Origin of the sequence: Acinetobacter sp. A47 (genome assembly GCF_000805455.1) — a bacterium.
Taxonomy (GTDB): Bacteria; Pseudomonadota; Gammaproteobacteria; order Pseudomonadales; family Moraxellaceae; genus Acinetobacter.
Map to the genome: position 1 here is coordinate 1 of NZ_JSUS01000001.1, position 57671 is coordinate 57671.

Below are 57671 nucleotides of genomic sequence, written 5' to 3' on the forward strand. Positions count from 1 at the left end.
TGCAGTTGAATCAACTGGCACAGTGACCATCACGGGTACCCTGACCGGTATTCCTGCAGATGCAGCAACGGCTGTGGTAACACTCCTCATCAATGGCGTGACTTATACTGCAACAGTTGATGCAGCAGCAGGAACATGGACTGCGGATGTGGCAGGTAGCGACTTGCTGGCAGATAATGACAAGACCATTGCAGCGACAGCGACCTTTACGGATGCTGTAGGTAACAGCAGTAACATCCTTGATACGCAAGTCTATACCGTGGATATTACGCCACCGGATAGTGCTACAACGACCATTACGATTGATCCGATTACCGGGGACAACATCATTGATTCGGCTGAAGCTACCGTCAACCAAACCATCAGTGGTACGGTTAGCGGTGAGTTTACAGTAGGTGATGCTGTTATCGTCAATGTAAACGGCGTAGAGATCACAACGACTGTTCAAGCTGGCGGAGTATGGAGTATTTCAGTTGCAGGTGCAGAGCTGGTTGCTGATGTTGACAAGACCATCAATGTAACTGTGAAGGCCACTGATGCAGCAGGTAACGTCGGTAATGTGACCGGTGATGTGACTTATACCGTAAATACCGGTACCTTGATTGCTTACGATAACATTGGACATGCCGTACTTAGCCCGCAACCTTCGTTGGTTCAAGATGATGTGAGCTTGGGTAGTACGTCATACCTGTTGTTAACTTCATTGGCGGGAATTGATCTTCAACTTGGCGGTAACTCGCTCGGCTTTGAAGTACAAGCTGGCCATGAAGGCACTGTAACCTTCCAGTACAGCGGTTTAATTGATGCAGCATTGTTGTCAGATTACAAACTGGTAGTTCAAAAATTCAATACGACCACCAACCAGTGGGAATCTCTCCACGGCGATAGCGATGCATCACTGATTAGCTTGCATCTGTTGGGTCTGGGTGTCGGTAATGTTCCGGGCGCAGTGCTTGAAGGCCTGGAAGCAGGACAATACCGTGGCTTCCTGACTTATGATGGCTTATTGGGTCTGGGTGTACTTGGTACCTTGTCTGCAACCATGGATGATTACGACCTGTCTATCCCGGGTGGCTATGAAGTCGGCAATGCGCAAGGTAACGTGATTCTTGATCCTGATCCAACAGGACAAGTCGATCAAATCACCTCGACAACCATTGTGTCTTCTGTAAACGGTCATCCGATTGATGCAGATGGTGAAACCTTCACCGGTTTATATGGAACGATTACGTTCCATCAAGACGGCAGTTACACCTATGTACCATTTGCTGATGGTTCAGGTGTAGGCCATACCGATCAGTTTACTTATACCCTGACTGATCCGGTCACAGGTGCGACAACACAAGCCAATCTGAATATTGTGTTTGATTCGATCCGTGCTGCAGACAATCTGGTTGAAGTGGAAATCAATCCGCAATATCAATTGGTGGGCACAGAAACAGATTCAGCATTCTATGGCGTATTGCTCAATGTCGGAAATCTGGTCGACCTGCAACTTCTGACGGTGGATACGGTAGATTTCAATGTCGCAGCCGGACAAGAAGGTGTTGCAACATTCAGCTTCAACAGCCTGATTGGTGCATCGGCACTGGGTAACTACAATGTTGTCTTGCAAAAATACAATGAGGTTACCGGTCAATGGGAAGCTGTAAATGGTACGGGTGACCGTTCATTATTGAATCTCACCTTATTAGGCACAACGCCAACCGCCCAGATCGCTGGCTTGACTGAAGGTGAATATAGAGCATTCTTGTCCTTCAATGGCGCAGTTGGCGGTGCGATTGGCGTTACTTTGAATGGTGAAGTCAACCTGTATAATCCTGCGGTAATTACCGGATATGATGTTGTTGCAGCGCATGGTAACTTGATCTCTGATCCAAATACCAATGGCGCAATCGATATTGCCACTCCAAACAGTGTCATTAGCGAAGTTAATGGTATTGCAGTAAATGCATCTCCAACAACGATTAACGGCATTCACGGTACGTTGCAGATCTATGCAAATGGTGACTACACCTATACACCAAATCCTGACAGTGCTGGTTTAGGACAGGTAGATCAATTTACCTATACCTTGCGTGATCCGGCTTCAGGCACGACTTCACAAGCTACCTTCTATGTACATCTAGATAGTAAAGTTGTGGATATGAACTGGCCTGCAGATCCGTCACAACCTGCAACTGTCAGCATTGTTGCAGCAGATGATGCTGTAAATGCAGGAATTGCAGCGCAACCTCATCTTATTGAAGATGACCGCGCACTGGGCAGTGCAACTTACCTGGCATTGCTATCGTTGGCGGGTATTAACTTGCAGGCTCCGTTACCATTCGTGAACAGCACAGTGAGCTTCAATGTCGCTGCGGGTGAGCAAGGAACGGCAACCTTCAAATACAGCAGCCTGATCAATGAAGGTGCATTGGGTGATTACCAGCTGGTTGTTCAAAAATTCAATGCAACAACAGGACGCTGGGAATCAATTACCGGTAGCAGTGAAGCCTCTTTACTTAACCTCAGCGTGTTGGGTATTGGCCTGAATGCTACACCGGGTGTGGTACTGGAAGGTCTGCAAGAAGGTCAATACCGTGCCTTCATGACCTATAACGGCCTCTATGGCAAGAGTATCCTCGGTACATTGACAGGTACCATGGATGTCTTTGATCCGGCACAGGTGGATTACACTGGTGTTGCGACCGAAGGCAACGTGATTACCGGTCTGGGTACAGGCACCAATGCCGATTCTGTTACAGGCTATACCGTAGTTGGTTCGGTTACCTTTAACGGGGTAACCACACCTGTTGACCTCACCAATGGTGCAACCATTGTCGGTCAGTACGGAACCCTGAAAATATTCGCAAATGGCGATTATATCTATACACCGAATAATACCAATGCGAATATCGGTCTGGTAGACCACTTCACTTACACCTTGTCAGACCCTATGGGCGGCAACCTTGCAAGTGCTAGTCTGGACTTCACTATCGGTAACAGCACACCTGTGATCGCAGTCGATGACCTTGCGGTTGCCGAGATCAATCCTGAATATCTGCAAATTGGCAACGATGTTGCGGTAGGCAGCCATGGATATCTGGCACTGGTATCGTTAACCGATAACTTTGACTTCCAGCTTGGCTCGGCGGGTGTGACCTTCACCTTGACAGATCAGACCCTGAACGATGTGACCTTCAATTACAGTGCATTGATCAGTGCAAGCCTGCTTGCCGACTATGTACTCGTGGTACAGAAATTCGATCCGGTAACCAACAAGTGGGTTGCTGTACATGGCACCGGTGATGCTGAATTACTGAGCCTTGCAGCCTTTGGCGGTAACACCGTGACATTGGACGGTTTAGGTGCAGGCCAGTACAGAGCCTTCATGACCTATGCTGGCAGTGGTGTCGGTGTCAGCCTGCTTGGTACGCTTTCTGTCCAGAAAGATGTCTATGATGCAACCAACATTACCGGATACAGCGTACAGGCGGCTGAAGGTAACGTGATCCATGACATCGGCCTAAATGGCCATGCCGATACTGCTTCTGGTTTTAGCAGTATTACCAGCGTTGAATTCAATGGTGTCGCACATGCCGTGAATGCCACTGGCGTAACCACGATTGTTGGTGATCATGGTACCTTGTCGATTTATGCCAACGGTAATTACAGCTATCAACCAAATGCCAATGCCAGTGGTGTAGGCCAGGTTGATCAGTTTACCTATACCTTGACAGATGGCGTCAATTCATCACAAGCGACCTTGTACTTCCATATTGATAGCGATGCTGTCGATATGACCTGGAACCCGACAGATCCGTCGCAACCGGCAGATATCGTGACTACACCGCTAGATGCGATTGATGATGTGGTTTCGGCAGGCATTGATGTGGTACCACAAGGACAACTGGGTGTTGCGGTAGGTTCTGCGACCTATCTGGTACTGGTTGGCTTGACTGAAAATCTCAACGTTTCACTGTTGGGCACACCAAGTGTGAAATTCAGTATCGCTGCCGGACATGATGCAGATGTAACGTTCTCTTATGCACCGACAGTTTCATTGTCTTTATTCAATGACTACAAGGTTGTACTGCAAGAAAAAGCGGCCGATGGTACATGGCACAATATCGATGGTGGCTCAAGCACAGGCTTGCTCAACATCGGTTTATTAGGTAGTGGTGGTATTGGTGTAACCGTACCTGACCTGGGTCAGGGTGAATACCGTGCCTTCATGGTTTACACCGGTGCGGGCATCGGTATCTTGGGTACCATGAGTGTGGTGAAAGATGACTTCGATTACACAGCAACTGCAACCAACAATGCAATTGTTGCAGATGGCAATGTGTTAACCGGCGATTCAATTACCTTGACCACACAGGTTTCAACTGTCACTTCGGAAGTGGCTGGTGCGCCTGTAGAAACAGTGGGAACCAACACAACGATTGTTGGAGCGTATGGTACGCTGGTCATTTCTGCAAATGGTCATTATACCTATACACCAAATACCAATGATCTGAGTGCGGTAGGCAAGGTAGATAGCTTTACCTATACCATCCGTGACGTTCTGACGGGTGCAACCGATACTGCACAATTGCATATCCAGGTGGGTTCACCAGATGCGAAAGTGGTTTGGGATACAGCCAACCCGGCAAATGACGGAGTGGTTGAGTTTGCTGCCAATGCGGATACGGCAGTGGCAACAAAAGACTTCTCAAATGCCAGAGATGCTGCTGTTGATGTCGATAGTCCGAATATCACCATCAGCCTGCTTGGTTCGACTTCGGTGACCTCAAACAGCTTTACGGTAGCAGCAGGTACAGTAGCCAATATTGATCTGGCAGCGGTCTATACTGCGCAGCCACTGGCGAGCCTGTTGCCAACAGTCAGCTATGTGATTCAACGCAGTACAGACGGCGGTGTAACATGGACCAATACCATCTACACCGGATCGCAAACTGCCTTGGGTAGTCTGGCAACGATTCAGGCGGGCAGTGTGGCCTTCCAGGACAATGTCGATTATCTGGCCGCAGGTCTGTATCGTGTTCAATACACCTTGCAAGGGGCATCTCTGGGTGCGACAACACTGGATACCAGTGTGACCACTACAGCGATTCATCTGGATCAATACCGTTCTGAATGGGTCAATGGTAATGTATTGCTCGGTGACAACATTGGTGGCGTTGCAGATACAGGCCTTCCAACACATGAAGGATACAAACTTCAGGTCTGGGACAGCGTATCAGCATCGTATGTGGATGCCGTTGGGCAAAGCATTAGCACCGGTAACGGTATCCTGATCATGCAGGCCAATGGTGCGTATGAATACCGTCCGAATGATGTCAATGTCACTACACACCTGTCATCAGCAGACAGTATTGATTACAAGATCATTTCTGCAACAGGTGTCGAGTCAACCTCAACATTGAACATCAACTTGACGCATTCAGATTACAACCTGCTTTACACCAGTACAGCTGCAAACGATACCTTCACAACAGGTACCGGTTCCGATACGCTGATCTACCAGATCCTCAATGGTAGTGCGGCATCGGCTGGCAATGGTGCCAATACGGGAGGTAACGGTGTAGATCACTGGACTGACTTTGTGGTTGGAAACACCAATGCCAGTGCGGCAAACTACAATGATCAGGCAGACAAGATTGATATCCAGCATCTGTTGGATGGCGATCAAAATGCACTTAATATCAGTGAATACGTCCGTGTTACAACCAGTGGTGGTAATACAACGATTGAGATCGACCGTAATGGCGATCCTGGTATCATTGGTAGCAGTACATATACACCGTTGATCGTACTTGAAGGGGTTACAACTGATCTGAATACCCTGTTAAATAACCATCAGATCATCTACTAATCCTGATTCCGTCATAGAAAAAGAGAACCTCCGGGTTCTCTTTTTTCATTTTGAGAAGATCATGAAAAACTGTGCTATCTTGTTTAAAACGCTTAAAAATTCTAACAACTGCATATATGACCATTACGACGATTTCAGCACTTGAACAACTCAAACATCAACTCAGCGCTTACTTTGAAAAGGTTCAGCAACATCTGGGTTTCACCCATACGGTTATTTTCATGTCTTATGGCGCAAGAACACAACGTTGCCAGGTCTGGAATAGTACCTTGACCAGCTTTCAGCAGGCCAAAAGCCAGTTATTTGCTTTTCTGGAGCAGCAATGGCATGAGCAGGGCCAACTCGACGAATTTTTAAAATTTGATATTGCGTATCATATCCGGCAGGAAAACTGGCAGGAAATCGTGCAACAGATCACCAGCCAGTTTCATAATAATCATTATCGTAAAGGCCTCAGTTTCGATGAACACTTCCATATCTGTTTTCTGGAACAGGAGCTTTATGGCAAGGCGATCATCCGTGGCTTGAGTTATGACACGCCCAATTTTGTTGATCAGGATAACCTGAATCACGGTATCCGCACTAAATATCCGGGCCAGCCTGTCAAGATACACTTAAATGAACTCCGGCAGGTATGGAGTTTTGATAGCCATGCGGTATTTTATGAAAATGGACAATTATTGCCTTTGCAAAGCCGCTTTACCGGACATGGAGTCCGCTATTTAACCGGATCAAAAAAACAACATGTTCGGCAGCTGATTGAGGCCAATAGCCAGTTTCTGCAACAGCAGATCCAGCCTGACGGACGTTTTGTCTATGGTTTTTTCCCCGCTTATGACCGTGAAATCCGCAGTTATAACACGGTTCGGCATTGCACCTCGACCTATGCCCTGATCGAAACGCTTGCAGTGCATTATCAGGCAGCGCGCGTTGAAAAAATCCGTCAGGCGATTGAATATGCCTTAAAACATTTTTATATCGAAAGGCAAACTGGTCTGGCTTATATGTTGGATGGCACAGATCCCGGCCAACTGCATGAAATCAAGCTGGGGGCCAATGCCGCTGCGATTTTAATGCTGAGTAAATATCAGGAAATCACGGCGGATGACCAGTATTTGGGCTATGCGCAGGCTCTGGCCAATGGCATTTTGTCGATGGTCAATGAAGCCGGGGAAACCGTGCATGTCCTGCATTATCCTGACTACAGCCTAAAACAGCAATTCCGCATTATTTATTATGACGGTGAAGCAGCCTTGGCTTTGTTACGTCTGTATCAGTTACAGCCCGATGAAAAGCTGCTTGCAACGGTCAAGCGCATGTTTGAACGCTTTATCGAACAGAAATATGACCGTTACCATGATCACTGGCTGAGTTACTGTTGCAATGAACTCACCAAGATTTGTCCTGAAGAAAGATATTTCCAATTTGGGATCAACAATTATCGCAGGCATCTGGTGTTTATCCGCAACCGTAAAACGGCCTATGCCACCTTGCTGGAAATGATGATGGCGGCTTACCAAATGTTATGCCGGATGCGTGATCTGGGCATGGATGAACTGTTTGCCAAGGCACAGTTTGAAGATTTAAAAAAGCTGATCGAGTTTCGCAGCGAGTTCCAGCGGAGTGGATTTTTCTATCCGGAAGTTGCCATGTATATGGCACATCCTGAAAAATGCCTGAATGCCTTTTACGTGCGGCATGACCGTTTTCGTGTGCGTATTGATGATCAGGAACATAATCTTTCCGGTTATGTGGCCTACCTCCAGCACTTCGATCAAAATGCTTGAGGATAAAACCCATGCGCCCATCCCAAGAGATCAAGATCATCAGCCAGATTGGCCATGAAGACTATCGGCACCCGCTTTGGCAGACTGAAATCGCGGGCGATTATGGTCACTGGATTTTAATCTATCTGACTTTGGAACAGATTGGCACCGGCCGGTTACAACCTGAAGACAGGGTGACAATAGCGCAGCCAGCGCTAGCTATACAGCAGTCCCAGCTTGAACATTTCTTGCCACAGGAAACGTCTGTTCTGGAGATATTGCAGTATTTAAGCTTTACGCCAAGCGCGGCAGTCCAGCAGCTTCTGGGCCATGTGCTGTTTGGTGACTGGCAGCAGGCGCAAATCGAAATGGCGCAGACAGCAGGGCAGTTTGGCTTGCATCTTGCCAAGGCGAAAGGCCATGCGCTGAATACCCTGCAAAGCCTGTCCGGCCTGGCACAAGCGATCTTTAGCCAGCCTCTGGCGCGATTACAGCAGGTCTTCGTCAAGACATTCAAGCTTGCAGGGCAGGAAATTGCACCCTTCAGTGCGGTATTGGGCTGTCATCAGCTTGATGCTGTTCTGGTGCTTTCAGATCAGCAGCAACATTATTATTTTTCGTATCGTCATGCCAATCAAAGTCTAGGTATCTTTTATCTTCTGGATCAACTGCACCGGATTGATCATCTGCTGCCGTATTACCATTATTTTGAGCCGGGACTATTGCCAGCCAAGCAAATTCAGGCAAAAAATGAGTGGGTCACGATCATCGGCGATACCTATTTCGGCGAGTTCTATAGCCGTAAAAGAAAACTCAGGGGAATGCAGGATGCGCTGCAACGTTATGGCTATGCGCACTCTTTTGAGCGGATCAAACATTTTTTCCACAAAGATGCAATCAATATTGCCAACTTTGAAGCCGTATTCAATCTTGATGACGATTCTGCGTTAACCGGCAAAAAAGCCTTTATTCTGGGCGCAAAACCTCAACCCACGCTGGCTGAATTTAAACGTATCCATCTGAATACCCTGTGTTTGGCCAATAACCATTTAATGGATTACGGCGCCCAAAGCCTTAAACATACCTTAGCGCTGCTAGACCGGAACGGGATCAATTTTATCGGGGCAGGCACCGATCAACAGCAGGCCCATCAATACCTGCACATTCATGGCCAACAACAGAATGTGGCGATTTTTAATGGCTATTGGCACCGGCAAACGGCTTATCAACAGCATGATTTTTATGCACTGGGCAACAGTGCTGGAGTGGCAGCCATAAATGCCGTTTTATTTGAGCAGGTCATGCAGTACCGGCAGCAATATCCGCAGCATAAGATCATTGTGATCTGTCATTGGGGCGTAGATTTTAAAAGCACCCATCCTGAACAGGAAAAACTGGCCGGAGTATTAACCCGACTGGGGGCAGATCTGGTCATTGGTCATGGGGCGCATACCATTCAGCCGATACAACGTATCCACCATAAACCGGTGATATTCGGGATTGGTAATGGCGTGTTTAATAGCAATGGCGAGTTTGAACAACATCAGGCCCTGCCATACGGGCTGGTGGTCCGAATCAATATCAAGGCGCAAAGTGTACAGCTTTATCCTGTCTTCACCGATAATTTACACAGCTTCTGGCAACCCTATCCTGTCAATAAAGAACAGTTTGAACAGGTATGTCGCTATTTGGCCCGGTCATTGGCACCAGATGATTACCTGACGGGGCAGGATGCCTTAGGTCACTATATACAGCTCAGCTTTTAGGGATAACGGTTATAATTGTTCAGCATGATACTCAGTTGCTCTCTGGTAAAACCCAGATTACGTCGGCCACCGCTACCCAGTTTACAATCATAGCTGCTCATGATATTGGTCGGAGTTGCCTTGGTGGCATTGGGTGTACATACATGGCCCAGCCCAAACGCATGTCCCATTTCATGCACACTGGCCGCTTGAATCTGGTAGTTGAGACGTTCCCAGTCAATTAAAATAAAGGGTTGTCCACGATTTCTGAACCCCCAGCTGGTAATGTCGGCATATTTGAGTTTATCGCCGTAAGCATCATAAATAAAAAACAGGACTTCCTTGCTTTTGCGACGTGGAAAACAGTTTTGAACAGCTGCAGGAATGTTATCGGCCATCAAGCTTTTCGGTTGATTTAAATGATTCGCCAGATCACATTTTCGCTTGCTAAAATCTTGATAAGAATAATAGCGGTGCATTTTAAATCTAAAGATTTTCCGGTTATTCTCATCAACAAAATAATGATTCAGGATAGCCAGTTCCTTATTCATCTGTTTTTTATGATCAAATCTTTGAGCCTCTGGCCGGTTAGTGGTAAAAACAAAGCTGACATTGACCACAGGCAGGTCATCGGGAATGTCTGATGGATATGTATATGGTGTGATTTTTACGGGGGGCTTTTGAGTGCTACACGATGCACCAAAGACCAGACATAATACTGCCAGTGCTGTGAACTTTAACCGCATTTTTGTTCTCTCAAGTCATTAGATTTTAATTATTGTTACGTGCGTTTTTGCATGATTTTGATCATCTTAGCAGATTTTTAGAGGTTGTATTGTGTCAGATACCAATGAACTACATCGGCAAATTCTGGAAGTGATTGCCCTGATTCCCTATGGCAAAGTAGCCAGTTATGGTCAAATTGCCAAGCTGGCAGGCTTGCCTAAACATGCACGTTTAGTCGGTTATGTACTCAGGCATTTAGATAAAGACAGTGAAATTCCCTAGTATCGGGTGATTAATTCTCAGGGGAAAATCAGTGTAACTCGCCTCAATGAGCGCGGCGAAAATGTCCAGCAGATATTATTAGAACAAGAGGGGATCTATTTATTAAATGGCAAGGTCAGTTTAAAAATCTTTGGCTGGCAGCCCTAAATAATCTCTGCATAGACTCTAATTAATCTCTTGAAATTATTTTACATGTTATTTACAATTCGATTACATAAAGTTACATTGTTGTTTTTGGTATTTAAATGAAAAAAATTTCTCTACTTTTCGGGGCTGTTGTTCTCAGTTTATCAGGTTGTGCCAGCATTATCTCAGGTAAAACCCAAACCATGACATTTCAAAGCACACCTGAGTTAAGTGATATTACAATTTTAAATCGTGACGGAAAAAAAATTCATGTGGGTAAAGCGCCAGTTACGGTCAGTTTAAATCGTGGTGCTGGTTTCTTTGTTCCTGAAAGATATACGGTTATTTTTGAAAAAGAAGGCTATGAAAAGAAAGAAATTAAAGTTACTCCGAGCATGAATGGCTGGTATATCGGGAATATTTTATTTGGGGGGGTAATTGGCTTGTTAATTGTCGATCCTGCGACTGGGGCAATGTATAGTTTAAATACAAAAGAAACCAATGTGGTTTTAAACGATTTAAACAAAGATAATCTTCAGGCAAATGCTCAAACATTAACAATTGTTTCCACGAATGTGCTTTCTAAAGAGGTTTTAGAAAAAGCTCAACCTATTGAATTAAAAACTCAATAATTAAAAAATAAAAAACATGGTAAAGGTTTACCATGTTTTTTTTATTTATCCATGAGTGTCTATTTTTTAGCGCACAATCAAGACTGGAATATGGCTTTCGGCTAAAACTTTCTGTGCCACACTTCCCAGTACAAACTGTTTAAAACCTGTGCGTCCATGTGAACCCATAATAATCAGCTCAGCTCCCAGATTTTGGGCGGCCCCGATAATTTCCTGATGCACTGCAAAACCTTCAAGAACCTGTGTGGCTACCGTCAACCCGAGTTCCTCAAACTTTTGTTCAGCCTTGTTCAGGTTATCCTGGACATAACCCCGGACACGTTCAATCAGGTCATTGCTTTGTCCCATACGGATATAGGCATCTGCCAGATAGGGATCTAATGTCATTACTTCAACAACGGTCAGTTCACTATTCAGCGCCTTCGCCAGTTGAGCTGCTTCACGAATAACATGTGCCGCAATTTCGGAGTCATCAATTGCCACTAAGATTTTTTGATAAGCCATGTTGTTACTCCTTATATTTATGATTTTGCATTGAATTGAGTTAATAAAATTTGCTTAATATATGAGCTATAACTCTATTCTAAACCTGTCATCATGAGAATAAAACCTAGTATTTTTATAGAGATAGGGGTGGCTTATAAGCACATGGTTATATTCAGGTTTTATTCCAGATACATGAAGTTTCTACAAATATGGAAGGCGCAGGAATGTATCACTGATCGGGTAGTCAGGATCAGGAGGTTGTCAGAAAATCGATTAAGCTCTGCACATCATCGGTTTGTAACTGTTCACGCATGTTTAAAATCTGCTTTTCATCCAGATCATAAAGCTTTAGAGACAGCAGTTTTTCAATGTCCTGTTCAGCAAAGCGGTATTTGATGATCTTGGCTGGAACACCACCGACAATCGCATAAGGCGGCACATCCTGAGTGACCACAGCGCCTGTTGCCACCACAGCTCCTTCACCCAGTTTCACCCCTTGCATGATCATGGCACGACTGCCAATCCAGCAGCCATCTGCAATCACTGTGTCGCCCGCAGGCAGAAAGCTGCGTGTATCAAAAGGAAAGGTCGAGAGCCAGTCGGGGCGGTGTAGTTGATTGCCACCCATCATAATCACACACTCGGCGCCGAAGCAGACAAAATTACCAATATGAAGTTGATCAATCGGTTTTTCGGGAGTGGACGGCTTATCATGTAGATAACGCACTACACAACGTTCAAAACCCTGATCCCAATAGGCAGAATAATAAGAATAGTTGCCCTTGATATGGATATTAGGATTTTTGACGGTTTTAGCAATAAACTCGAACTCGCACCAGTGCTTTACAGGAGAGTTGATGAATGGATCCATATCTTGATGAACATAACAGAAAGACAGCCTCGCCATTATACCTGCTAAAGTCGGGGGAGGCGTCAGTTGGAGAAAAATTTCCATATCCAGCCAAACAAACGCTGAATCTGGTTCGGAAATAAAAAACCGAACAATCCACAGAGAAAGGCTGTTTTGATGATGATTGCAACCGGATGCGCGGGGATCTCCAGATGAGGGGCCCATGCCATGCTGATTAAAAGGCCCAGAAAAATCCCGGCAATTGCATAGATACAGGCACTGATCAGTCGGTCTTGCATAACAGTCTCTCATTTTTATTGTACTGAGAAACAAGATGCCTGAAATAAAAGAACTCTTCAATAAATGAAGAGTTCTCTAATGAATACATCTGTCGCAGGATTAGAGATATTCCACGCTGACGATTTCATATTCAACTTCACCTTGCGGTGTCTGGATTTTCACGTCATCGCCTTCATTTTTACCTAAAAGGCCACGTGCAATCGGTGAATTGACCGAGATTTTATTGATTTTAAAATCCGCTTCGTCATCACCTACAATCTTATAGGTCTTGCGTTCTTCTGTATCCAGATTTTCAATCGTTACCGTTACACCAAACACAACACGGCCATTCTGCTCAAGCTCTTTGACATCAATTACCTGACAAGCACCAAGTTTGCCTTCGATGTCCTGAATACGGCCTTCGCAGAAACCTTGCTGTTCGCGTGCTGCATGATATTCAGCGTTTTCTTTGAGGTCACCATGCTCACGTGCCTCAGCAATTGCCTGCGTGATGCGTGGGCGCTCAACTGTTTTTAGCTGTTGTAACTCTTTTTCTAAGGCAAGCTTGCCTTCCGGAGTCATAGGATAACGTTGCATTTTGGTCCCCTCTAAATTGGTTGGGAAAATACAGGATTAAAAAAAGAAAAAGCCCGCCACCGATAAGGTGACGGGACTTTATCGGTAGAAAATTAACCTACAGTTTGTAAATCTTGCAAGCGGTATACATCCATTGGCAATTTCACGGCAAATGCCTGACAAACAGCTTCTGCGCCGTTGATGGTCGTGGTGTAATACACCTTGCCTTGCAGGGCAGCACGACGGATCATGGCAGAATCGTATTGAGCCTGTTTGCCTTCAGTTGTGTTGACAATAAGATGAATTTCACCATTTTTCAAGCGGTCAACAATATGTGGGCGACCTTCGGTCACTTTATTGACAGCTTCACATTCAATACCGGCGTCTTTCAGTACACGGTGTGTACCGTTGGTCGCAACAAGTTTGAAACCGTAGTCAATCAACTGTTGAGCAATCTTGGCAATGTATTTCTTGTCAGATTCACGAACTGACAGGAATGCATGCTTGACTTCGCCTTCGGTTGGCAAGCCTGGCAGGCGCTCGTTAGAGCCCAGTACCGCCTTGTAGAAGGCTTCACCAAAGCTTTGGCCTACACCCATGACTTCACCTGTAGACTTCATCTCAGGCCCAAGCATCGGGTCTACACCAGGGAACTTGGCAAATGGGAACACGGCTTCTTTGACGGCGAAACGTGTCGGAATGATTTCTTTGGTAAAACCTTGAGACTCAAGTGATTGGCCTGCCATACAACGTGCAGCCACTTTCGCTAAAGAATCACCAATACATTTCGATACGAATGGTACGGTACGTGATGCACGTGGGTTCACTTCAAGCACGTAAACATCATCACCTTTTACGGCGAACTGAACGTTCATCAAGCCCACAACGCCCAGCTCTTTTGCCATTGCAACAGTCTGGCGACGCATTTCATCCTGGATTTCTTGTGATAAAGAATAAGGCGGAATCGAACATGCCGAGTCACCAGAGTGAATACCCGCCTGTTCAATATGCTGCATGATCCCGCCGATCACCACATCTTTACCGTCAGATACGCAGTCAACGTCGACTTCAGTTGCATCGTCAAGGAAATGGTCAAGCAGGACAGGGGCTTCATTGGAAGCCTGTACTGCTTCACGAAGGTAACGTTTCAGTTCTTCTTCGTTATAGACGATTTCCATCGCACGGCCGCCCAGTACATAAGACGGACGTACAACCAATGGATAGCCAACTTTAGCCGCTTCAGAGATACCTTCTTCAGCAGATTTTACAATGCTGTTGTTCGGTTGACGAAGCTGTAAACGCTGGATCATTTGCTGGAAGCGTTCACGGTCTTCTGCACGGTCAATTGCATCTGGAGATGTACCAATGATCGGTGTACCGGCTTCTTCTAAAGCACGTGCCAATTTAAGCGGGGTCTGGCCACCGTACTGTACGATCACGCCTTTCGGTTTTTCGGTACGTACGATTTCAAGTACATCTTCAAGTGTTACAGGCTCGAAGTATAGACGGTCAGAGGTGTCATAGTCGGTAGAAACCGTTTCAGGGTTACAGTTCACCATGATGGTTTCATAACCGTCTTCACGCATCGCCAACGCAGCGTGTACACAGCAGTAGTCAAACTCGATCCCTTGACCGATACGGTTCGGACCGCCACCAATTACCATGATCTTGTCACGGTTTGATGGGTTCGCTTCACATTCTTCATCGTAAGTTGAATACATGTAGGCGGTACCAGATTCAAACTCGGCAGCACAGGTATCCACACGTTTGTAAACCGGGTAAACCCCCAGGTTCCAACGTTGCTTACGGAATTGTTTCTGAGAAATACCCATCAGGTCTGCAATACGCAGGTCAGATAAACCCTTGCGCTTGAATGAGCGGATATTGTCAGCATTCAAATCACCAAAGCCCAAGGTCTTGACTTGTGCTTCAGTCTTGATGATGTCTTCGATCTGGATCAGGAACCAGCGGTCGATCTTGGTCGCTTCAAATACGTCATCTAAAGTGAAACCGTGACGGAATGCATCTGCAACATACCAGATACGCTCAGGGCCCGGTACTTTCAACTCTTTCAGGATGATGTCTTTGGCGTTGGCTGTACCTGCTTCGATTTTTTCATCAAAGCCGCTTACACCTACTTCAAGACCGCGAAGTGCTTTTTGTACAGATTCCTGGAAGTTACGGCCAATTGCCATCACTTCACCCACAGATTTCATCTGGGTAGTTAATACCGGCTCAGCTTGCGGGAATTTCTCGAAGTTAAAACGAGGAATCTTGGTGACAACGTAGTCGATCGAAGGCTCGAAAGATGCTGGTGTTACGCCGCCAGTGATGTCATTTTTCAATTCATCAAGGGTATAACCAACAGCCAGTTTCGCTGCAATTTTTGCAATCGGGAAACCGGTTGCCTTAGAGGCAAGTGCAGATGAACGGGAAACACGCGGGTTCATTTCGATCACGACCATACGGCCATCTTTCGGGTTAATACCGAACTGAACGTTTGAACCACCAGTCTCAACACCGATTTCACGCAGAACGGCAACCGAAGCATTACGCATTAACTGGTATTCTTTGTCGGTCAGGGTTTGCGCTGGTGCAACCGTGATCGAGTCACCTGTGTGAACGCCCATCGGGTCGAAGTTTTCGATCGCACAGACGATGATACAGTTGTCGTTTTTGTCACGAACAACTTCCATCTCGTACTCTTTCCAGCCAATTAAAGATTCATCGATCAATAACTGGTGTGTAGGAGAGAGGTCGAAACCACGTTCACAGATTTCAAGGAATTCTTCGCGGTTATAGGCGATACCGCCACCTGAACCACCCATGGTGAACGATGGACGGATAATAACCGGGAAACCAAAGCGTGACTGGATTTCCAAAGCCTCTTCCATTGTTTCGGCAATGGCTGCTTTTGGACATTCCAGACCGATTTTACGCATCGCGATATCGAACAGCTTACGATCTTCTGCTTTTTCGATGGCGTCTTTGGTCGCACCGATCAGTTCAACATTGTATTTTTCAAGAACACCATGCTCATCAAGGGCGAGGGCACAGTTCAATGCAGTTTGTCCACCCATGGTTGGAAGGACTGCATCTGGACGTTCTTTTTCAATGATCTGTGCAACGGTTTGCCAGGTGATTGGCTCGATATAAGTTGCATCCGCCATTGAAGGGTCAGTCATAATGGTCGCCGGATTGGAGTTGACCAGAATAACGCGATAACCTTCTTCACGAAGTGCTTTACATGCTTGCGCACCAGAATAGTCAAACTCGCAGGCCTGACCAATGACAATAGGACCAGCACCAATAATTAAGATGCTTTTAATATCCGTACGTTTAGGCATTATTCGCTCCTTAATTACTTCTTAGCGGCTTCGATAAGTTCGATGAAATGATCGAACAATGGCGCACAGTCATGTGGGCCTGGGCTGGCTTCAGGGTGACCCTGGAAGCTGAATGCCGGTTTGTCAGTGCGATGAATACCCTGGTTTGTACCGTCAAACAGTGAACGATGTGTCACTTTCAGGTTTGCAGGTAAAGTACGCTCATCGACAGCAAAGCCGTGGTTTTGAGAAGTAATCATCACTGTACCGTTCTCAAGGTTTTGTACAGGATGGTTGGCGCCGTGGTGTCCGTGATTCATTTTCATGGTCTTGGCACCCGAAGCAAGGGCCAGAATCTGGTGACCCAAACAAATACCAAATACCGGTAATGTTGTGGTTTCAACGATGGTTTTGACTGCTTCAATGGCATAATCACATGCTGCCGGGTCACCAGGACCGTTTGACAAGAACACGCCATCCGGATTTAAGGCAAGTACCTTTTCAGCAGGGGTCTGGGCAGGCACCACGGTCAATTTACAGCCACGGTCTGCGAGCATACGTAAGATGTTGGTTTTGACACCATAATCGTATGCAACAACATGATATTTTAATTCTGGTTGAGTAAAGCCCTGACCTAAAGCCCAAGAGCCTTCAGTCCATTCAAAACCTTCAGGGTCACAGCATTCTTTTGCAAGATCGAGACCGTTTAAACCGCCAAATTCACGTGCTTTTGCAATGGCTTGTTCTTCTGTAATATTTTCGCCTGCAAGAATGCAACCGTTTTGCGCACCTTTGTCACGCAAGATACGTGTCAATTTACGGGTATCGATATCGGCAATCGCAACGACATTATGTTGTTGCAGATATTCACTTAATGATTGTTCAGAACGGAAGTTGCTGTGCAATAAAGGAAGATCACGGATAATCAGACCATTCGCCCATACTTTATGGATGCGACCTGATTCAACGTCTTCACTATTACAGCCAGTATTTCCAATATGAGGATAAGTCAACGTCACAAGCTGTTGTGCGTAACTCGGGTCGGTCAAAATTTCTTGATAACCAGTCATGGCAGTGTTAAAAACGACTTCACCAGTCGTACTACCCGATGCACCGATAGACGTTCCTTTAAAGATCGTTCCATCTGCGAGGGCTAAAATGGCGGGGGTGCTCAAACCAAAGCTCCTGAACTAAAACCACAAAAATAGGGCTGTAAAAAAGCGAGAAGACATAAAAAAAGGCAGGCTGTCTTAAAAAACATGCCCCTCCTTCCAGTCTGCTCGCTTGTAACTTAACAGCGCATTATACGCATGAGTGCGTGAAAAGTCTATGTGTTTTATTGATTAAAAGCAGGAATTGACGAATTCTTTTTGCGGGTTTCTACAAAAGCGTGTAATTGCAAAATCTCTCATCTTTATATGGTTATCATGACATATTATGCAAATTGTCTAACAATTTTATTATTGTTTAAGAAGTGAGCATTTTATTCTATAGACAGCCACAAATGAACAATCAAAAGAGGGGATATAAAATGGCTGAGAATCAGACTACACCAGTAAACGCCGAAGATGTGAAAGAGACGGTGGTTGAGAAAACCGCCAAAGTCAAAGAGGCGGTAGCAGAAAAAACTGCTGAAGTGAAAGGTACAGTGGCAGATAAAGCTGCAAAAGCCAAGGACAGCGTGGCTGAAAAGACGGCCAAGGCCAAAGAGGTAATTGCAGAGACCCAGGAGCAGGCGAAAGAAGTCCTTGCCGAAACTCAAGGTCAGGTCAAGGAAGCCTTGTCAGAAACACAAGAGAAAATTGAAACCGAAGCCAAAGAGCTGAATCAGAATATCCAGCACCAGCTTGCGCAAATCAAGCAGGATATTCTGGAGCGTATCGAAGTGATTAAGAGCCAGCTAAATTCATCTCAAGGCAATTTGCTCGAATTGAAAAATGCATTGAAAACCGAATTGAATGCACTGATTGAAGACCTGAGCAAAGTCAGCAAAGAACTCAAAGATGACATCAGCCAGATTTCGGTCAAGCATAAAGACACGCTGGTAGAAAGCTTTAAGCGTACCAAAGAGCAGGCAGTTGAAGCATGGAATAAAGTACGTGCAAGCTGATTTGGGATCGGCATAAAAAAAGCGAGAATTGTTCTCGCTTTTTTTATGCTTGAAAATTTAGAACTGATGTAACCAGTCACGTTTATTGTGGAAATCGGCCTGAGGGCTGCTGTGCTGCATTGCAAAATAATGCATCCCTTGCGTGGTATTTAAGACAGCTGTCAAGCCGATATAAAGATCAGCCCATTTCAGCTGATGCTGACGCATAAACAGGGAAAGATCCAGACTGACATTCAAACCATAGTGGGTACGTTGTAAATGGTTCAGCTCAATATCATACGCAGCCACAGGCGGCATATCTTCCGGGAAGCGGTACTCTTCAAACTGATAGACTTGCCACGCCTGAGAAGGGGAAAGATTGATTTCACGATAGAAATCTTCATCTTTCACACCCACAAAAATTTCAAAGCAGGTCTGTTCCCATAAAAAGTCGTGGCGTGGATGTGCCGTAACCTGATCTGGATAAATCAAAAACTGATTTGGGTCACGAACCCAAAAACCAACATTCAAGGTTGCTGGTGTTTGTTGCTCAATCGCCCCAACGACCGTAATGGCACTAAAGCGATCAAAAGCAGAAAGTTCATAACTTGCCATAAAAATTACTTATTACTTAAATGAGCAAAACGGACAAGGTTGGATAAGTGCTGGTTCTGTTTGGCTGCTTTCTTATAAAGCAACACGATCTTGCCAATTTTCTGTACCGATTCAGCGCCTGTTGCTTCAACAATCGCATCAATCACTGCACCACGTGCTTCGCGGTCTTCGCCCGCAATTTTCACTTTGATCAGCTCATGGTCGTTCAGTGCACGATTCGTTTCTTCAATGACGCTTTCTGTAAGACCTTGGCTACCAATCATTACAACTGGGTTAAGTGCATGACCGATTTGACGTAAGCGTTTACGTTCATGGATAGATAAAGCCGCCATTAAAAATACCTGATTGGAAAAACGACCTAGTATAACTTGCATCCCGGTTCTAAGATAGATTCAGCAGAGCATCCCATCAAACAAATATGTGAAAAATTACTGAAATAACCAATCAGGCTGATCGAAAAAAATCTGTAAAAGTTCGTGTGAATGCAGTACATCTGTACTGTAATGAGGGTAATTTTCACGTACAATGACTAATCAGAAGTTTTTTGAAATTTAGTGAGTTATGGCGACACGCATTACCAATCAAAAATTGTCTAAAAGCAGTCGTGCCTGGATGAGAGAGCATCTGGATGACCCTTTTGTAAAGAAAGCGCAAAAGGAAGGTTATCGTGCGCGTGCAGCGTATAAATTACTTGAAATCCAAGAAAAATATAAAATGATCAAGCCGGGCATGACCGTGGTTGACTTGGGGGCTGCGCCAGGAAGCTGGTCCCAGATTGCAGGCAAGCTGGTCGGTGTAAATGGTCTGGTGATTGCTTCAGATATCTTGCCGATGGATGCACTGCCAGATGTGACCTTCCTGCAAGGGGACTTCCGCGAAGAAGAAGTTTTCGAAAAATTGTTAAATATTTTAAATGGACGTCAGGTAGACGTTGTAATTTCGGATATGGCCCCCAATACATCAGGTAATAGGGCTGTTGACCAGCCGCGCCAGATTTACCTGTGTGAACTGGCTTTGGACTTTGCTCAGAAAGTACTTGGGCCAAACGGGCAGTTTATTGTTAAAGTGTTCCAGGGTTCAGGTTTCGATGAGTTCAGGAAACAGGTGGTCGATAGTTTTGATGTATTAAAAACAGCCAAACCTGCGGCATCACGTGCCCGGTCAAAAGAAGTTTTTTTGATTGGTCAGGGTCGCAAAAAAGCATTGCAATAAAAGTGTACTTGCCAAGTTGTTAAAAATTGTGCATTTTGTACCTTTTAAGTTTTTTGCAACGCAAATTCATTGCTGTTTTTGTGAAGGTCAGCCAAGATTAGGTATGATCAAATTAGATTGATATGGGAATAAAGCCTTGAGCGATTACTTCAAGAATGCCGTATTGTGGCTCATCATACTCGGTGTTCTGATTTTGATTTTTAGCAACGTCAGTGACCGCAATAAGCCTGCAGCGATGAAATATTCTGATTTCGTTGCAGCGGTGAATGCTGGGCAAATTAAACAAGTCACAATCGACGGTTTAAATATTAGTGGTGAAAAGACCAATGGTTCTTCCTTCGAGACGGTTCGCCCACAAGTCGAAGACACTGAGTTGCTACCAAGCTTGAATAAACAGAATGTAGTGGTTGAGGGTACAGCACCGCAACGTCAAGGCATTTTGATGCAACTTCTCATTGCGAGTTTCCCGGTATTGCTCATCATCTTATTATTCATGTTCTTCATGCGTAATATGGGCGGTGGTGCTGGTGGCAAAAACGGTCCTATGAGTTTTGGCAAGTCAAAAGCGAAGATGTTATCTGAAGATCAAATCAAGTTAACATTTAGTGACGTCGCTGGCTGTGATGAAGCAAAACAAGAAGTGGTTGAAATCGTTGATTTCTTAAAAGACCCTGCCAAATTCAAACGCCTTGGTGCAACCATTCCGCGTGGTGTGTTGATGGTTGGCCCTCCGGGTACCGGTAAAACATTGCTGGCAAAAGCCATTGCGGGTGAAGCGAAGGTTCCGTTCTTTAGTATTTCCGGTTCTGACTTTGTTGAAATGTTTGTCGGTGTCGGTGCATCACGTGTTCGTGACATGTTTGAACAGGCAAAACGCCATGCACCATGTATCATCTTTATTGACGAGATTGATGCAGTCGGCCGTCATCGTGGTTCGGGTACTGGTGGTGGACATGATGAACGCGAACAGACCCTGAACCAGATGCTTGTCGAGATGGATGGTTTTGAAGGCAATGAAGGTGTGATCGTAATTGCTGCAACCAACCGTGTTGATGTACTGGATAAGGCCTTACTTCGTCCTGGCCGTTTTGACCGTCAGGTGATGGTCGGTTTACCAGACATCCGTGGCCGTGAGCAGATCCTGAACGTTCACTTGAAAAAACTACCTTCAGTCACTGGCGTGGATGTAAAAGTACTTGCACGTGGTACTCCAGGTTTCTCTGGTGCACAGTTGGCGAATCTGGTTAACGAAGCTGCACTGTTTGCTGCTCGCCGTAATAAAAACACGGTCGACATGCATGACTTTGAAGATGCCAAAGACAAGATCTACATGGGGCCTGAACGCAAGTCGATGGTCATCCGTGAAGAAGAGCGCCGTGCAACGGCTTACCATGAGGCTGGACATGCGATTGTGGCCGAGATGTTACCGGGTACAGACCCTGTGCATAAGGTGACTATCATGCCACGTGGTTGGGCATTGGGTGTGACCTGGCAGCTTCCTGAGCAGGATCAGACCAGCCATTATAAAGACAAGATGCTGAATGAGCTTTCGATCTTGTTTGGTGGCCGTATTGCAGAAGAAGTATTTATCAACCAGATGTCAACAGGCGCATCTAACGACTTTGAACGTGCAACCAAGATGGCACGTGCCATGGTCACCAAATACGGTATGTCAGATAAGCTTGGCGTCATGGTCTACGAAGATGAAAACCAGAATGGTTTCTTCGGTAATGTCGGTAGCCGTACCATTTCTGAAGCGACACAACAGAAAGTCGATGAAGAAGTACGCCGTATCCTTGACGAGCAATATAAAGTTGCGCGTGAGATCCTTGAAAATAACAAAGAGATTGCACATGCAATGGTTAAAGCGTTAATGGATTGGGAAACAATCGATCGTGACCAGATCCGTGACATCATGGAAGGTCGTGAACCGCAACCACCTAAAGTTTATGTTGCTGAAAATCCAGTGGCTGCATTTGAACCACCAAAAGATGGTCCATCTACACCACCACCATTACCAGCCATGGGCTAATCAACGGTTAAATAGAAAAGAGCGACTCCGGTCGCTCTTTTTTTATCTGGTTTTTTACCTAAACTGAAAATAAATCATCATGATCGCTGCTGCGGTATGGTTAAAATAAGCCTGTTTAAGTGTAAAGAGTCTTGATGATGCAGTTAATGCCATTACCACAATCTCAATTACAGTGTGGCCGTTTAAAGCTCGACCTTTCCCGACCTCAGGTGATGGGCATCCTGAATGTGACCCCAGATTCATTCAGTGATGGTGGACAGCATCATCAAAAAGACCAGGCAGTCGAGCATGCCTTGCAAATGATGGAACAGGGCGCAACCATCATTGATATTGGAGGGGAGTCGACCCGTCCGAATGCCTCACCTGTGGCACTACAGGAAGAGCTTCGTCGTGTGATCCCTGTGGTGGAGGCATTAGCCAGCTATGATGTGATCATGTCGATTGATACCAGCCAGCCCGAAGTGATGCGTGCCGCTGTACAAGCCGGTGCACATATCTGGAATGACGTGCGTGCCTTGACCCGACCGCAGGCATTGCAAACGGCAGCCGAGTTAAATATCCCTGTGGTATTGATGCATATGCGTGGCGAACCGACCAATATGAATCAGCTAGACCAATATGATGATGTAACCGAGGACGTGATTCAGGAGTTGCAGCAACGTCTGGATCAGGCCCTTGCAGTAGGCATCCGACCTGAAAATATTATTCTTGACCCGGGCTTTGGCTTTGCCAAAAATGCACAGCAGAACTTCCGGTTATTGAATGAATTCTGGAAGCTGAACCGGATGGGCTACCCCATCTTGTCAGGCCTGTCGCGGAAACGTTTTATTGGTGAAGCACTGGATGGTGTGCCTGCACAACAGCGTACCGTAGGAAGTGTTACAGGGCATCTACTCAGCATTCAGCAAGGGGCCAGTATTGTCCGGGCGCATGATGTAAAAGCCACCTGTGATGCGATCAAGGTCTGGCAGATGATGCAAAACAGCTAGGCTTGCATATGTCAGTAGGGCCTCCGGGCGCTATTGACTTGCCAGATCCGATTCAATATAACAAGACTATAAAGTAAGCTTGGTGAAATTAAAAAATGGAAAATAAAACAATTACATATAAAAGCTTATGGGGATGCGCCCTTATTTTAAGCCTGGGTTTTATTGTTTCTGCTATGGTGATGGGCTTTGCCCTGAAGCAGTTTAATAGCAGTAAAAATTCCATTACGGTCAAGGGATTGGCTGAAAAACCGATTCAGGCTGATTCGGCACGCTGGGAGATTCATTTACAGACCAGTCCTGCTTCCGACACGATTCCACAGGCCTATCAGATGCTTGATCAGCAAATGAAAGCCTTGCAAGCTTTCTTTGTGGAACATGGTTTTAAGGCCGCGGACATGCAACTGGGCAATAAAGCCTCGCAACCCTATTATGAAGAAGTCAATATGGGAGATGGGCGTATCAATCGCGAGTTTAAAGGCTATACCGCTTTACAAAATCTGGTCATTACCAGCCGTGATATCAAAAAAATTGAACAGGCAGCCCGAGATGCTTATCTGCTGGATGAAAAGGGCATCGCCATTGAACAGAAACCTGAATATCTGGTGTCGAAACTGGAAGAAATCAAAATGTCGCTGATAGCCAATGCCACTCAAAATGCCCACAACCGTGCCAATGAGTTTGCCAAGGTGGGCGGTGTCAAGGTGGGGATGATGCGTTCAGCCAGTCAGGGCGCCTTTTATATTTTACCGGAAAGCGGTTCGGATGATGACAGTGATTATGGCGGTGCTTATGACAAGGCAACCATCAATAAAATTGCCCGTGTGGTGGTCACCATCAATTATGCGATTGATTAGAACCATGATTTAGTGCATTGATCAGCCATTCTGGAAAGATACATTCAAATACGGTGTATCTTTCTTTTTTTACATACAATTCTGTGTATTGCGGCTTTATTTGAACAATGAAATAAATTGGGGGAATTGAACAATGCATCAAGCAACAAAAATTTTAACCTTGAGTGGGCTCAGTTGCATGATCATGGCCTGTAGTACACCGGTTAAACAGTATGATCAGGTTGCAGTTGAAACCACTCTGCCTGTAGCGCCATCACCGATGACCCTGTCAAATCAGGCCTTGGCACATACACGAAAAATGATCGCACCAGCATCTTATATTGCGGTCATGCCCACCATGGAAAGACCGCGCCTAGAGCAGAACACTGAAAAATATCAAAACAATGCGGTTAATCCGGTTCACCGGGTCGCTGATCAGGCAGTTTCAACATTTAGTATTGATGTAGATACTGGCGGTTATAGCAACACCCGTCGTTTTTTAAATGACGGGCGCTTACCGCCTGTCGATGCCGTTCGTGTCGAGGAGATGATCAATTATTTTGATTATCAGTATCCGCAGCCCAAGAGCATTCATCCTTTTTCTGTCAGCACGGAAACGGTAGATTCGCCGTGGCAAGCCAATGCCAAACTGATCAAAATCGGGATTCAAGCCAAAGATTTAAGTACCAGTCAATTGCCACCTGCCAATCTGGTCTTTTTGGTCGATGTTTCGGGCAGTATGGATGCAGCAGACAAACTGCCGCTGGTGAAGCAGACTTTACGCTTGCTGACCGAGCAACTCCGTCCACAGGACAAAGTCACCATTATTACTTATGCCAGCGGTGAAAAACTGGTACTGGAACCGACCGCAGGTAATCAAAAAGACAAGATACTGGCCGTGATTAATGCCTTGCAGGCAGGCGGGGCAACTGCGGGCGAGCAAGCCATACAACTGGCCTATCAGCAGGCGGAAAAGGCGTTGGTAAAAAATGGCATCAACCGTATTCTGCTGGCGACAGACGGGGACTTTAATGTGGGGATTACCGATTTTAACAGCTTGAAAGGTATGGTCGCTGAGAAGCGTAAAAGCGGTATTTCATTAACAACATTGGGTTTTGGTACAGGCAATTATAATGAGCAGTTAATGGAACAGCTGGCAGATGCTGGCGATGGCAATTACAGTTATATCGACAATAAAAATGAAGCAAAAAAAGTGATACAACGTCAGCTTTCATCAACGCTTGCCACGGTCGCCCAGGACGTCAAGATTCAGGTCGAGTTTAATCCTGCAACGGTGAAAGAATACCGTTTAGTCGGCTATGAAAACCGGATGTTAAAGCAGGAAGATTTTAACAATGACAAGGTGGATGCCGGGGATATTGGAGCGGGACATAATGTCACGGCCATTTACGAAATTATTCCGGCTGGTCAACAGGGCTGGCTCAATGATTCACGTTATCAGGCATCGACAAAAACTGACACAATGAAAAAGTCCGAATATGCTTATGTTAACTTGCGCTATAAATTACCCGGTCAAGACCAAAGTATTGTATTGAGTCAGGCTGTCAAGGCCGAAAGCAGAGCATTGGCTCAGGCCAATAATGATACCCGTTTTGCCATTGCCGTGGCTTCTTATGCCCAGCAGTTAAAAGGCGGACAGTATAATGGCACGATGGGGTGGGATCAGATTATCCAGCTTGCGCAGCAGTCAGCCCAACCGGATCCTTACCAGATGCGTGAGGAGTTTATCGAACTTGCCAAAATTGCCAAAAGCCTGGCTGCGAAAAAAAATTAAGCCCTGTTTTTAGGCGAAGGTCGGTATCTGACCTGCAATGTCAAACGCAGGATCGTGCTTTTCAAGATATTTCAGGCCTCCTCTCAGCCCAGGGAGGAGGGACGGCTGAACGGGATTGCAGGTGCCAAGCAGGCGGCAAGGCCTGCTTTTTTTTCGGCTAAAATATCGTGATTTTGGCCGGATTATGGTATAAGCATGGCGTTTTATTGGCATATTATTTTTTATGTTTGAAAATTTACTTCTCCCGATGTTTGACGATGAATATTATCCCGATATTCTCGTTGCTGAACTGAAACAGCATATTCTCCAGTTTGCAAAAAAGGTGAGCCGTAGCGATTTAGCTGAAACGGAAATTTATCGTTTTGCGCATCAGACCCTGAGCGAAATTAACGAGATGAAACCGCAATTTGAAGATCTGGATTCCAGTCTCGATGACACTGCGGCAGATTATATTGCTGAAGCCATGATGATGGTGGTGCAGGATGTGGGTTATCTCGACATTGAAATGGAAGAACTGGTTGCCAATCGAGAGTGGTAAAATTCACTCTCGCCGGTTTTTTTAATATCGTCCATACTATTTTGACGCAGCCTCATGCCAAAGCTGTGGCAACATCATTTGCCCTGAAATCCATGCTTCAATTTTAGGCTGTTTTATTTTCTGATAATAAATACTCTGGGTATTGATGAGTAAACCCAGCGTATCGCCTTGCTGCAATGAGCCATTAATCCCCGCTAACTCAATACCAGATGGCTGTGCTCCTTCATGTCCGGTGTGTGTACTCTGGTCATCGCTTTGCTTTCGGGCTACATGAAAAGGCGTGGTCTGGTCATTTAAAATGTCATATTTGCCTGTTACTTTCGATTTGATTGCCATAGAAATAAATAAGGTAGCTGCTGTTGTCGACCGGGGCTCTACCTGCAATGACAGCAGTGGTGCACCAGTAATATAGGTGCGTTGGTTTGCCGTATAGATCGGGATAAAGACTGCCTGAGTCGCAGTCGGCACGATCCGGGTTTTATTCAGGATATAGGTGTTTGCAGGTATCAGTTCATTGAGTGTCGTGACTGGACTTTGATCGACACAGAGTTCTGGTAAGGTCATCAAGGGGGGCTGGTCTTTTAACTTCTGGTCAAACCAGTGCACAATCATTTTTTGCAGGTTATATTGTTGCTGGTTGCCACAATTCACGGTTTTACCGATATACCAGAACGGGGTATTGCCGCGTGGCGAATGTTGGGCAAAGGGCTGTAAATGGCCTCCCTGTACCCCGATCAAATGCACTTCATGTTGAGCCTGCCGGATACATTGTGCTGCCTTGACCGCTTCATTAAAAGGAAAAAGGACATCTCTGAATCCCTGAATAATCAGTGCATAGGCCTGCGGAGGCTGGTTATTGCTGCAAAACCAGCTGGCTTGATGGGTTTTCAGGAAATCATAGGTGGCAGGCTGTAACCGGCCTCGTTGGGTTGCAACATAAGCCTGTTTCAGTTCAGGATCAAACTTGTTCCAGTTCCACCAGTCTCCAATCAGGTTAAGAAAACCAATCCAGTTGCTTTTTGGTACGCCATTCGGTGCAAGGCTATTAATGAGGTCGTACCAGGTCGTGACAGGGACAATGGCCTGTAGACGAGGGTCAAGTGCCGAGGCCAGATATTGTACGCCACCTGCATAAGATTCTCCCACCATACCCGTACGCACGCCATAGCGGTTTTTCGCCAGTTGTGGCAGGTTGTGTTCTGCCCAGTTCATCAGGGTAATGACATCCTGGGCTTCTTTGTCCGGATCAGTCAGGCGGATTTTGCCCTGACTGTCCCCATGACCACGCTGGTCATAACTGATGACCCAATAGCGATTCTGCCATGCGGTTTTTGCTACCTGTCCGGTGGGGAGCAGGAAACCATACAGGCTCAGTTCCGGGCGTTTCATACGGGAGAGGCCAAAGCCATGTGTATGCAGGATTAACGGCGCACTCTGGCCGGGCTTTAAATGCGGTTGATAAACTGTAAAGGCCAGTACCGTCCCATCTGGCGCTGTGGTCTTTGCCTGATAATAACGCTGTTTCAGTTCGCTACTTTTGCCTGTGAGCATGCTGGTCTGGATGGTGGCATGGACACAACCTTGCAACACAAACATCAGGCAGGAGCAGAGCCAGAAAACGTAAGAACGCATAGATCATTTCATCCTTGAGCAAATCTTTGTGAAATCACGATGTGATCAGGACAGTTTACTCTGGCGTGATGATCGATACTATGACTGACAGACCCATGTTGACTGACCTGTCAGTTTTTAAGTGCGGGTCTATACTTTACTTTTTACGATAAGCATAGAGAAATAGGCCGAAGCAGAGTAAAACAAGGCCAGTCAGCAGATGCGAACTTAAGGCTTCATGGTTAAACCATGTGCCCCAGCACGTTGCAAGTACCGGTGTTAACAGGGTTGTCAGCATCACTGTGGTCGGGTTCAGTTGCTGGATAAGATGAAAGTAAAAAATCATGGCCAGAACCGAGGAAAATAATGCGCTATATAACAAAGCCAGGCCAGCTTGCAGACTTGGGAGCTGCTCAGGTGCATGGCTGAGGAAAAATGGCAATAGGCAAAGATAGGCCAACCAGGAAACCAGAGTTGAACCGGTGGTCTGCGTAATGGGATGAATTTCTGCCCCGATTTTGGCGACAGCAAACATGGACACGACGTACAGTAATACCGCTATGATTTCATAGATAACCCCGAGCCGATCTAGCTGGATATGCGTTGTTGCAATGCCTAGGGTGAGCGATAGCCCGCCAATTGCCAATATCAGCCCATACCACTGGCGTTTTAAAAACCGTTCACGCTTGAGTACAAACACGGCGATCAGCCCGGACCAGAGTGGTGCAGTTCCATAAATAATCGAAATCATGCCTGAAGGGATGCGGGTTGCGCCCATATAGCAAAAAGTCATGGAGCCGAACAGTCCAAGTGCTCCGGCACCATAACTGAGAAATGCAGTCTTGCTGATCGCCAGTTTCAGGCGAAAATAAAACAGACAGAGCAAGGCCAGGGGAACAGCCAGGCTAAACCGGAAAAAAAGCCCCCAGGCCCAATGAATTTCATGCACTGTCCAGACGGCAGCTAAAGGTGTCAATGACCAGATCAGCACCACGGCAATGAATTGACCGGCTGTAGCAAGGCGAGGGGGTACAAGGGCTACAGCCGGTTGCAGCTGTGGCATGGAGAGAACATTTTTTTCGGGCAACTGGGTCATGGCATTGTTCCTGTAATTACAACGGTGAAATGAAGTCAATAAAAAAGGCCGCTGCTGAGGCGACCTGTGGATTTAACTGATGTTTAACGTGTCATCATCTGAAATCGGTCAAGTCCCCTCGCTGGTATGCGCAGACACGTCGCCATGCCGCATGGACAGTAATGTCATGCGCAATTGCATTCGGGCGTGAAGAGGAAACGGTAGGAGGCAACATATAAAAAATTCAAACGTGATCGAGATCTTTTATAGCATAGGGTTTGCTTGAAAAATAGTCATTTTCTCAAATGAAGATAAAAATACAGGCCAAGTAAATCAACAATTGGGCATTGCTAAACTTGCAGATTTTTCCATAATGTTGCCAACAGATTCTGAAAAGAAGTTTGCTCTTGTCTGCCTTTGAAATTTTTGCGGTCGTGATCAGCCTGATTGGTGTGACCTTAACCATTCGACGTAACATGTGGTGCTGGTGGTTTAACTTTCTGGCTTGTAGCCTGTATGCCTACTTTTTCTTTACCATCCGGTTATATGGTGAAACCCTGCTGCAATTTTTCTTTATTGCGATGAATATGTATGGATACTATTACTGGCTGAAAGGTAAACGTCAGGAGCATGAGATCCGGATTGAACCGATTGGCACAAGTCAGGTGGTGGCGCAAATGGCTGGGGCTGTTATTTTGGGTCTGCTGTTTGGCCTCATTCTTCAACATTTTACTGATGCTGCTGTACCGATGCTGGATGCCCAACTGGTGGCATTCAGCTTGCTGGCCACTTACTGGACCAGCCGAAAACATATTGCCACCTGGATACTCTGGATTTTTGTCAATATCATCTATGTGGGCATGTTTATTTATAAAGAGGTGTTCCTGACCGCAGGCCTCTATGCTGCCTTTGTGGGGCTGGCTGCTTATGGCTGGTGGCAATGGCAACAGGCCAAGCAAAAACAGTACCGTCATGCATAACTAAGGGCAGCCGAGGCTGCCCTTAAATTTGAAACAAGACTTATTTGGTTGTGGCCTGATAGCTTTGTACCGCCTGGCGACCTAAGGCCGGATCATCGGTAAAGACCCCATCAACCCCGACCTTGAAATACAGCTGCATTTCCTTGATTGAACCTGTGATGCAGCGTTGTGCTTGTTTGGCTTTATCTGCGCTACATTTTAAGCTGTCTGGCAGGTGGACATTCTCAGGGCGGAAGGTATAAGGATGGACTTTTAGGCCCGCCTGATGTGCGTCCTTCACAAAGGAGGTGGGTTTAGTCATGGCAGCATCTTTAAAGATATAGTTTTTCCATGGGCCAACACCATTGGCATATTTGGCGACTTCTTTAAGCCCGCTCGCCGTAGCCAGATCGGCATAGGTCTTGGGGTTGTTCTCAGCCACATAATCTGCAGGCTGGGTATCTGCGGCATCATAGAGCTGGATGAGCTGTACATGTTTGATACTTTTGTGCAAGTCCAGCTGGTTCTTTAAGTATTTTAAATTGCCCACTTCAAAAGACTGTATATAGATGGGCGCAATATCGCGGGTATATTTATATTTAGATAAGGTTTTAAGCAGGTTATCTTCCAATGGCAGATTCTGCTTCTGAAAATAGGTCGGATGCTTGGTTTCGATATACAGGCCAATGATTTTGCCGGTCTTCTTATAATGTGCTTCGGCCAGTTCGATAATCTGTTCCAGCGTTGGAACAGGATACAGGTCATTGTATTTCTGATTGTCTGGGCGATATTGGGGAATACGCTCGCGTGCTTTGAGCTGCTGTAATTCGGCTAGGCTAAAGTCTTCAGTAAACCAACCCCCATTAAAAGCGGTTCCGTCAATCACTTTGTTTGTTTTACGGTCTGCAAATTGTGGCAGGGTAGAAACGTTGGTGGTACCGCCAATTTCATTTTCATGACGGGCAACCAGCACCCCGTCCCGGGTTGAAACCAGATCTGGCTCAATAAAGTCCGCGCCGTCCTCAATGGCTTTTTGATATGACGCAAGCGTATGTTCTGGACGAAGGGCGCTGGCTCCGCGATGGCCAATCACCAGAATTTTTGCAGCTTGTCCATCGGGCTGGGTCACATTGTTTTGATCATTATTGTCATCATTGCAGCCGGCAAGGCTGATCAGGCTCAGGCAAAGTATGGCTTTTTTAAACATAGATAAACTCATGTGTTTTTTATTCAGACAGTTAGTTTCAGGCATGAATCTATCAAGAATATGACAAGGAAATGATGGTTTTATGAAAAGAGCAAGCAGGATGAAACAGAAAAACAACGCTATAGCTCCGGTTTGAAGGATCTTTCAAACCGGAGCTCATCGGGCTGGCTAGTTGTTATTTTTCCAGTAAGGCCAGTTGGCTTCCGGAGTGAAACGGTAATTGTCATCCAGCCAGTAGGTTTGGGAGGGAGAAGATTTGTCTTTTAATCCCATGATCTGCATCAGGTTATTGTCAAGCTCGGCTGTATTGAGAAGTTTATCCCGGTCTACCCCGGTAGAGGCCAGGCGGTCAGACCACATGATGACCGGAACCTGATAGCCTGCCTTGGTATTCGGGCTATGGCCTGCATAGTCGATTTCATGTCCGACTTCATTGCCATGATCGGAAACCACGGTAAAAGATCTAAAATCTGGGGTAGCATCTGCCCTTAAATCATTCAGAAAGGTACTGAGTAACGAGTCTTCATATAAGACTGCATTATCATAATCATTGCGCAAGGAACGAATCCACGGGTCAATATTCCTGCGCTTTAAATCACTTTCTACGGCATCATTGCTGTTACTGGTAAACTGATTAAAGGCTACCGGATAGCGTTCCTTATAATTCGGATGAGCGCCAATCAGGTGAAGAATAATCAGTTTCTTCGGTTCAGGGTCTGCAAGGGCCTGCTGATAATCAGGCATCAGGGTTTCATCCAGAGACGTACTGCTCCGGCCTGAGCGTTTATTCTTATAGACGGCTTTGTCAGCATAGGAACCAAATAAAGAAGAGAGATAGGTATCATCCTGATTACTGAGCCAGTAAATTTTGTATCCTGCTGCACGAGCATAGGCGAGCACGCTTTCAGGTGAGTAGCGGTCATGATCTGCAGCCGGGCTTTCGGTCAGTAGCACCCGCAATGCATTAATGGTAGAAGGCGATGGAGAGAAAGCATTGCAAAATACCTCGATCTCGCCCAGCTGTTTTGCCAGTTCGGGGGTGGTATTACGTGGATAGCCGCAGATACCGAAGTTGAGACTGGTCAGGCTTTCAGACAATACCAGTACATGAGTCTGTTTTCCTTTGGCCTGTTCTGTCAGGACCAGATTCTGCCGGGCGCTCTTGTCCCATTGCTGATGCACCTGTTTGTGCTGCTTGATCCGGTCTTTAAACTCCTGAATTTTGGCCTGATAATCTGTCCAGAACACAATCGGATGTACCTTGCGTGACGGCTTCATCAGGTAACTGGTGGTTGCCAGCAGCACCAGTAAAATGATACAGCCACGATAAACCCGACTTTGCCACAGTCGCTGAAAATGCAGGGGCTTTACCAGCTTGAACACGGTAAAGCTATATAGGGTAAGCAGCACCAGTAAGCCTAGTCCGACCGTGATCAGGGCGTTCAGGTGGAGCTGGAAAAACTCCAGGCTTTCCTGACGGTTGGTATTGGCAAGTGCCTCGATAATAAAATAGGCTTCATTATCACTGTTGAACAGAAACCAGGTGCTGGAGCGAAGCAGGGCATCTAGCCAGGCCAGGAACCACCAGATAATGGCAATCATGTACCAATATATTTTTTTCCGGGTAATGGCCAGATAGATAAACAGCACGCCCGGCAATGATAAAAAACCAAGCCTTAAGCCATCAGTCAGATTACCGACTGCGATCAACAAGCCGCCTGTGATTAAGGCTGGCAGCAAGATCAGCAGCAGGATATTCAAGTTTTTTAAGCTGGCCTTCATATATGCCTAATACAATGGGGGAGATAAACTAAGCGTGCTAATATCGGTTCAAGTGGGGAATGTGTCAATTTAAAATTAAGAAGTCTTTGATTGCACAGTAAATTAAATTGACAGGCACAGCCCAGCGCTCAGGTTCGTGCAAATCTGGTCAATACAGGACCATGCTTTATGCCCCCGTATCCATGATTTCTCCTCAATTTCTACTTTTTGAAATGATATGTTAATAGGCATGGCGTTTGCCTGTAAGCTCGGTAATGATCGTAGACCAAACGTATTTATATTGATCTATGTTTTTGAAAAACTGACTGTTTCGTAAATGGATTGAACAGCCATGCTCTCTAAGTTTTTTATTCATCGTCCGATCTTTGCGACTGTACTGGCAATTATTGTGATGGCTGTCGGTTTATTTGCGATTTTAAACTTGCCGGTCGAGCGTTATCCCGATATCGCACCGCCACGAATTACCGTTTCGACAAATTATAGTGGGGCAGATGCCCAGGCGGTGGAAGATAGTGTCACCCAGGTGCTGGAACAGCAGATTAAGGGCATTGACCATCTGCTGTATTTCAACTCAAGCAGTGATGCCAGCGGCAATAGCCGGATCAGCCTGTTCTTTGAACAGGGCACCGACCCCGATCAGGCGCAGGTTCAGGTGCAAAATGCAGTCAATGGTGCCATTAACCGTTTACCCGATGATGTACAGCGACAAGGGGTAAATGTCCGTAAGTCGCTCAGTGACTCCTTTATGGTCATCGGGGTTGCTGACAAGTCTGGACGTTCCAGCAATCTGGATATTTCAGACTATATTACCAATAACTTTGAACTGAACCTGAGCCGGATTGAAGGAGTGGGTGAAGTCAGTGTTTTTGGTTCGCAATATGCCATGCGGATCTGGCTGAATCCGCAACGGCTTGAACGTTATCAACTGCAGGTCAGTGATGTACGCAGTGCCATAGAAAACCAGAATACACAGGTGGCAGCCGGCGCCATTGGCGATTTACCTTCGTCTGATCAGCAATATTTAAATGCCAAAGTCACTTCGGGGTCATTGTTACGTACACCAGAACAATTTGAAAATATCATTGTAAAAGCCAATACCGATGGCAGCTTTGTCTATTTAAAAGATGTTGCCCGGGTTGAAGTCGGGGCAGAGAACTATCAGGTATTTAACCGTATCAATGGTTATCCGGCCTCAGGCCTTTCCTTGTCCCTGACGGTAGGGGCAAATATCATGCAGGTGGCAGATGCCGTTTATAAGGAAGTATCGCGTCTGGAAAAAACCTTGCCTGAAGGTTATTTCGTGGTGTATCCACGTGATGATACGCCGTTTGTAAAAGAATCCATGTCGCAAGTGATTTCCACCCTGATCGAGGCCATCGGTCTGGTGGTGCTGGTGATGTTTATCTTCCTGCAAAACTGGCGTGCCACCCTGATACCGGCCATCACGGTTCCGGTGGTGATCCTGGGCACTTTTGCAGTTCTGGCCGTTTTAGGCATGAGCATTAATACCCTGACCCTGTTTGCCATGGTGCTGGCAATCGGCTTGCTGGTTGATGATGCGATTGTGGTGGTTGAGAACGTCGAACGGCTGATGCATGAACAGCAGCTGGATGCCAAAGCTGCTTCTATTCAATCCATGCAGGAAATGAGCGGGGCGCTGGTCGGGATCACACTGGTGCTGACGGCGGTCTTTATTCCGATGTCGTTTTTTAGTGGGGCAACCGGCATTATTTACCGGCAGTTTTCCATCACCCTTGTTGTGGCGATGGGGCTATCGCTGCTGGTGGCACTGATTCTGACGCCGGCCTTATGTGCCATTCTGCTCAAGCCGCAGCAGAAACAGGCGCGTTGGGCGCTGCTGTTCAATCAGGGACTGGACGGACTCAAAAACCGTTATCTGCGGGTTTCGCAACAAGTCATCCGGTTCAAGCGCATTGCCCTGATCGGGATGGTGATCTTGGTGGGAAGCTTTATCTGGATTTATCGCGACCTGCCAACCAGTTTTCTGCCGCAGGAAGATCAGGGAACCTTAAGCGTACAGTTCCGTTTGCCGGAAGGTACGCCAATGAGCAAGACCGAAGACGTCGGCCAGTATATTTCCGATTATTTTCTCGAACATGAAAAAGCCAACTTAAATGCAGTGATGGTGATTCATGGCCGCAATTTTTCTGGTACCGGTCAAAATCTCGGGCAGGCCTTTGTTTCACTCAAACACTGGGACCAGCGAAAAGGTGCAGAAAATAGTGCCCAGCAAATCCGGGCACGTGCGATGCGCTATTTTTCGCAAAATAACCAGGCGCGTATTATGGTCATGATGCCTTCAGTGATACGTGGCTTAGGGAACTCCGATAAACTCGACTTCTGGCTGCAAGATACCAGGGGGCTGGGACGTGAAAGCCTGTTAAAGTCTTTTCAGGACTTGCAGCAACAGAGCAATGCACTCGGTTTCGTTGAGAACCTGGATAAAAAGGGCAATGATGATCAGGCTGTACTCAATATCAGGATTGACCATAAAGCGGCCATGGTACATGGGCTGAATCTCAATGAAATCAACCGTACCTTATCAACGGCCTGGAGTGGCAGTTATATCAATGACTTTATTTACCGGGGCCGGATCAAGCGGGTGTATTTACAGGGAGATGCACCTTACCGTTCAAAACCGGAAGACTTAAATGACTGGTATGTGAAAAATGCCCGTGGACAAATGGTGCCGTTTTCACAGTTTAGCCAGATCGGATGGCAAGGCGCACCGCCGATGCTGGAACGCTTTATGGGCTATCCGGCCATCAGTCTGGATGCCGACGCAGCACAGGGTTATAGCAGTGGGCAGGGCATGCAGGCCATTCAGCAACTGGTCGATAAAATGCCTGATGTCGGGCTGGCCTGGAGCGGGTTATCCTATCAGGAACAAAAATCCAGCAATCAGGCGATCTGGCTCTATCTGGTTTCTGTGGCTTTTATTTTCCTGTGTCTGGCGGCACTATATGAAAGCTGGTCAATTCCTTCTGTGGTGATGGCTGCCATTCCTTTGGGGGTGGGAGGAACCATTTTATTCAGTTACATGTTTGGATTTGCCAATGATATTTATTTCCAGATTGCCTTGCTGACCACAATCGGATTGTCCTGTAAAAATGCCATCTTAATGGTCGAGTTTGCTGCCAGCTTGCAGCAACAGGGACATAAAGCGCTGGATGCTGCCTTACAGGCTGCCGGCTTACGGCTTCGCCCAATTTTGATGACTTCGATTGCCTTTGGTGCCGGTGTCATCCCGCTGATGTTTTCGAGTGGTGCGGGTGCGTTGAGCCGGCAGGCAATCGGTTATAGTGTCTTTGGCGGTGTTGTTTTCGGGACGGTACTGGTCTTGGTATTTATTCCGTTCATGTATGTGCTGGTTAGCTCCCGGTTTAAGCCCAAGCAACGGCCAGACATGATGCCGTAACATGGCTTCCGGTTGCTGACATCAATCAACGTTTTACTGTGCGGATGAGGACAGGAATTGTTCATTTTTGTTGACCAAGTTGAGAACATTTAAAAAAATTTGTAGTATTGCCGTGCCGTATAAACGGTCTGATGAGGGTTGATTGCCTAAATGGACACGCAGAGTTGTCATTTATCCCAAATTACACATTTTCATATTCATCACACCCTGAATGAAGCACCTGATCCAGCTTTAAAATAAGAGGCTGTGTCGCGTTCTTCATTGCAGGTGATGTGTAGTGAAGAGGCTGACATGAGCTACAATAATTTTTTATATCTATTAAGTGACGCACTTAAAAATAACCATATTGAACTTGCACTGGCGTCGGTACAGACTTTCCGGGCAGTTGATATTGCCGATGTCTTGACCCAGCTTTCTGTAGAACAAAGCCAACTGTTGCTCACGCATTTGCCTGAGCGTGCCTATGTTTTTTCCTATCTTCCGCCTAATGAACAGGTCAAGCTTGCCAAGGCCATGCCCAGAAATACCTTGGCAGAAATCATTGGCGAGATGTCTTCGGACAAACGGGCCGATGTTTTCAAGTGTCTGGATCAGGAGCAGCAGAACACCTTGTTGCCTGCTCTGGCTCAGGCCGAAAGGGAAGATATCCGCCAGCTTTCATCCTATCTGGAAGGAACTGCCGGGGCGATCATGAGTTCCGAATATGCCACGCTCAAGCCCAACATGACGGTAAAAGATGCGATTAAGATGTTACGTCTGGAAGCACCCGATACGGAAACCATCTATTTTGCCTATGTGCTGGATCAGGCCCGAAAAATCCTTGGGGTATTGTCGCTCAAGCAATTGATTCTGGCCCCTGAAGAGCAGGATATTAACGAGCTGATGGAAACCAATGTGCTGACGGCCTATGTCGATACCGATCAGGACGAGGTGGCCAAGACCATTGCCCGTTATGATTTGCTGGCCTTACCGATTATTGACCATTATGGCATGATGGTCGGGATCGTGACTTATGATGATGCGATGGATGTTGCCAGTGAAGAAGCAACCGAAGACTTCCTGAAAGTCGGGGCGGTCAATGCCTCGTCCAAGCTGAGCATTAAATCTGCGCCTATCTTGCAACTCTACCAGAAACGTGTGTTCTGGCTGGTGTTTCTGGTCTTTGGAAGCCTGCTGTCGGGGATCGGAATTGCACACTATGAAGATGTCATTGCGCAAAATCTGGTTCTGGTGTTTTTCTTGCCCTTGCTGGTCGGAAGTGGCGGAAATGCCGGATCACAATCTTCTACGCTCATGGTACGGGCCTTGGCCACGGGCGATGTCCAGTTTAAGGACTGGTTCTATCTGCTTGGTCGGGAAAGTCTGGTGGCCCTGTGTCTCGGCGGCACCATGGCGGTGGCGGTTTCCCTGCTGGGCTATTTCCGTGGTGATGAGATGGTCGCCCTGGTACTTGCGCTGAGCATGATGGGAATTGTGCTGATGGGCTGTCTGATCGGGATGAGCTTGCCTTTTATCTTGAACAGGGCCGGACTTGACCCGGCCAGTGCTTCAGCGCCGCTGGTCACTTCGATTTGTGATGCGACAGGAGTAATCGTCTACTTATTTATCGCGTCGATGATTTTATTCTAGGCGGTAATAATAATTGTACCGACAACTGCTAAAAACTACTTTATTCTCAAGGATAAACATCATTTTTAGGTAAAGTGAATGCGTGATTCCCCAGAACAAAAAAAACTAACCCAGCAGCAAGCGATCGCGGTCGAGCGTGATTTGGCCAAATTTGCCAATACCATGGACAGTCTGGTCCGCATACCCTTTACCAAGCAGGGAGTCGGTGCAGATGCGGCACTCAGCACGATTCCGTTTGCTGGCGATATTGCCGGTTTTATTCTGACCCTGTATGCCTTTAAAAAGGCCCGGGAAGTTGGCGTACCGCAATATAAGCTCAAAGGGGTGGTCAAGCTGGCAATCATAGATATGCTGGTTGGCTTCGTCCCGATTGTCGGCACTGTATTTGACGTATTTATCCGCCCCAGCCGCAAGACGCTCGAGATTGTGCATGAACACATCCGGGATGAGTATCAGGTACATAGCGACATTCACGTGGTGCATCCGTTCCTGCATGAATCACTTGAGCAAAAACAGAAAACTTCTGCCTTCTGGCGTAATCCGCTGGTGAGCTGGATCTGGTTACGCATTCCCGATCTGTTGGGTATCGCAGTCGTGATTTTACTGCTGCTGGCGGTGTGGGCCGGTTTTAGCTACCTATGGCAGCTCTACCAGTCTTATCAAGCTGGATAGCGATAAAAATAAAGCCTCCATGTGGAGGCTTTATTTCATTTATCTGGAGAAGATTATTGAACATTTAATTGCTGTAATGCAGCAACACGTTGTTCAATGGTTGGGTGGGTCTGGAATAGGGCAGCCAAGCTAAAGCCTTGTTCCTTACCTTCCGCAATTGCAAATGCTTTCATTTCTTTCGGCATCTGATCTGGCATTTCAGATTCGGCCTGTAAGCGTAAAAGCGCAGAAATCATCGCCTGTTTACCTGCCAGACGCGCACCTGCTTCATCGGCACGATATTCACGTTGACGCGAGAACCACATCACGATGGCAGAAGCCAAAATACCGAATACGATATCGAGCACAATGGTAATGGCAAAGTAGGCAAGACCCGGTGCTTCACCATCTTCACGACCAAATACGTTACGGTCAATAAAGTCACCTGCCACACGTGCAAAGAACATGACAAAGGCGTTGACCACACCCTGGATCAGGGCAAGGGTCACCATGTCACCATTGGCCACGTGACCGATTTCGTGAGCCAGTACCGCACGAAGCTCATCTTTGTTCATACGCTCGAGCAAGCCGGTTGAAACGGCCACTAGAGCATCATTTTTATTCCAACCTGTCGCAAATGCATTGGATTGGTAAGAAGGGAAAATCCCGACTTCAGGCATGTTAATACCTGCACGTTGAGATAATTGCGCCACTTCTTGTAATAACCAAGCTTCTGCTTGACTACGAGGTGCATTTGGGTCGATTAATTCAGTTCCAGTGGTTTTTTTCGCCATCCACTTCGACATGAATAAGGAAATTACAGAACCCACCATACCAAAGACAAAACAGACGACTAATAGGTTGCCTAGATTCAAGCCACCCGCGCCATGGTAACTACCGACACCGAAGAGTGACAAGATAATGCCAGCTACAACCAGTACCGCGAGGTTGGTTAGCAAGAACAAACCAATCCGCATCATTGAGAAAACCCTCTTATAAAGAAAAAGTGATCTGATTTATAAATTATAAATCATAACGCTAATATGCAGGGCGAACCTCAAAAATTCAAGCAAAAATTAGGCCTGGATACATTTAGCCAATAAAACTACGAACTGGCTGTGAAACAGGTACTTAAAAGCATTTTACAGGGAAAATCAGCGGCAAAATCATCCTGTGAGAATAGACTGCCTGAATTGTCAGTTGCTCAACCGGATTCGGGCCGAAGCAGTGGCATTGCTGGTGGTATAGGTGCCGATCGGAGCATCTGTAAAGGTGCCATCTGCCAGGGTAATGATCTGGCGGTTATAAGACTTGGGTGCCGGTGCAGCTTCGGCCACGCCCTCTGCCGATGAAGCATGGTTGGCGGACTGTGCCAGTATCTGGGTATTGTTGTTAGTTGAATCGGACAGGGTACCTAAGCCCGAGGCATACAGGTTCTGGTAACGGCTGGTGACACGGCGCACATAGTCCTGTGTTTCACGAAATGGGGGAATACCGCCGTATTTATCGACATTGCCTTCACCGGCATTATAGGCTGCAATCGCCAGTTGGGTATTGCCATTAAAACGCTTGAGCAACCAGCTCAGGTATTTGGCCCCGCCAAAAATGTTCTGCTGCGGATCGTAGGCATTACTGACATTAAAGCGGCGTGCAGTAGCTGGCATAAGCTGCATTAAGCCTTGTGCTCCTACTGGGGAGCGTGCCCGGATATTAAAGCCTGACTCGGTGTGCATGACGGCTTTAATGAGGCCTTCTGAAATTCCGTGCTGTTGGGCAGCCTGACGGATGAGCGGGTCAAAGGCATTTTTATTGCGGCTATAGCTTGGCAGGACTGAAGCCTCACTGGCGCCCCAGTTACTGTAGCTATGGATATTACTGTCCGGATAATAAGTGGCTTTGACCACTTTTAGGTGACTGTACTCTGCCTTTTTCTTGTTGGTGAGCAGTGTCGTACCATTTTCATCTTTAAATTGATAAATGGTCTGCCCGGCATAACTGGATGCCGTGCCATTAAAAAAACCGATTGTTCCCAAGCAAAGAGCAAAAAAATAAGTTGTTTTGTTCATCGTTATAATATTCGCGAAAGGATGAGCATAAGTTTCATTTCGCAGTTTAACAAAAAAAAGTAAAAAAAGATCTTTTGCTACAATTTTTTTATTTTTAGCTGTTAGACAAAAATCAAGTCAATTTGTGCGAATGTTCAGCAAAAAAAATTAAAATATTTTTTTTAAAAAGTATCTATTGACATATATAAGTTGTTGATTTTATTTTAATAAAATGAGTGGTTAAAAAATGATCAATTTAATGGGAAGCCTTATTTTAAGATAAAGGCAGTTTGTCAATAGCCAAGAAATCCACAAATTTATCCACAGCTTTTGTGGACAACTGTGGAAAAGTTTGAAATATAAGCGATCTAGACCATTGGTGATTATTTTGATCAGAATTTTACCAGTATGAAACTGAAATATGACGATTGAAAGAAATTGAAAAATTCTTTAGATGCGCATTTTTTCGGAATGAGATAAAATCGCGCGGTATTTTTGTTTATGAGTAAATCACGTCTATGTACGCGCCAGTGGAGTCCAACCAAGGATTTAATTTCAAGCCGGAACTTCCGACAAGTTCGGCCTATTATCGCCTGTTGAAAAAACTTCGTCGCCAGGTGGGGCATGCTATTCGTGACTACAACATGATCGAAGATGGCGACAAGGTCATGGTCTGTGTCTCTGGCGGTAAAGACAGCTATACCATGCTTGATATCTTGCTACAATTCAAGCGTATAGCTCCAATCAATTTTGATATTGTTGCGGTAAACCTGGACCAGAAGCAGCCGGGTTTCCCAGAAGATGTGTTGCCACGTTATATGGAAGAGAACAACATTCCATATTACATTCTGGAAAAAGATACCTATACCATTACCAAGCGCCTGACACCTGAAGGCAAGACCTACTGTGCGGTATGCTCACGCTTGCGCCGTGGTTCGCTGTATGGCTTTGCCCAGGAAATCGGGGCGACCAAAGTCGCGCTGGGTCACCACCGCGATGACATCATGGCAACCTTCTTTTTGAATTTATTCCATGGTGGAAGCCTGAAGGCAATGCCGCCAAAACTGTTATCTTCAGATAAAAAGAATATCCTGATCCGTCCTTTGGCCTATGTGGAAGAGAAGGACATCATCAAGTACGCGGAATTGCGCCAGTTCCCGATCATTCCATGTAACCTGTGCGGCTCACAGGAAAACTTGCAGCGTGCCATTATCAATGACATGCTCCGTGAATGGGACAAACAGCATCCGAAACGCCTGCACAGCATTTTCGGGGCTTTGCAGAATGTTTCTCCGTCTCAACTGGCAGATCGTGAGTTATTTGATTTTGAAGCTCTGGACAGTCAACGCGAGTTTGACATGAAAGATCCGGAAGAAATGAAGAACCGTCTGGATGTGGTCAACCTGAGTTTTGCCGCAGAGTAAAGTGTAAAACTTTTTGAAAAGGTACTGGTTAAGTACCTTTTTTTATAAAAAATTTAAAAATTGAACCCCGCGTACAAAAAATCATAGCCCAAAATAAAAATTACGTGCTATAACAGGGCACAAGCAAATTGCTTCATGTGATGTCGTCTGGATAGATGGCACAAGAAATTGAACAAATACATTTGAGGAATAATCATGGCTGCATTTTTAACTGATGATTGGTTTGCAACTGTTGAAAAACTTACTGCTGAAGCTGGTGATTTGAATTTGCCACCTGCGCTTGCGAATTTAGCGATTAACTTGGTTGTAACAGATGCAGCAGGTAATACAGAATTAGCTTTGGATGCAGGTAAAATCCAGAAAGGTTTATCTTCAAATGCGAAAACAACCTTGAACATGGATGCAGAGACTTTACGTAAAGTCTTTTTGGAATTTGATATGGCTGCGGCAATGCAGGCATTCATGACTGGCAAAATCAAGGTTCAGGGCGATATGTCTCAGCTGATGGCGTTACAGACTGCCAAGCCAAGCCAAGAGCAAAAGGATCTCTTCAAGAAGGTACTTGAGCACACAGCTTAAGCCTTACCCTCTAAAAAAAAGCTTACCTATAATAGGTAAGCTTTTTTTATGCCTTGAAACCTAGACATCAATCCGGCTGCTGGTCTTGATATGCTCCAAATACGTGCGGATACGTGTGACGTATTGTACAGCCTGTTTATAGCGGCCATTACGTGCCTGATTGCGCTGCAGGTAATCATACAGGTTGACCCATTGATCCGGGTCTTTACCCTGGGCACGGATACGCTTCTGGATCTGGCTGACAGCACCCGGCCCCATATTATATGCCACCAAGGCGTACCAGTTGCGGTCTGGATAAGGTACCGTCGAAAACTGGTCCAGCATCAGATCAAAATATTTGGCACCGCCCTGAATGCTCTGGTTCGGATCAGAGCGATTGCTGACCCCCATGGCCTGTGCCGTGCTATTGGTCAGCATCATTAAACCGCGAACACCTGTGGGAGAGACCGAGCCCGGCTTAAGATAGGATTCCTGATACCCGATAGCGGCCAGCAGATGCCAGTCCAGATTGTATTTGGAGGCACTCTGTTTAAAGCTGGCCTTATAAATGGGCAAGCGTTGTTTCAGGTCTTTCTGAATGGTTGACCAGGACTCCGGTTTCACCACATTGCGGTTATAAAATGAAGCCAGCTGCTGGGTCGTACCTGCCTGTTTACTCTGGCAGATGTAACCGCTTGCAGTTAAGGTCAGTGGATCGTCAGCCTGTTTAAAGACCCAGTTCAGCTGTGGATTCAGGCCATTTTTACTGAGACTGGCCTGGTCGCCGCAACTTGCTGAAAAGGAAACCAGCTGTTTGTTTTCAATGGCAGCCAGATTGGCGGTAGTCATGGCAAGGTTGGCCTTGCCCTGAGCGACCCATTTCAATGCGGTGGCATTGTCTGGAACTGTTTTAAAATCAAGTTTTACGTTTAGACTTTGCGCATAGTTACGCGCGAGATCATAGCCAAAACCATGTAAGAACTGGCCATCACTAAATACGGTGGTCGGGCTTTCGACCGCAACAACCGTGAGAACATTGGTATTTACCACAGTGTTGTATTGATGCGACTTTTCTGCATTCAAACTGTTGAAAGGTAAAACCGCAATACTTAAAGCTAATGCTTGAAACGGGAGAGTGGAAGATAACGAGTTAAGGCTAGGCCTAGACCCAGAACTTGAATTACTGTGCATGTTGTCTCCGCTACAGGTAATTTATGCCCTAAAAGTTTGACAAAACACTGCCTTGACTTTTAAAAGTTGATAAATTCAATAAGGGGTGGGCAAGTCATGAACGTCATTCAAAATGACATTGGATTAAAGGGAAAAATGACGCAAATGTTTCACAACATTAATATGGCGTACAAAAAATAGACAAAATCAAACTTAGGCGCGCATATTAAGCGCCAAAAAAGCGATTGTCAAATTTTAGATCAAAAAAAATTGAGAATTGCATCACAAACTCATGATTTCAAAAAAGAATAAAATTTATACACTTTAGTCGTGGCGAAATAAGGAATACAATGCAAAAACTTGTAAGTGGAATGTTGTTTTAACGTATTTAAAGCCTATGAAATCGAATTTGATCACCCGTACCGGACATGATTTACTCGTGGCCGAACTGAAGAAACTGTGGCATGAAGAACGCCCTGAAATTACCAGAAAGGTGAACTGGGCTGCCAGTCTTGGCGATCGCTCGGAGAATGCGGACTATCAGTACAATAAACAGCTATTACGAAAAATCGATCGTCGTGTACGTTATCTGGGTAAACGACTGGAAGAACTCAAAATTGTAGATTATACGCCTGAACAGGAAGGCAAGGTCTACTTTGGCGCCTGGGTTGAGATTGAAAATGAGGCGGGCGAACAAAAAAAATTAAGAATTGTCGGGGTAGACGAAATCTATGATCACCATCCCCAGCATATTTCAATCGAGTCTCCCATGGCACGTGCGCTGTTAGGTAAACAGGTGGATGATGAGGTAGAAGTTCATACACCTCTTGGTAAAAAGGAGTGGTATATCAACTCGATTTGCTATGAAAAACCGGAAAATGCGTAAAACTACAGCCTGTTGTTTTTATTTTGAGCATTTGATGCAGGTTTTTAAATAAAAGATTTGCCAAGTTGAACTTTTATTTATATGATAGCCGCCATTGGAAGCGTGGCAGAGCGGTTTAATGCACCGGTCTTGAAAACCGACGAGGGTGTGAGTCCTCCGTGAGTTCGAATCTCACCGCTTCCGCCAAATACGAAAAAGCCCTTGTTTTTACAAGGGCTTTTTTTTATTTGTTTTTACCAACATAAAAAATGGCGATATCGAAACCAGTCAATTCAACTCGATTAGACAATAAAACTGCACTCAGTTTAGCTAAAGATACGGCTTGTAGTTTACTATTACCGAATTCTTTGAACATGAAAAGCAATTATGGTGCAGTTCTGTATGATTTGGGGGGGACGGCAATCAAGACGTCGCATAGAACAGCATTGATGGTAGCGGCCTGCAAGTTTTAGCCTAAGCAAACTTAAATTTTTTGATAGTCCAACTGAAAAACTGCTTTACTTTAAAATGTAAATATGAAAAGTTTTTATTAAAAAGAATTAAGAAATTGTTCTTCGGATAAAATTTCGATCCCATTACGTTTTAGTAAAGCTGCAGTAACACCGTTTCCTTCCATTTTTTTTCCTATAAACTCACCATTATAGATCATTGAGGTGCCACAAGATGGGCTATATTCTTTTAAAATAACTTTATTAATATTTGTATTTAATACAATTTCTAAGGTTTTAATTGCCCCCTTGATATATATATCTGTAACATCTTTTCCTGATTTTTCGATAACTTTCGCTTTTCCATCTAAAACATCATCGCCATTGCCACCTACTATTTCTGCTGGTTCACGTGGGGTAGAAAGACCTGCTAAAATTTCTGGGCATGCGACAATAGCTCTTTTTTCTTTGATCAGTTTTTCAATTTTTTTAACTAAACAATGGTTTCCATCGTAGCGAACTTTTAATCCTGTTAAGCATGAACTAACCAAAATCATCGTATTAATTTATTTAAATAATTAGGATTGTACGGATTGTATAAAATGTGAAGAGTATATTTTTGTAATGATGGACAATAAGGCATCATTTGTTAGATATTTAAATACATTTAACACCCCAAAAGGGTTTTTTATACAGTTTTATATTTTCTAAACATGCGCATGCAAAATTAAAAAGTAAGAGAAGGGGGAGATCAACGTAAATAATGTCTTTTAAAAACTTTAAGTAATACCCTTGGTCAAAGCCCTGAAACAAAAAAAAGATGTATAGCGTAAAAACTGTCTAAATGGACGGGGGTTAAGAAAAGTATGTGCAGGGCTGGGCCGGTTAGATATTGTTGAGATGTGTTGGAAGAAGCTTTTATTTTATGCTTCTGTTGGTGATTTTGAAATATGGCCCAATGAAGTTGCTCAGGATGTAATAAAGAGACAATGACTGCAAATATTGCAGTTTTTTGTGGTAAGTATAATTTAGGGAATTAAGAATAGTTATGGTGCCGTTATATAAAGTGAAATCTGGCTGTAGAGATTTGAGAATCTTTATAATATTTATCAATGAATTATTATTTTGATCTGACTGCCAACGCTACCGCCAAATACAAAAAAAGCCCCTGTAAATACAAGGGCTTTTTATTTAACTATTCTTTAGATAATTAGCTTGGTTGCAATCGCCCACATCATCAGGCCGACCAGTACATCCAATACTCTCCATGAGCTGGCCTTTTTAAATAGTGGCAATAAAACTCTTGCGCCATAACCGAGAGCGAAAAAGAAAATCCATGAAGCCAGAATGGTACCTGCGGCAAATAAATACAGCTGATCTGCAAACTGGACGGAAATAGAACCAACCAGAATTACGGTATCCAGATAGACATGCGGATTGAGCCAGGTAAATGCCAGACACATCCCGATGATCTTAAGCAGTGAATCTTTTTCAATTTCACTCGGATTAAGCCCGCTGGTGTTCTGGATCGCCGAATAAAAGTTTCGCAGACCATACAGAAATAAAAATGCAGCCCCAAAATACTTGGCAATGGTCACAATCAAAGGAAAATCGACCACAATTTTTGAGAAGCCAGTTACACCAAGATAGATCAGAATGGAGTCAGAGAGTGCACAGATTAAGCAGACCCAAAACACATGCTGCTGCTTTAAGCCCTGTTTAAGCACAAAGGCATTCTGTGCCCCAATGGCCAAAATTAGAGAAAAGCCGATACCAAGCCCATAGAAAAATGCGGTCATATTTTTAGCTCCTCAATAATCGTGGTAAGTGAAGACCGGTCTTTCATGCGGAACGACCAGATGGACTGGTCTGTACCCAGTTCAGTGCAGAAAGAAAGGGAGAGTTTCACGGTCAAAAATTTATGTTTGCTATTATCTTTTTTTAATTATTAAAGTCAGTAAAATTAAGATTGTTTTGGTTTGCCTAAATTTTTTTAAGGTTTGTGATGCTAGACAATAAACAATGTGAAGCTTTTTTTGCCGTCGCAGAAAATGGAAGCTTTGAACAGGCTGGTGCAAAGCTTTGCATTACTTCTTCAGCGGTAACGCTGCGGGTACAGGCGCTGGAAAAAGAGCTGGGCAAGCTGTTGCTGATCCGGGGGCGCCCTTGTGTACTGACCCAGGCCGGCCAGCAGATGTTTGAGTATTTGCAACATATAAAGCGACTGGAACAGAACCTGTTACATGGGTTGACGGGGGCAGGGGAAGCCAACTTTTTCAAGACCGTGATCGGTTCAAATGAAGACTCTCTGGCAACCTGGCTTTTGCCTGCGCTACAAGAAGTATTGCTCAAAGAGAAAATTGTGATCGAGCTTAGAACCGATGACCAGTCCCATACCTATTCCTTACTGGAAAAAGGTACTGTGAGTGCCTGTATCTCGATTGAAGACCAGCCGATGCGGGGCTGTCATGCAGAATATCTGGGCGTGATGCGTTACCGGATGGTCGCGACTGAGTCCTTCAGAAAGAAGTGGTTTCCGCATGGCATAGACCGGGAAAACCTGCGTGTTACACCCGCGATTATCTTTAATCATAAAGACCGGATGCACTTTGACATACTTGAAAAGCATTATGGCCTGATGAAAGGAACCTATCCTTGCCATCTGATTCCGTCATCGGAGTCTTTTGTGACAGCGATTAAACTCGGTTTGGGCTATGGCATGGTGCCAGAATTACAGTTAAAGGCAGAAAGCAAAAAGCAGGCTTTGGTTGAGCTTTTACCTGAAGCCAAAATAGAAATCCCGTTATACTGGCATCACTGGAACCAGCAATCCAAACCCTTGCAACAGTTAACCCGGCATATTGTACATCGTGCCCAAGCGATTCTGGTCTAGTTTCAGGCATGCTGTTAAACCGGATATTCAGTGGTGATCAACTGCCTAAGGGGTAAATCCACTAGGGGGAAAGGTTGCGTTTAGCTCTAGCGCCTTCTGCCTTAACCGGCTTGCCTGCTGATAAAGGCCAGCGCCTCAGCCGTCGATGGGCCGCTATATGAGGAGACTGGCTTTTACCGTGATGCGAGAGCAAGAACTGATGGATAAAGCATCTAAAAAATTCTGGAGCTCTGCATATATTGTTTGGAAATGTCATTCAGGGTATTCAGGATCTGATTTGCATCCTGTGTGAGTAAGGCCTGATTGATCTCATGCATATAACTGCTCAACTGGGCTTTGACCTTGCTGGAAAAATCGGGAGTGACTGCCTGATCTTCATAAAGCAGCACATAGTTTTTTGCGAAACCATAAATGAGCAGCAAGGCACAATGTTCTAGGGGATGAGTAGAATGCAGGATGGCCTGTTCACATTGATTTTTTAATTGCTGGTGGGCATCTGTTCCATTGGGAAGCGTTTGAAAGGTTTCAAATATCGTCTGGAAAGTCATTTGAATTACTCGCTCAAAAAGAAAATCTACAGATGATTACAACCGAAATCAAGCAATAATTTTATCTGGGCCATGCTGACAATATAGCCATGGCTTTAAATCGTACAAGCAGACCTGTTTAAGGAAAAAGCTTTACCTGCTTTATTTTAAGGCGGTTCAAGGCGTTATAGGGAGAAAATGTCCTCTGTAGGACAGGCGAAATGGATGGGGAGAGCAACATTGTCTTAACATTTCCGATACTAGCTATATACATGGAGTACAAATTAAAAAAAGCTTAATTGTGGGAAAATGACAGGAATTCTTTTATTTTTATTGCTTTAGGTGATGGTTGTGAAGAGTGTTTTATTATCTGCTATGTTGGCCTTTACGTTGGTGGGCTGTACTTCAATAACAACCATGACGCCTGCACAGTTTAACCAGCTCAGCTCTACCCAGATTCCATTTTCAGGTAATTGGACGGGTACAGGGGGAGAGGCGTTAACTGTGTTGCAGTTAAACCGTCAGGGCAATGGCAAACTTTGTATTGATAATAATAAAGACGTCATGTCTTACCGGGTAAAGCTCGTAAATAATGTACTTTATACTGATCAGGGGTTGAAGCTGAATGTGAAAACAATCAATGCTGCTCAGGCGACCTTGCAAATCCGTATATTGGGATTGGGTGCAACCTTTGAGTTAAATAAAGATGATGCATTAAAGCATATCACACCGAGTTGTAAGGCATTTATAAACGCTTAAATTGTTAGATTTCAATTAATTTATTGGAATCTTAAAACCGTTTAACTTTTGCTGCCAATAAAGAGTTATTTATGTTTTCTCCTTATATTCATGCATTTGCATTGTTTTTTTCACTCTTGAACCCCTTTCTGATGAGCGTCTATATGGTGGGGATGATCCGCAATACGGAGGCCAAGGTTTTTAGCAAGGCCCTGATTCAGGGAAGCCTGATTGCCTTTGGTGTTTTTATCCTGTTTGCGTGGGGCGGGGAAAATATCTTCAGCCGTTACCTGAATGTACGTTTTGAATCTTTCCAGATTTTTGGCGGGCTGATCTTTTTGGTGATCGGTTATCGTTATGTGTTTCAGGGAGCAGAGACGATTGGTGAAATGCGGGGAGCGCCCGAGCATCTGGCGGGAACCATTGCGATGCCGTTTATGATCGGGCCGGGTACCATCAGTGCGGCAGTGGTGACCGGGGTCAGCGTACCTTTTACCGGTGCAATTGCGGTGATTGCACTCACCCTGATTCTGACCTGCAGTATCCTCATCCTGATGAAATTTGGTCATGATCATCTGCGCTATAAACATGCCAAATATATTGACCGTTATTTTGATATTGTGGGGCGTTTGTCGGCCTTGCTGATCGGGACGATTGCAATTGATATGATTGTCAATGGTGTGGTTGGGTTGATCCGTTCAGCAAATTTGGCTTAAGCAGCAATAAGAAAAATCCGGATATTGTCGCTGTTTCCATACGCATGGCTGTTGATGGTCATGCGCTGATGTTGGTGGAAACAGTTCCAATGTCACTATCTTAAATAAAGACCTTAAAGAGTTATAAAAATAATTGATGATGTTTTGGCATTTTACGCATAGGTTTATGTGCCTGAATCAACGATAATAATCATGTTACATACTTTATGAGCGCTTCTCATGTATCCATTAGATCAAGCGAACCAGGCACCTGATGACCAGTCAGAGCTGACCATGACCGTTTTGATGACGCCTGATATGGCCAACTTTTCAGGTAATGTTCATGGTGGTACGATCCTGAAACTGCTCGATCAGGTGGCTTATGCTTGTGCCAGCCGATACTCCGGGAGCTATGTGGTGACCTTGTCGGTTGACCGGGTCAACTTCAAGGAGCCGATCTATGTCGGTGAACTGGTTACATTTCTGGCCAGTGTCAATCATGTCGGACGTACCTCAATGGAAATCGGTATTCGTGTCGAAGCGCAAAACATCCAGAAGCGCACCATTCGTCATACCAATACCTGTTATTTCACCATGGTGGCCGTGGATGAGCAGCGTAAGCCTAAACAGGTACCGCCATTAAATCTGGATACCGAGTGGAAACGTTGCCGTTTTGAGGCTGCCGAGCAGCGTAAAGCCATGCGTTTGCAAGAAGTACATCAGCCTTCATGCAGCATGTATAAGAAAACCACGCAATGCGAATAGGTTGGAGCGGTTATCGGTGATAAAAAAGAAAGATCGGACCGCAGCATGGTCCGATCTTTATTACATGTGTAATGATATAAGCGTTAAATCATTATACATGTAGCACTAAAGGTCTGGAGTACCTTCAGATTTGCTTAGTTGGTTGGAGCTGGAGTAGAAGCCGGTGCTTCAGTTGCTGTTGCATCAGTAGCTGTAGTTGCTTGACCTTGAGTCTCTGGTTGCTCTTGAGTTGAAACAACCACTTGATCTTGAGCAGTTTGCTCTGCTGTTGCTGCAAATGTTGAAGCTGCTGCAAGGGTAAGGGTTGTTGCAAGAAGTGTTTTGATAAGTTTCATGTTTGGCATCCTTATTTCATTTAAAATAACAGCCTTCAATGCAAGATCTGGTGAATCCAGCGCTCTCATTTCGGCATGAGGTTCATGCTATGGGGCAAACGTTTTTGCAGCAACATCCTTAACAATCTATTACGTCATTCTTAACAATATGAAATATTGCGTCGCTTTATGTAGTCACTCTGTAAAATAGCATGGAGAACTTCAGCATGAAAATGTATGAAAATATGTTTTTCTGATTAAAAAATAGCCTTATTTTTTACGTATTTTAAACATTGATTTAAGTTTAATGAATGTTGGTTAATTGAATAAACCATTTATTTTTTTAGATTAAATAATCTTTTTAGATATCGATTGTGACTGGATTGGCTTTATTTTAGGTTAATGCGATAAAAGCCATACTCTATTAAACGATATTCTTTAATTTATTTAATCAATTTTTCTCTTTAGAATGAAAGAAATTTGAAATGCGAGTCTATCGTGAAACTACTTGCTCCCCGAAAAGTCCCGACCCATATTATTTCCGGTTTTTTAGGAGCAGGTAAAACCACCCTGTTACAGCATTTGCTCACCCAGAAACCTGAACATGAGGTCTGGGCCGTACTGATGAATGAGTTCGGGCAAATTGGCGTGGACCAGCAACTGATTAGCCAGCAGCAGGGGTATGCCGTCAAAGAGCTATTGGGTGGCTGTTTATGTTGCAGCAGCCAGTTACCGATGCAAATTGCACTTGCGCGTTTACTCAGTGACAGCAAACCTGACCGTTTATTTATCGAGCCGACCGGTTTGGGACATCCGGCCCAGCTGTTAGCACAACTGACCGAGCCACATTGGCAAGATAGTCTGGCCATGCGTGCCCTGGTGATCGTGGTGGATGGTAGCCGTTTACATGATACGGACTGGGTCAGACAAAACTTGTATACCGATCAGCTCAAGGCTGCACAAATTGTGGTGTTGTCGCATATTGACTGCATGACGGCAGCAGACCGTCAGGCTTATACCGCATTGAAGCAGGAATATGCCACCTATGTGCCGCATTGGATTGAGGCTGAAAACGGGCAGGTGGAGATTCAGGCATTGGAGGTCATGCATCAGGCCGTTGCACGGACAATCCAGCCACTATTAAGGTTACAGCAAACACAACCTGCCCAGGCCCCGTCGCCAGAAATAAAACAGTTGCCGTATCATTACATTGAAACGGCCCAAGGCTATACGGTCGCGGGCTGGAAGCTGCCCAAACGCTGGCAATTCAATTTTTATGATCTGCTGGATGTACTGTGTGCGCAGCAAGACTGGCTACGCATTAAAGGCATCTTTCATACTGACCAGGGCTGGAAAAGCTTTAATTTTAACTCTCAGCAATTTAACTATAAATCAGCCGAAGCCGGCATGGATAACCGGATCGAGGTGATTACGCAGTCTGAACGGGACTGGCTGGCATTTGAAACACAGTTACTGGCCTGCCGTACCGACCGGGAGGCAGCAAGCAGGGAATAAATCACCGCCTTATTGTGCTTAAAATAGAGTATCCTTAGCGCCAAATTTAACAGCATCGTATTTTGAAGAGTATTGTTTATGGCGTTAAAAGCAACAATATATAAGGCAGACCTGAATATTGCCAATATGGATGAGCATATCTATGCCGATTACCAGCTGACGCTGGCTTTGCATCCATCTGAAACAATCGAGCGTTTAATGGTGCGTATTCTGGCTTATGCCCGTTTTGCAGATGAGCATCTGGAGTTTACCAAAGACCTGTTTGAAACTGACGAGCCGGCATTATGGCAAAAAGACCTGACCGGGCTTTTGGAAAACTGGATTGAAGTCGGCTGCCCATCTGAAGATAAAGTCAAAAAGGCCAGCGCACGCTGTAAAAATGTGGCAGTCGTGACTTATGGCTCACAGGCAGACGACTGGTGGCAGAAAAATAGCAAGATTAAAACTTTAAGCAATGTACAGGTGTGGCAATTGGCTCCCCAGACCACGCAAGCGCTTGAGGGCTTATGCGAACGTACCATGCAGTTACAGCTTAATATCATGGATGGTGAATGGACCTTGTTAAGTGACAAGGGACAGGTCGACATTCAGTGGCAACAGTTGCAATAATCTTGGTTTGAGTTATTTGGAGAGATAGAAATGAGTGCAGAATTAGAAATCATTGATTTGAAAGTGGGTGAAGGCAAAGAAGCCGTGAAAGGGGCTTTAATCACAACACATTATACCGGTTGGCTGGAAGATGGTACCAAGTTTGATTCTTCACTGGATCGCGGCAACTATTTTGAAACCGTGATCGGGACAGGCCGGGTTATCAAGGGTTGGGATCAGGGCATCATGGGAATGCGTGTGGGCGGTAAGCGTAAACTTGTTGTGCCTGCCCATCTGGCTTATGGCGCGCGTAAGATTGGAAAAATTATTCCGGCAAATGCAAATCTGACCTTTGAAATCGAACTGTTTGATGTCAAGACACGCGACGAATAACCGTTTTTGCGGCTAGAGCATGAAAGTGATTTGGTCTGTCTTTTTGACTAAATCACTTTAAAATCAGTAATATAATAACAAACAAGACAGCATTAAATAACATTTTGATTTTCAATAATTTTCTTTTATCCGAATTTTATTACAGTCCGGGAAAAAATGATTGATTCTCCAGACACTCCTGTATATCTTTGAGTTAAAGAGCAATTTTCAGCGATTCTAGCTGTTGAAATAACAGGTCATTTTGCAAGATCGGGGTCGGCTCTTGAGATGGCCATAAGCCGGTGGGGGAACAGGGCGCTTATGGTTTATCAATATAAAAACATGGCAAAAATTAACGATAAAAGTTTGAATAAATAGAGGTGGGTATGAATGATTATCTGGATATCACGGTATCCGAGCTATTAACAGAATTAGACCATTTTTTCCTGATCGATACGCATGATGGTGCGCAGACCGGATTCTGGGTCAATGAAAAAGCCTTGATGGACAAGCACTACTGGATTGATGGTGAATATAAGGTAGAAATCCTCAGGTCATTACAGCCCTCACACCAGTATGCACCGCATGATTATAAAATTACCCGGCTGGCGACTTCTGACGATGACAGTCATGTGGTCTTGCTGGAGTATGACGGGGTACATAAAAAAATATCGACCTTCCGCCGTGGCGAGTGGGTGAACCGTTTAAATAAATATTTTTATCAGAAAGAGCGCCATTATTTGCAGCAACTGGCCGAGCATCCAAACTTTCAGCTGATTCAGTATTAATCTGCAGCATGCTGGCAGGAAAACTCCCAATGTTGTTTGTCATCTTGGGAGTTTTTTGATTTTTGTTAAGAAATACGCGGTTATTCTGTGATTTTTATCATAAAAAATACTTTTAAGTTTATTTTCAGTTTTTAAAATTATAAATACAATCCGTACTTCCCGGCTGAGCCTTCAAATTATCTGATCTGTGCATGAAACGGTAAGATCATGAAGGCATGATCTGTAATCAGCAACTTCCTAATCTTGAGACGATATCTCTATGACAACACGTTTAGTGTCTCCGACCTGTAACACACTTTTAGGTCTTGTGTTTGGTGTGGTGGCCAGTACCACAACTTTTGCGGCAACTCCAAAAATTGATGCAACCACATTAACGGTCATTGGCTATCATGAAATTACAGACCGGAAAGATGCACTGATTCCAAGTTATTCGGTGACGACGCAACAGTTCAGTGAGCATATCGACTGGCTTAAAAAAAACGGTTATCACTTTATTAATGTTGACCAGCTGATCAAGGCTCATCAGGGCAAATATAGATTACCGCGTAAACCGGTGTTGCTGACTGTAGATGACGGTTATCAGTCTTTCTATCAAAATGCCTATCCGATTATCCGGGCGAAAAAGATTCCGGTGGTGCTGGCCGTGGTGGGGTCCTGGCTGGAACCCAAGGCCGGCCAGAAGGTCAATTTTGGCGGTGAGGAAATTGCCCGCAACAAGATTCTGAGTTGGGAAGAGCTCAGGGAGATGCAAAACAGCGGGCTGGTCGAGATTGCCAGCCATAGCTATCACTTGCATGAAGGGATCAATGCCAACCCGCAAGGCAATCTGGAACCTGCCGCAATTGCACGCATCTATGACCCGAAAAGTAAAAGTTATGAAAGCGATGCGGCTTATCAGGCACGTGTCTATGCCGACCTGAAAAAGAACAATGAGCTGTTAAAGGCCCATGGCCTGCGTTCACCACGGGTCATGGTCTGGCCGTATGGCCGTTATAACATGCAGCTGGTTCAGGCTTCCAAGCAGCTCGGAATGCCGATTACCATCACGCTGGATGACGGTGCTGACCATGCCAAGCAATCTTTGCAGAACATGAGCCGTATCCTGATTCAGGGAGGGATGTCGACCAGTGCACTGGCGCAGGAAATCAAGACCCGTGAGCTGAACCTTAATGACAATAATCGCCCGCAAAAAATCATGCATGTCGATCTGGATTATATTTATGATCCTGACGAGAAGCAGCAAGAGCGTAATCTGGATCACCTGATTGACCGGATTAACGCGATGGGCGTCAATACCGTCTATTTACAGGCCTTTTCTGACCCGGATGCCAACGGTTCTGCCGATATGGTGTATTTCCCGAACCGTCATCTACCAATGCGTGCCGACCTGTTTAACCGTGTGGCCTGGCAAATCCAGACCCGTACCCCGGTACAGCGTTTATATGCCTGGATGCCATTACTGGCCTGGGAACTGCCGAAGAAAGATCCGGTTTCAAAAGATCTGGTCGAAACCCAGCAGGCCAAAGCCGGTGAGCATTTGAATATGGGCTATATCCGTCTTAGCCCGTTCTCGCCAGAAGCACGCCAGACCATTAAGGAAATTTATCAGGATCTGGCAAAATCGACGCCGTTCGATGGTCTACTGTTTCATGACGATGTAACCTTGTCGGACTATGAAGATGCCAGCCCGGATGCACTGGCAGCTTATGCAAAGCAGGGCCTGCCGACAGATCTGGCCAAAATTCGTGACAACGAGGCAGATTTGCAAAAGTGGACTGCCTATAAGACACGGTATCTGGACGACTTTGCCATGGAGCTGGCGGCTGAGGTGCGTCAATATCAGCCTTTTCTGGTCACTGCCCGTAACCTGTATGCACAGGTTGCCTTAAACCCGTATGCAGAAAACTGGTATGCCCAGTCTTTAGAACAGTCATTAAACCGTTATGACTTTACCGCGATTATGGCCATGCCTTATATGGAGCAAGCCGATAATCCGGAAAAGTTTTATAGTGATATCTTGAACCGTGTCAAGAAATATCCAAATGGTGTAAAAAAGACCGTGATGGAGTTACAGGCCATTAACTGGCGTAACAACCAGAAAATTCCGTCTGAAGAAATGTCGGCAACCATCAAGTCTTTGTATCAGCAGGGTGCAATGCATATTGCCTATTATCCTGACGATCCGATCAAAGGACATCCAGATGTAGAAACAATGCGTAAGGCTTTTGGTCTAAAATCATCTCAATTAGTGCCATAGTGGAGTAATGTAGATGAGTTGGATTGCTTTATTGTGGTCATACGCCATTAAGTTTGTTTTTTACTATCCATTATTCATGTCGTATTTATGGATGGTCGGAGCAATCATTTTCTATTGGAAAGAGCGTCAGGACCCGCCTTATCAGCAACCCGCTGCTTTGCCTGAATATCCTAAAGTTGCCGTCTTGGTTCCCTGCTTTAATGAAGGCGTCAATGCTGAAGAAACCATTAGCCATGCCTTGCAACTGGACTATCCCAACTTTGAGGTCATTGCCATCAATGATGGCAGTTCTGACAATACCGGTGAAGTACTGGATCGTCTGGCTGGCCAGTATGAAAAATTACGGGTGGTGCATCTGGCACAAAATCAGGGTAAGGCCATGGGGCTGCAAGCAGGTAGCCTGATGACCGATGCCGAATTCCTGATCGGGATTGATGGTGATGCCTTGCTCGATCCGCATGCAGCCAAATGGATGGTGCGGCATTTTCTGGAAGACCCAACCGTGGCTGCGGTAACGGGCAATCCGCGTATCCGGACCCGTTCAACCTTGCTCGGGCGTATTCAGGTCGGGGAGTTTTCTTCGATAGTTGGCATGATC

47 protein-coding genes, 1 tRNA gene and 2 pseudogenes (1 of these 50 running past the window's edge) are annotated in these 57671 nt (G+C 45.4%); 30 read left to right on the forward strand and 20 right to left on the reverse strand.

What is annotated here, in order from left to right:
• Positions 1–64: 64 nt before the first annotated feature.
• The 3 genes and pseudogenes from OC23_RS00005 to OC23_RS00015 form a co-directional block, all read left to right on the forward strand.
• Positions 65–5860, forward strand: a pseudogene (locus OC23_RS00005) (BapA/Bap/LapF family large adhesin); the annotation flags it as partial.
• A 116-nt stretch (positions 5861–5976) separates the two neighbouring features.
• Positions 5977–7647 (forward strand): poly alpha-glucosyltransferase, encoded by a 1671-nt coding sequence (locus OC23_RS00010; RefSeq protein WP_038341880.1) that lies wholly within the window; start codon positions 5977–5979, stop codon positions 7645–7647.
• 11 nt (positions 7648–7658) lie between these two features.
• Positions 7659–9392, forward strand: a complete 1734-nt coding sequence (locus OC23_RS00015) for a CapA family protein (protein ID WP_038341882.1) — start codon at positions 7659–7661, stop codon at positions 9390–9392.
• On the opposite strand, the gene OC23_RS00020 is transcribed toward OC23_RS00015, so the two are convergent.
• Entirely contained in the window at positions 9389–10117 is a 729-nt protein-coding gene (locus tag OC23_RS00020) for a metalloprotease (RefSeq protein WP_038341883.1), read from the reverse strand. The genes OC23_RS00015 and OC23_RS00020 overlap by 4 nt on opposite strands.
• A gap of 91 nt (positions 10118–10208) precedes the next feature.
• Here OC23_RS00020 and OC23_RS00025 point away from each other — a divergent pair.
• Together OC23_RS00025 and OC23_RS00030 are read left to right on the forward strand one after the other, a co-directional pair.
• A pseudogene (locus tag OC23_RS00025) lies at positions 10209–10526 on the forward strand (MGMT family protein).
• A gap of 98 nt (positions 10527–10624) precedes the next feature.
• The gene (locus OC23_RS00030; protein ID WP_038341885.1) at positions 10625–11137 is read left to right on the forward strand and encodes a hypothetical protein; all 513 of its coding nucleotides are present in this window, start codon (positions 10625–10627) and stop codon (positions 11135–11137) included.
• Between the two features lie 66 nt (positions 11138–11203).
• Here the strand turns inward: OC23_RS00030 and OC23_RS00035 are convergent, their stop codons facing one another.
• The 6 genes from OC23_RS00035 to carA all read right to left on the reverse strand — a co-directional run bounded on the left by OC23_RS00035 (position 11204) and on the right by carA (position 17829).
• A complete protein-coding gene (locus OC23_RS00035; protein WP_038341887.1) occupies positions 11204–11641 on the reverse strand; it encodes a universal stress protein in 438 nt (145 codons plus the stop codon).
• 232 nt (positions 11642–11873) lie between these two features.
• Positions 11874–12494, reverse strand: a complete 621-nt coding sequence (locus OC23_RS00040; RefSeq protein ID WP_038341890.1) for a CatB-related O-acetyltransferase — start codon at positions 12492–12494, stop codon at positions 11874–11876.
• 62 nt (positions 12495–12556) lie between these two features.
• A complete protein-coding gene (locus OC23_RS00045; protein WP_038341892.1) occupies positions 12557–12772 on the reverse strand; it encodes a hypothetical protein in 216 nt (71 codons plus the stop codon).
• 100 nt (positions 12773–12872) lie between these two features.
• Positions 12873–13349, reverse strand: coding sequence for a transcription elongation factor GreA (gene greA, locus OC23_RS00050; RefSeq protein ID WP_038341894.1), 477 nt, complete (start codon positions 13347–13349; stop codon positions 12873–12875).
• A 92-nt stretch (positions 13350–13441) separates the two neighbouring features.
• Positions 13442–16675: a carbamoyl-phosphate synthase large subunit gene (gene carB / locus OC23_RS00055; protein WP_038341895.1), complete on the reverse strand. Its 3234-nt coding sequence runs from the start codon at positions 16673–16675 to the stop codon at positions 13442–13444.
• A gap of 14 nt (positions 16676–16689) precedes the next feature.
• Positions 16690–17829, reverse strand: a complete 1140-nt coding sequence (gene carA / locus OC23_RS00060; RefSeq protein ID WP_038341896.1) for a glutamine-hydrolyzing carbamoyl-phosphate synthase small subunit — start codon at positions 17827–17829, stop codon at positions 16690–16692.
• Positions 17830–18185: 356 nt separating this feature from the next.
• Between carA and OC23_RS00065 the strand changes: the two genes are divergently transcribed.
• Positions 18186–18764: a hypothetical protein gene (locus tag OC23_RS00065; protein WP_038341897.1), complete on the forward strand. Its 579-nt coding sequence runs from the start codon at positions 18186–18188 to the stop codon at positions 18762–18764.
• A gap of 57 nt (positions 18765–18821) precedes the next feature.
• On the opposite strand, the gene OC23_RS00070 is transcribed toward OC23_RS00065, so the two are convergent.
• Both OC23_RS00070 and yhbY read right to left on the reverse strand, forming a co-directional pair.
• A complete protein-coding gene (locus OC23_RS00070) occupies positions 18822–19358 on the reverse strand; it encodes a DOMON-like domain-containing protein (protein ID WP_038341899.1) in 537 nt (178 codons plus the stop codon).
• 5 nt (positions 19359–19363) lie between these two features.
• Complete coding sequence (gene yhbY, locus OC23_RS00075; RefSeq protein WP_038341900.1) at positions 19364–19690, reverse strand: ribosome assembly RNA-binding protein YhbY; 327 nt, start codon at positions 19688–19690, stop codon at positions 19364–19366.
• 229 nt (positions 19691–19919) lie between these two features.
• On the opposite strand from yhbY, the gene rlmE reads away from it, so the two are divergent.
• The 6 genes from rlmE to OC23_RS00105 all read left to right on the forward strand — a co-directional run bounded on the left by rlmE (position 19920) and on the right by OC23_RS00105 (position 26757).
• The gene (gene rlmE / locus OC23_RS00080) at positions 19920–20570 is read left to right on the forward strand and encodes a 23S rRNA (uridine(2552)-2'-O)-methyltransferase RlmE (protein WP_038341901.1); all 651 of its coding nucleotides are present in this window, start codon (positions 19920–19922) and stop codon (positions 20568–20570) included.
• A gap of 136 nt (positions 20571–20706) precedes the next feature.
• Positions 20707–22602 carry an ATP-dependent zinc metalloprotease FtsH gene (gene ftsH, locus OC23_RS00085; RefSeq protein WP_038341903.1) on the forward strand — a complete coding sequence of 632 codons (1896 nt, stop codon included), beginning with the start codon at positions 20707–20709 and terminating at the stop codon, positions 22600–22602.
• 137 nt (positions 22603–22739) lie between these two features.
• Positions 22740–23591, forward strand: a complete 852-nt coding sequence (folP, locus tag OC23_RS00090) for a dihydropteroate synthase (RefSeq protein WP_038342557.1) — start codon at positions 22740–22742, stop codon at positions 23589–23591.
• A gap of 95 nt (positions 23592–23686) precedes the next feature.
• Entirely contained in the window at positions 23687–24445 is a 759-nt protein-coding gene (locus OC23_RS00095; protein ID WP_038341905.1) for an SIMPL domain-containing protein, read from the forward strand.
• Positions 24446–24578: 133 nt separating this feature from the next.
• The gene (locus OC23_RS00100; RefSeq protein ID WP_038341906.1) at positions 24579–26219 is read left to right on the forward strand and encodes a vWA domain-containing protein; all 1641 of its coding nucleotides are present in this window, start codon (positions 24579–24581) and stop codon (positions 26217–26219) included.
• A 223-nt stretch (positions 26220–26442) separates the two neighbouring features.
• Positions 26443–26757: a DUF5713 family protein gene (locus OC23_RS00105; RefSeq protein ID WP_038341907.1), complete on the forward strand. Its 315-nt coding sequence runs from the start codon at positions 26443–26445 to the stop codon at positions 26755–26757.
• 36 nt (positions 26758–26793) lie between these two features.
• Here OC23_RS00105 and OC23_RS00110 read toward each other — a convergent pair whose 3' ends face one another.
• Positions 26794–28389: a CocE/NonD family hydrolase gene (locus tag OC23_RS00110; protein WP_038341908.1), complete on the reverse strand. Its 1596-nt coding sequence runs from the start codon at positions 28387–28389 to the stop codon at positions 26794–26796.
• Between the two features lie 136 nt (positions 28390–28525).
• On the reverse strand, positions 28526–29464 hold the full coding sequence (locus tag OC23_RS00115; RefSeq protein ID WP_038341909.1) for a DMT family transporter: 939 nt from the start codon (positions 29462–29464) through the stop codon (positions 28526–28528).
• A gap of 386 nt (positions 29465–29850) precedes the next feature.
• On the opposite strand from OC23_RS00115, the gene pnuC reads away from it, so the two are divergent.
• Positions 29851–30423 (forward strand): nicotinamide riboside transporter PnuC, encoded by a 573-nt coding sequence (pnuC, locus tag OC23_RS00120; protein ID WP_038341910.1) that lies wholly within the window; start codon positions 29851–29853, stop codon positions 30421–30423.
• Positions 30424–30463: 40 nt separating this feature from the next.
• Here the strand turns inward: pnuC and OC23_RS00125 are convergent, their stop codons facing one another.
• Both OC23_RS00125 and OC23_RS00130 read right to left on the reverse strand, forming a co-directional pair.
• Positions 30464–31609, reverse strand: coding sequence for a glycerophosphodiester phosphodiesterase (locus OC23_RS00125; RefSeq protein WP_038341912.1), 1146 nt, complete (start codon positions 31607–31609; stop codon positions 30464–30466).
• Between the two features lie 168 nt (positions 31610–31777).
• On the reverse strand, positions 31778–33391 hold the full coding sequence (locus OC23_RS00130) for a phosphoethanolamine transferase (protein ID WP_038341913.1): 1614 nt from the start codon (positions 33389–33391) through the stop codon (positions 31778–31780).
• Positions 33392–33722: 331 nt separating this feature from the next.
• Here OC23_RS00130 and OC23_RS00135 point away from each other — a divergent pair, with 331 nt between their 5' ends.
• From OC23_RS00135 to OC23_RS00145, 3 genes are all read left to right on the forward strand, one after another.
• Positions 33723–36830, forward strand: coding sequence for an efflux RND transporter permease subunit (locus OC23_RS00135; RefSeq protein WP_038341915.1), 3108 nt, complete (start codon positions 33723–33725; stop codon positions 36828–36830).
• A 291-nt stretch (positions 36831–37121) separates the two neighbouring features.
• Positions 37122–38459 carry a magnesium transporter gene (mgtE, locus tag OC23_RS00140; protein ID WP_038341916.1) on the forward strand — a complete coding sequence of 446 codons (1338 nt, stop codon included), beginning with the start codon at positions 37122–37124 and terminating at the stop codon, positions 38457–38459.
• Between the two features lie 78 nt (positions 38460–38537).
• Complete coding sequence (locus OC23_RS00145) at positions 38538–39131, forward strand: DUF4112 domain-containing protein (protein WP_038341918.1); 594 nt, start codon at positions 38538–38540, stop codon at positions 39129–39131.
• A gap of 53 nt (positions 39132–39184) precedes the next feature.
• On the opposite strand, the gene htpX is transcribed toward OC23_RS00145, so the two are convergent.
• Positions 39185–40090, reverse strand: coding sequence for a protease HtpX (htpX, locus tag OC23_RS00150; protein WP_038341920.1), 906 nt, complete (start codon positions 40088–40090; stop codon positions 39185–39187).
• A 216-nt stretch (positions 40091–40306) separates the two neighbouring features.
• Positions 40307–41176: a lytic transglycosylase domain-containing protein gene (locus OC23_RS00155; RefSeq protein ID WP_038341922.1), complete on the reverse strand. Its 870-nt coding sequence runs from the start codon at positions 41174–41176 to the stop codon at positions 40307–40309.
• Between the two features lie 497 nt (positions 41177–41673).
• Here OC23_RS00155 and ttcA point away from each other — a divergent pair, with 497 nt between their 5' ends.
• Positions 41674–42579: a tRNA 2-thiocytidine(32) synthetase TtcA gene (gene ttcA, locus OC23_RS00160; RefSeq protein WP_038341924.1), complete on the forward strand. Its 906-nt coding sequence runs from the start codon at positions 41674–41676 to the stop codon at positions 42577–42579.
• 195 nt (positions 42580–42774) lie between these two features.
• On the forward strand, positions 42775–43158 hold the full coding sequence (locus OC23_RS00165; RefSeq protein ID WP_038341925.1) for an SCP2 sterol-binding domain-containing protein: 384 nt from the start codon (positions 42775–42777) through the stop codon (positions 43156–43158).
• Between the two features lie 60 nt (positions 43159–43218).
• Here the strand turns inward: OC23_RS00165 and OC23_RS00170 are convergent, their stop codons facing one another.
• Positions 43219–44328, reverse strand: coding sequence for a transglycosylase SLT domain-containing protein (locus OC23_RS00170; RefSeq protein WP_038341927.1), 1110 nt, complete (start codon positions 44326–44328; stop codon positions 43219–43221).
• Between the two features lie 376 nt (positions 44329–44704).
• Here OC23_RS00170 and greB point away from each other — a divergent pair, with 376 nt between their 5' ends.
• Together greB and OC23_RS00180 are read left to right on the forward strand one after the other, a co-directional pair.
• Positions 44705–45193 (forward strand): transcription elongation factor GreB, encoded by a 489-nt coding sequence (greB, locus tag OC23_RS00175; protein ID WP_038341929.1) that lies wholly within the window; start codon positions 44705–44707, stop codon positions 45191–45193.
• Between the two features lie 96 nt (positions 45194–45289).
• Positions 45290–45379: transfer RNA gene (locus OC23_RS00180), tRNA-Ser, on the forward strand.
• Between the two features lie 343 nt (positions 45380–45722).
• Here OC23_RS00180 and OC23_RS00185 read toward each other — a convergent pair.
• Together OC23_RS00185 and OC23_RS00190 are read right to left on the reverse strand one after the other, a co-directional pair.
• A complete protein-coding gene (locus OC23_RS00185; RefSeq protein WP_038341931.1) occupies positions 45723–46178 on the reverse strand; it encodes a DUF523 domain-containing protein in 456 nt (151 codons plus the stop codon).
• A 645-nt stretch (positions 46179–46823) separates the two neighbouring features.
• Positions 46824–47420: a LysE/ArgO family amino acid transporter gene (locus tag OC23_RS00190; RefSeq protein ID WP_038341932.1), complete on the reverse strand. Its 597-nt coding sequence runs from the start codon at positions 47418–47420 to the stop codon at positions 46824–46826.
• A gap of 206 nt (positions 47421–47626) precedes the next feature.
• On the opposite strand from OC23_RS00190, the gene OC23_RS00195 reads away from it, so the two are divergent.
• The gene (locus OC23_RS00195) at positions 47627–48514 is read left to right on the forward strand and encodes an ArgP/LysG family DNA-binding transcriptional regulator (RefSeq protein WP_038341934.1); all 888 of its coding nucleotides are present in this window, start codon (positions 47627–47629) and stop codon (positions 48512–48514) included.
• A 212-nt stretch (positions 48515–48726) separates the two neighbouring features.
• Here the strand turns inward: OC23_RS00195 and OC23_RS00200 are convergent, their stop codons facing one another.
• Positions 48727–49062 carry a hypothetical protein gene (locus tag OC23_RS00200; RefSeq protein ID WP_038341935.1) on the reverse strand — a complete coding sequence of 112 codons (336 nt, stop codon included), beginning with the start codon at positions 49060–49062 and terminating at the stop codon, positions 48727–48729.
• 324 nt (positions 49063–49386) lie between these two features.
• Here OC23_RS00200 and OC23_RS00205 point away from each other — a divergent pair, with 324 nt between their 5' ends.
• From OC23_RS00205 to OC23_RS00215, 3 genes are all read left to right on the forward strand, one after another.
• Positions 49387–49800, forward strand: coding sequence for a J517_1871 family lipoprotein (locus OC23_RS00205; RefSeq protein ID WP_038341937.1), 414 nt, complete (start codon positions 49387–49389; stop codon positions 49798–49800).
• A 71-nt stretch (positions 49801–49871) separates the two neighbouring features.
• Positions 49872–50495 carry a MarC family protein gene (locus OC23_RS00210; RefSeq protein ID WP_038341939.1) on the forward strand — a complete coding sequence of 208 codons (624 nt, stop codon included), beginning with the start codon at positions 49872–49874 and terminating at the stop codon, positions 50493–50495.
• 219 nt (positions 50496–50714) lie between these two features.
• The gene (locus tag OC23_RS00215) at positions 50715–51239 is read left to right on the forward strand and encodes an acyl-CoA thioesterase (protein WP_038341940.1); all 525 of its coding nucleotides are present in this window, start codon (positions 50715–50717) and stop codon (positions 51237–51239) included.
• Positions 51240–51373: 134 nt separating this feature from the next.
• On the opposite strand, the gene OC23_RS00220 is transcribed toward OC23_RS00215, so the two are convergent.
• Positions 51374–51574 carry a hypothetical protein gene (locus OC23_RS00220; RefSeq protein WP_038341942.1) on the reverse strand — a complete coding sequence of 67 codons (201 nt, stop codon included), beginning with the start codon at positions 51572–51574 and terminating at the stop codon, positions 51374–51376.
• A 477-nt stretch (positions 51575–52051) separates the two neighbouring features.
• On the opposite strand from OC23_RS00220, the gene OC23_RS00225 reads away from it, so the two are divergent.
• The 6 genes from OC23_RS00225 to pgaC form a co-directional block, all read left to right on the forward strand.
• The gene (locus OC23_RS00225; RefSeq protein WP_038341944.1) at positions 52052–53068 is read left to right on the forward strand and encodes a CobW family GTP-binding protein; all 1017 of its coding nucleotides are present in this window, start codon (positions 52052–52054) and stop codon (positions 53066–53068) included.
• Between the two features lie 78 nt (positions 53069–53146).
• Positions 53147–53677 carry a YaeQ family protein gene (locus tag OC23_RS00230; RefSeq protein WP_038341946.1) on the forward strand — a complete coding sequence of 177 codons (531 nt, stop codon included), beginning with the start codon at positions 53147–53149 and terminating at the stop codon, positions 53675–53677.
• A gap of 30 nt (positions 53678–53707) precedes the next feature.
• Positions 53708–54049 (forward strand): FKBP-type peptidyl-prolyl cis-trans isomerase, encoded by a 342-nt coding sequence (locus OC23_RS00235; RefSeq protein ID WP_038341948.1) that lies wholly within the window; start codon positions 53708–53710, stop codon positions 54047–54049.
• A gap of 365 nt (positions 54050–54414) precedes the next feature.
• Positions 54415–54816 (forward strand): hypothetical protein, encoded by a 402-nt coding sequence (locus OC23_RS00240; RefSeq protein WP_038341950.1) that lies wholly within the window; start codon positions 54415–54417, stop codon positions 54814–54816.
• Positions 54817–55075: 259 nt separating this feature from the next.
• Positions 55076–57073, forward strand: coding sequence for a poly-beta-1,6-N-acetyl-D-glucosamine N-deacetylase PgaB (gene pgaB, locus OC23_RS00245; protein ID WP_038341951.1), 1998 nt, complete (start codon positions 55076–55078; stop codon positions 57071–57073).
• A 13-nt stretch (positions 57074–57086) separates the two neighbouring features.
• Positions 57087–57671 carry the 5' end (the start) of a poly-beta-1,6-N-acetyl-D-glucosamine synthase gene (pgaC, locus tag OC23_RS00250; protein ID WP_038341953.1) on the forward strand. Its footprint extends 672 nt past the window's final position, so only the first 585 of its 1257 coding nucleotides appear in the window; the start codon lies at positions 57087–57089; its stop codon lies off the right edge, out of view.

What these genes read in the sequence shown, in the direction of transcription:
- OC23_RS00170 (WP_038341927.1), bottom strand. Translation starts at nt 44,328, where the DNA reads ATGCACAGTAATTCAAGTTCTGGGTCTAGGCCTAGCCTTAACTCGTTA.
- greA (WP_038341894.1), bottom strand. Translation starts at nt 13,349, where the DNA reads ATGCAACGTTATCCTATGACTCCGGAAGGCAAGCTTGCCTTAGAAAAA.
- greB (WP_038341929.1), top strand. Translation starts at nt 44,705, where the DNA reads ATGAAATCGAATTTGATCACCCGTACCGGACATGATTTACTCGTGGCC.
- OC23_RS00215 (WP_038341940.1), top strand. Translation starts at nt 50,715, where the DNA reads ATGTATCCATTAGATCAAGCGAACCAGGCACCTGATGACCAGTCAGAG.
- OC23_RS00115 (WP_038341909.1), bottom strand. Translation starts at nt 29,464, where the DNA reads ATGACCCAGTTGCCCGAAAAAAATGTTCTCTCCATGCCACAGCTGCAA.
- OC23_RS00220 (WP_038341942.1), bottom strand. Translation starts at nt 51,574, where the DNA reads ATGAAACTTATCAAAACACTTCTTGCAACAACCCTTACCCTTGCAGCA.
- OC23_RS00095 (WP_038341905.1), top strand. Translation starts at nt 23,687, where the DNA reads ATGGAAAATAAAACAATTACATATAAAAGCTTATGGGGATGCGCCCTT.
- carB (WP_038341895.1), bottom strand. Translation starts at nt 16,675, where the DNA reads ATGCCTAAACGTACGGATATTAAAAGCATCTTAATTATTGGTGCTGGT.
- OC23_RS00045 (WP_038341892.1), bottom strand. Translation starts at nt 12,772, where the DNA reads ATGCAAGACCGACTGATCAGTGCCTGTATCTATGCAATTGCCGGGATT.
- OC23_RS00065 (WP_038341897.1), top strand. Translation starts at nt 18,186, where the DNA reads ATGGCTGAGAATCAGACTACACCAGTAAACGCCGAAGATGTGAAAGAG.
- OC23_RS00145 (WP_038341918.1), top strand. Translation starts at nt 38,538, where the DNA reads ATGCGTGATTCCCCAGAACAAAAAAAACTAACCCAGCAGCAAGCGATC.
- OC23_RS00155 (WP_038341922.1), bottom strand. Translation starts at nt 41,176, where the DNA reads ATGAACAAAACAACTTATTTTTTTGCTCTTTGCTTGGGAACAATCGGT.
- yhbY (WP_038341900.1), bottom strand. Translation starts at nt 19,690, where the DNA reads ATGGCGGCTTTATCTATCCATGAACGTAAACGCTTACGTCAAATCGGT.
- pgaB (WP_038341951.1), top strand. Translation starts at nt 55,076, where the DNA reads ATGACAACACGTTTAGTGTCTCCGACCTGTAACACACTTTTAGGTCTT.
- OC23_RS00230 (WP_038341946.1), top strand. Translation starts at nt 53,147, where the DNA reads ATGGCGTTAAAAGCAACAATATATAAGGCAGACCTGAATATTGCCAAT.
- OC23_RS00130 (WP_038341913.1), bottom strand. Translation starts at nt 33,391, where the DNA reads ATGAAGGCCAGCTTAAAAAACTTGAATATCCTGCTGCTGATCTTGCTG.
- OC23_RS00135 (WP_038341915.1), top strand. Translation starts at nt 33,723, where the DNA reads ATGCTCTCTAAGTTTTTTATTCATCGTCCGATCTTTGCGACTGTACTG.
- OC23_RS00020 (WP_038341883.1), bottom strand. Translation starts at nt 10,117, where the DNA reads ATGCGGTTAAAGTTCACAGCACTGGCAGTATTATGTCTGGTCTTTGGT.
- OC23_RS00100 (WP_038341906.1), top strand. Translation starts at nt 24,579, where the DNA reads ATGCATCAAGCAACAAAAATTTTAACCTTGAGTGGGCTCAGTTGCATG.
- OC23_RS00105 (WP_038341907.1), top strand. Translation starts at nt 26,443, where the DNA reads ATGTTTGAAAATTTACTTCTCCCGATGTTTGACGATGAATATTATCCC.
- OC23_RS00210 (WP_038341939.1), top strand. Translation starts at nt 49,872, where the DNA reads ATGTTTTCTCCTTATATTCATGCATTTGCATTGTTTTTTTCACTCTTG.
- OC23_RS00040 (WP_038341890.1), bottom strand. Translation starts at nt 12,494, where the DNA reads ATGGATCCATTCATCAACTCTCCTGTAAAGCACTGGTGCGAGTTCGAG.
- OC23_RS00185 (WP_038341931.1), bottom strand. Translation starts at nt 46,178, where the DNA reads ATGATTTTGGTTAGTTCATGCTTAACAGGATTAAAAGTTCGCTACGAT.
- OC23_RS00030 (WP_038341885.1), top strand. Translation starts at nt 10,625, where the DNA reads ATGAAAAAAATTTCTCTACTTTTCGGGGCTGTTGTTCTCAGTTTATCA.
- OC23_RS00165 (WP_038341925.1), top strand. Translation starts at nt 42,775, where the DNA reads ATGGCTGCATTTTTAACTGATGATTGGTTTGCAACTGTTGAAAAACTT.
- OC23_RS00015 (WP_038341882.1), top strand. Translation starts at nt 7,659, where the DNA reads ATGCGCCCATCCCAAGAGATCAAGATCATCAGCCAGATTGGCCATGAA.
- mgtE (WP_038341916.1), top strand. Translation starts at nt 37,122, where the DNA reads ATGAGCTACAATAATTTTTTATATCTATTAAGTGACGCACTTAAAAAT.
- htpX (WP_038341920.1), bottom strand. Translation starts at nt 40,090, where the DNA reads ATGATGCGGATTGGTTTGTTCTTGCTAACCAACCTCGCGGTACTGGTT.
- OC23_RS00205 (WP_038341937.1), top strand. Translation starts at nt 49,387, where the DNA reads ATGGTTGTGAAGAGTGTTTTATTATCTGCTATGTTGGCCTTTACGTTG.
- folP (WP_038342557.1), top strand. Translation starts at nt 22,740, where the DNA reads ATGCAGTTAATGCCATTACCACAATCTCAATTACAGTGTGGCCGTTTA.
- rlmE (WP_038341901.1), top strand. Translation starts at nt 19,920, where the DNA reads ATGGCGACACGCATTACCAATCAAAAATTGTCTAAAAGCAGTCGTGCC.
- OC23_RS00240 (WP_038341950.1), top strand. Translation starts at nt 54,415, where the DNA reads ATGAATGATTATCTGGATATCACGGTATCCGAGCTATTAACAGAATTA.
- OC23_RS00070 (WP_038341899.1), bottom strand. Translation starts at nt 19,358, where the DNA reads ATGGCAAGTTATGAACTTTCTGCTTTTGATCGCTTTAGTGCCATTACG.
- OC23_RS00195 (WP_038341934.1), top strand. Translation starts at nt 47,627, where the DNA reads ATGCTAGACAATAAACAATGTGAAGCTTTTTTTGCCGTCGCAGAAAAT.
- OC23_RS00125 (WP_038341912.1), bottom strand. Translation starts at nt 31,609, where the DNA reads ATGTTTAAAAAAGCCATACTTTGCCTGAGCCTGATCAGCCTTGCCGGC.
- OC23_RS00035 (WP_038341887.1), bottom strand. Translation starts at nt 11,641, where the DNA reads ATGGCTTATCAAAAAATCTTAGTGGCAATTGATGACTCCGAAATTGCG.
- OC23_RS00200 (WP_038341935.1), bottom strand. Translation starts at nt 49,062, where the DNA reads ATGACTTTCCAGACGATATTTGAAACCTTTCAAACGCTTCCCAATGGA.
- ttcA (WP_038341924.1), top strand. Translation starts at nt 41,674, where the DNA reads ATGTACGCGCCAGTGGAGTCCAACCAAGGATTTAATTTCAAGCCGGAA.
- OC23_RS00110 (WP_038341908.1), bottom strand. Translation starts at nt 28,389, where the DNA reads ATGCGTTCTTACGTTTTCTGGCTCTGCTCCTGCCTGATGTTTGTGTTG.
- OC23_RS00010 (WP_038341880.1), top strand. Translation starts at nt 5,977, where the DNA reads ATGACCATTACGACGATTTCAGCACTTGAACAACTCAAACATCAACTC.
- OC23_RS00235 (WP_038341948.1), top strand. Translation starts at nt 53,708, where the DNA reads ATGAGTGCAGAATTAGAAATCATTGATTTGAAAGTGGGTGAAGGCAAA.
- OC23_RS00190 (WP_038341932.1), bottom strand. Translation starts at nt 47,420, where the DNA reads ATGACCGCATTTTTCTATGGGCTTGGTATCGGCTTTTCTCTAATTTTG.